The sequence below is a fragment of the Shewanella sp. SACH genome (assembly GCF_001887095.2).
Taxonomy (GTDB): domain Bacteria; phylum Pseudomonadota; class Gammaproteobacteria; order Enterobacterales; family Shewanellaceae; genus Shewanella; species Shewanella baltica.
The window spans coordinates 57,672-115,342 of sequence record NZ_MPDG02000003.1 but is presented as its reverse complement, the minus strand read 5'-3'; the positions used below and the strand labels follow the sequence as shown (position 1 = coordinate 115,342).

Annotated in this window: 55 protein-coding genes (2 of these 55 cut by a window edge); 29 read left to right on the top strand and 26 right to left on the bottom strand. The window is 47.2% G+C overall.

Features of this window, described 5'->3' with window-relative positions; all coding sequences use genetic code 11:
• A protein-coding gene (locus BM607_RS14715) for a DUF2235 domain-containing protein (RefSeq protein ID WP_071940153.1) crosses the window boundary here: on the top strand, nt 1-902 show its 3' portion. 133 nt of this gene lie to the left of the window's left edge; the window shows 902 of its 1,035 coding nt (coding positions 134-1,035); its start codon lies off the left edge, out of view; its stop codon occupies nt 900-902.
• 23 nt (nt 903-925) lie between these two features.
• The gene (locus tag BM607_RS14710) at nt 926-1,753 is read left to right on the top strand and encodes a cobalamin-binding protein (protein ID WP_071940154.1); all 828 of its coding nucleotides are present in this window, start codon (nt 926-928) and stop codon (nt 1,751-1,753) included.
• Between the two features lie 63 nt (nt 1,754-1,816).
• On the opposite strand, the gene BM607_RS14705 is transcribed toward BM607_RS14710, so the two are convergent.
• Nucleotides 1,817-3,208 carry an NAD-dependent succinate-semialdehyde dehydrogenase gene (locus tag BM607_RS14705; RefSeq protein WP_071940155.1) on the bottom strand — a complete coding sequence of 464 codons (1,392 nt, stop codon included), beginning with the start codon at nt 3,206-3,208 and terminating at the stop codon, nt 1,817-1,819.
• 240 nt (nt 3,209-3,448) lie between these two features.
• Nucleotides 3,449-4,564: a glycerol dehydrogenase gene (locus BM607_RS14700; RefSeq protein WP_071940156.1), complete on the bottom strand. Its 1,116-nt coding sequence runs from the start codon at nt 4,562-4,564 to the stop codon at nt 3,449-3,451.
• Nucleotides 4,565-5,082: 518 nt separating this feature from the next.
• Here BM607_RS14700 and BM607_RS14695 point away from each other — a divergent pair.
• The 3 genes from BM607_RS14695 to BM607_RS14685 all read left to right on the top strand — a co-directional run bounded on the left by BM607_RS14695 (nt 5,083) and on the right by BM607_RS14685 (nt 6,664).
• On the top strand, nt 5,083-5,601 hold the full coding sequence (locus BM607_RS14695) for an ATP-binding protein (protein WP_071940157.1): 519 nt from the start codon (nt 5,083-5,085) through the stop codon (nt 5,599-5,601).
• An 83-nt stretch (nt 5,602-5,684) separates the two neighbouring features.
• Nucleotides 5,685-6,080 (top strand): GNAT family N-acetyltransferase, encoded by a 396-nt coding sequence (locus tag BM607_RS14690; protein ID WP_071940158.1) that lies wholly within the window; start codon nt 5,685-5,687, stop codon nt 6,078-6,080.
• A 200-nt stretch (nt 6,081-6,280) separates the two neighbouring features.
• Nucleotides 6,281-6,664, top strand: coding sequence for an MAPEG family protein (locus BM607_RS14685; protein ID WP_006085871.1), 384 nt, complete (start codon nt 6,281-6,283; stop codon nt 6,662-6,664).
• A 9-nt stretch (nt 6,665-6,673) separates the two neighbouring features.
• Here the strand turns inward: BM607_RS14685 and BM607_RS14680 are convergent, their stop codons facing one another.
• Nucleotides 6,674-8,131: a PLP-dependent aminotransferase family protein gene (locus BM607_RS14680; RefSeq protein ID WP_071940159.1), complete on the bottom strand. Its 1,458-nt coding sequence runs from the start codon at nt 8,129-8,131 to the stop codon at nt 6,674-6,676.
• A 117-nt stretch (nt 8,132-8,248) separates the two neighbouring features.
• Here BM607_RS14680 and BM607_RS14675 point away from each other — a divergent pair, with 117 nt between their 5' ends.
• Nucleotides 8,249-8,707, top strand: a complete 459-nt coding sequence (locus BM607_RS14675; RefSeq protein WP_071940160.1) for a GNAT family N-acetyltransferase — start codon at nt 8,249-8,251, stop codon at nt 8,705-8,707.
• A gap of 532 nt (nt 8,708-9,239) precedes the next feature.
• On the opposite strand, the gene BM607_RS22160 is transcribed toward BM607_RS14675, so the two are convergent.
• On the bottom strand, nt 9,240-9,410 hold the full coding sequence (locus BM607_RS22160; protein WP_249269595.1) for a hypothetical protein: 171 nt from the start codon (nt 9,408-9,410) through the stop codon (nt 9,240-9,242).
• 340 nt (nt 9,411-9,750) lie between these two features.
• Here BM607_RS22160 and BM607_RS14665 point away from each other — a divergent pair, with 340 nt between their 5' ends.
• On the top strand, nt 9,751-10,095 hold the full coding sequence (locus BM607_RS14665; RefSeq protein WP_012088438.1) for a DUF805 domain-containing protein: 345 nt from the start codon (nt 9,751-9,753) through the stop codon (nt 10,093-10,095).
• Between the two features lie 1,325 nt (nt 10,096-11,420).
• Here the strand turns inward: BM607_RS14665 and murI are convergent.
• The 4 genes from murI to pyrC form a co-directional block, all read right to left on the bottom strand.
• A complete protein-coding gene (murI, locus tag BM607_RS14655) occupies nt 11,421-12,233 on the bottom strand; it encodes a glutamate racemase (protein ID WP_071940162.1) in 813 nt (270 codons plus the stop codon).
• A gap of 183 nt (nt 12,234-12,416) precedes the next feature.
• Complete coding sequence (locus BM607_RS14650; RefSeq protein ID WP_071940163.1) at nt 12,417-12,779, bottom strand: nuclear transport factor 2 family protein; 363 nt, start codon at nt 12,777-12,779, stop codon at nt 12,417-12,419.
• A 133-nt stretch (nt 12,780-12,912) separates the two neighbouring features.
• Nucleotides 12,913-13,959, bottom strand: a complete 1,047-nt coding sequence (locus tag BM607_RS14645; protein WP_071940164.1) for a hypothetical protein — start codon at nt 13,957-13,959, stop codon at nt 12,913-12,915.
• A 103-nt stretch (nt 13,960-14,062) separates the two neighbouring features.
• A complete protein-coding gene (gene pyrC / locus BM607_RS14640; protein ID WP_071940165.1) occupies nt 14,063-15,094 on the bottom strand; it encodes a dihydroorotase in 1,032 nt (343 codons plus the stop codon).
• Between the two features lie 376 nt (nt 15,095-15,470).
• On the opposite strand from pyrC, the gene BM607_RS14635 reads away from it, so the two are divergent.
• The 10 genes from BM607_RS14635 to BM607_RS14590 all read left to right on the top strand — a co-directional run bounded on the left by BM607_RS14635 (nt 15,471) and on the right by BM607_RS14590 (nt 25,826).
• Complete coding sequence (locus tag BM607_RS14635; protein WP_071940166.1) at nt 15,471-16,733, top strand: HlyD family efflux transporter periplasmic adaptor subunit; 1,263 nt, start codon at nt 15,471-15,473, stop codon at nt 16,731-16,733.
• Between the two features lie 109 nt (nt 16,734-16,842).
• Entirely contained in the window at nt 16,843-17,106 is a 264-nt protein-coding gene (locus tag BM607_RS14630; RefSeq protein ID WP_071940167.1) for a hypothetical protein, read from the top strand.
• A gap of 69 nt (nt 17,107-17,175) precedes the next feature.
• Nucleotides 17,176-17,919 carry an ABC transporter ATP-binding protein gene (locus tag BM607_RS14625; RefSeq protein WP_012088444.1) on the top strand — a complete coding sequence of 248 codons (744 nt, stop codon included), beginning with the start codon at nt 17,176-17,178 and terminating at the stop codon, nt 17,917-17,919.
• An 11-nt stretch (nt 17,920-17,930) separates the two neighbouring features.
• Nucleotides 17,931-19,241: an ABC transporter permease gene (locus tag BM607_RS14620; protein ID WP_012586969.1), complete on the top strand. Its 1,311-nt coding sequence runs from the start codon at nt 17,931-17,933 to the stop codon at nt 19,239-19,241.
• A gap of 10 nt (nt 19,242-19,251) precedes the next feature.
• The gene (locus BM607_RS14615) at nt 19,252-20,451 is read left to right on the top strand and encodes an FtsX-like permease family protein (protein WP_071940168.1); all 1,200 of its coding nucleotides are present in this window, start codon (nt 19,252-19,254) and stop codon (nt 20,449-20,451) included.
• A 123-nt stretch (nt 20,452-20,574) separates the two neighbouring features.
• Complete coding sequence (locus BM607_RS14610) at nt 20,575-22,083, top strand: sigma-54 dependent transcriptional regulator (protein ID WP_071940169.1); 1,509 nt, start codon at nt 20,575-20,577, stop codon at nt 22,081-22,083.
• A 106-nt stretch (nt 22,084-22,189) separates the two neighbouring features.
• Nucleotides 22,190-23,878 (top strand): ATP-binding protein, encoded by a 1,689-nt coding sequence (locus BM607_RS14605; protein WP_071940170.1) that lies wholly within the window; start codon nt 22,190-22,192, stop codon nt 23,876-23,878.
• Nucleotides 23,879-24,203: 325 nt separating this feature from the next.
• Nucleotides 24,204-24,614, top strand: coding sequence for a curli production assembly/transport protein CsgE (locus tag BM607_RS14600; protein WP_006082813.1), 411 nt, complete (start codon nt 24,204-24,206; stop codon nt 24,612-24,614).
• 10 nt (nt 24,615-24,624) lie between these two features.
• A complete protein-coding gene (locus BM607_RS14595) occupies nt 24,625-25,020 on the top strand; it encodes a curli assembly protein CsgF (RefSeq protein WP_006082812.1) in 396 nt (131 codons plus the stop codon).
• Entirely contained in the window at nt 25,020-25,826 is an 807-nt protein-coding gene (locus BM607_RS14590) for a CsgG/HfaB family protein (RefSeq protein ID WP_006082811.1), read from the top strand. Before BM607_RS14595 ends, BM607_RS14590 begins: the two co-directional genes overlap by 1 nt.
• Before the next feature lie 170 nt (nt 25,827-25,996).
• On the opposite strand, the gene BM607_RS14585 is transcribed toward BM607_RS14590, so the two are convergent.
• Both BM607_RS14585 and BM607_RS14580 read right to left on the bottom strand, forming a co-directional pair.
• On the bottom strand, nt 25,997-26,602 hold the full coding sequence (locus BM607_RS14585) for a TetR/AcrR family transcriptional regulator (protein WP_006082810.1): 606 nt from the start codon (nt 26,600-26,602) through the stop codon (nt 25,997-25,999).
• 17 nt (nt 26,603-26,619) lie between these two features.
• The gene (locus tag BM607_RS14580) at nt 26,620-28,044 is read right to left on the bottom strand and encodes a coniferyl aldehyde dehydrogenase (RefSeq protein WP_071940171.1); all 1,425 of its coding nucleotides are present in this window, start codon (nt 28,042-28,044) and stop codon (nt 26,620-26,622) included.
• Nucleotides 28,045-28,287: 243 nt separating this feature from the next.
• On the opposite strand from BM607_RS14580, the gene BM607_RS14575 reads away from it, so the two are divergent.
• From BM607_RS14575 to BM607_RS14565, 3 genes are all read left to right on the top strand, one after another.
• Nucleotides 28,288-28,671: an STAS/SEC14 domain-containing protein gene (locus BM607_RS14575; RefSeq protein WP_071940172.1), complete on the top strand. Its 384-nt coding sequence runs from the start codon at nt 28,288-28,290 to the stop codon at nt 28,669-28,671.
• Between the two features lie 41 nt (nt 28,672-28,712).
• Complete coding sequence (locus BM607_RS14570) at nt 28,713-29,144, top strand: universal stress protein (RefSeq protein WP_006082807.1); 432 nt, start codon at nt 28,713-28,715, stop codon at nt 29,142-29,144.
• Between the two features lie 177 nt (nt 29,145-29,321).
• On the top strand, nt 29,322-29,759 hold the full coding sequence (locus BM607_RS14565; protein WP_006082806.1) for a universal stress protein: 438 nt from the start codon (nt 29,322-29,324) through the stop codon (nt 29,757-29,759).
• 57 nt (nt 29,760-29,816) lie between these two features.
• On the opposite strand, the gene BM607_RS14560 is transcribed toward BM607_RS14565, so the two are convergent.
• Nucleotides 29,817-30,674: a transporter substrate-binding domain-containing protein gene (locus BM607_RS14560; RefSeq protein ID WP_071940173.1), complete on the bottom strand. Its 858-nt coding sequence runs from the start codon at nt 30,672-30,674 to the stop codon at nt 29,817-29,819.
• A gap of 141 nt (nt 30,675-30,815) precedes the next feature.
• Nucleotides 30,816-31,367, bottom strand: coding sequence for a DUF924 family protein (locus BM607_RS14555; protein ID WP_071940174.1), 552 nt, complete (start codon nt 31,365-31,367; stop codon nt 30,816-30,818).
• A gap of 207 nt (nt 31,368-31,574) precedes the next feature.
• Between BM607_RS14555 and BM607_RS14550 the strand changes: the two genes are divergently transcribed.
• Nucleotides 31,575-31,910 (top strand): winged helix-turn-helix domain-containing protein, encoded by a 336-nt coding sequence (locus BM607_RS14550; protein ID WP_071940175.1) that lies wholly within the window; start codon nt 31,575-31,577, stop codon nt 31,908-31,910.
• 24 nt (nt 31,911-31,934) lie between these two features.
• On the opposite strand, the gene BM607_RS14545 is transcribed toward BM607_RS14550, so the two are convergent.
• The 7 genes from BM607_RS14545 to BM607_RS14515 form a co-directional block, all read right to left on the bottom strand.
• Complete coding sequence (locus tag BM607_RS14545) at nt 31,935-32,279, bottom strand: DUF2956 domain-containing protein (RefSeq protein WP_071940176.1); 345 nt, start codon at nt 32,277-32,279, stop codon at nt 31,935-31,937.
• Between the two features lie 217 nt (nt 32,280-32,496).
• Nucleotides 32,497-33,363, bottom strand: a complete 867-nt coding sequence (locus tag BM607_RS14540) for a heme ABC transporter ATP-binding protein (protein ID WP_071940177.1) — start codon at nt 33,361-33,363, stop codon at nt 32,497-32,499.
• 10 nt (nt 33,364-33,373) lie between these two features.
• Nucleotides 33,374-34,390, bottom strand: coding sequence for an iron ABC transporter permease (locus tag BM607_RS14535; RefSeq protein WP_071940178.1), 1,017 nt, complete (start codon nt 34,388-34,390; stop codon nt 33,374-33,376).
• A 163-nt stretch (nt 34,391-34,553) separates the two neighbouring features.
• Nucleotides 34,554-35,549: a hemin ABC transporter substrate-binding protein gene (locus tag BM607_RS14530; protein ID WP_071940179.1), complete on the bottom strand. Its 996-nt coding sequence runs from the start codon at nt 35,547-35,549 to the stop codon at nt 34,554-34,556.
• 261 nt (nt 35,550-35,810) lie between these two features.
• Entirely contained in the window at nt 35,811-36,248 is a 438-nt protein-coding gene (locus BM607_RS14525) for a biopolymer transporter ExbD (protein WP_071940180.1), read from the bottom strand.
• On the bottom strand, nt 36,245-37,000 hold the full coding sequence (locus BM607_RS14520) for a MotA/TolQ/ExbB proton channel family protein (protein ID WP_071940181.1): 756 nt from the start codon (nt 36,998-37,000) through the stop codon (nt 36,245-36,247). The genes BM607_RS14525 and BM607_RS14520 overlap by 4 nt, the downstream gene beginning before the upstream one ends.
• Nucleotides 37,001-37,164: 164 nt before the next feature.
• Entirely contained in the window at nt 37,165-38,037 is an 873-nt protein-coding gene (locus tag BM607_RS14515; protein ID WP_071940182.1) for an energy transducer TonB, read from the bottom strand.
• 363 nt (nt 38,038-38,400) lie between these two features.
• Here BM607_RS14515 and BM607_RS14510 point away from each other — a divergent pair, with 363 nt between their 5' ends.
• From BM607_RS14510 to BM607_RS14495, 4 genes are all read left to right on the top strand, one after another.
• On the top strand, nt 38,401-40,491 hold the full coding sequence (locus BM607_RS14510) for a TonB-dependent hemoglobin/transferrin/lactoferrin family receptor (RefSeq protein ID WP_071940183.1): 2,091 nt from the start codon (nt 38,401-38,403) through the stop codon (nt 40,489-40,491).
• A gap of 131 nt (nt 40,492-40,622) precedes the next feature.
• Nucleotides 40,623-41,204, top strand: coding sequence for a heme utilization cystosolic carrier protein HutX (gene hutX, locus BM607_RS14505; protein ID WP_087486553.1), 582 nt, complete (start codon nt 40,623-40,625; stop codon nt 41,202-41,204).
• A 50-nt stretch (nt 41,205-41,254) separates the two neighbouring features.
• Nucleotides 41,255-41,812 (top strand): heme utilization protein HutZ, encoded by a 558-nt coding sequence (hutZ, locus tag BM607_RS14500; RefSeq protein WP_012588388.1) that lies wholly within the window; start codon nt 41,255-41,257, stop codon nt 41,810-41,812.
• 220 nt (nt 41,813-42,032) lie between these two features.
• Nucleotides 42,033-43,937, top strand: coding sequence for an ABC transporter transmembrane domain-containing protein (locus tag BM607_RS14495; RefSeq protein ID WP_071940184.1), 1,905 nt, complete (start codon nt 42,033-42,035; stop codon nt 43,935-43,937).
• A 138-nt stretch (nt 43,938-44,075) separates the two neighbouring features.
• On the opposite strand, the gene BM607_RS14490 is transcribed toward BM607_RS14495, so the two are convergent.
• From BM607_RS14490 to BM607_RS14480, 3 genes are all read right to left on the bottom strand, one after another.
• Nucleotides 44,076-45,677: an AMP-binding protein gene (locus tag BM607_RS14490; RefSeq protein WP_012588386.1), complete on the bottom strand. Its 1,602-nt coding sequence runs from the start codon at nt 45,675-45,677 to the stop codon at nt 44,076-44,078.
• 504 nt (nt 45,678-46,181) lie between these two features.
• The gene (gene ccoG / locus BM607_RS14485) at nt 46,182-47,654 is read right to left on the bottom strand and encodes a cytochrome c oxidase accessory protein CcoG (RefSeq protein ID WP_071940185.1); all 1,473 of its coding nucleotides are present in this window, start codon (nt 47,652-47,654) and stop codon (nt 46,182-46,184) included.
• A gap of 172 nt (nt 47,655-47,826) precedes the next feature.
• The gene (locus BM607_RS14480; protein ID WP_071940186.1) at nt 47,827-49,287 is read right to left on the bottom strand and encodes a sigma 54-interacting transcriptional regulator; all 1,461 of its coding nucleotides are present in this window, start codon (nt 49,285-49,287) and stop codon (nt 47,827-47,829) included.
• A 381-nt stretch (nt 49,288-49,668) separates the two neighbouring features.
• Here BM607_RS14480 and BM607_RS14475 point away from each other — a divergent pair, with 381 nt between their 5' ends.
• Nucleotides 49,669-52,272, top strand: coding sequence for a TonB-dependent receptor (locus BM607_RS14475; protein WP_071940227.1), 2,604 nt, complete (start codon nt 49,669-49,671; stop codon nt 52,270-52,272).
• Nucleotides 52,273-52,393: 121 nt separating this feature from the next.
• Here BM607_RS14475 and BM607_RS14470 read toward each other — a convergent pair whose 3' ends face one another.
• Nucleotides 52,394-52,945 (bottom strand): thioredoxin family protein, encoded by a 552-nt coding sequence (locus tag BM607_RS14470; RefSeq protein ID WP_071940187.1) that lies wholly within the window; start codon nt 52,943-52,945, stop codon nt 52,394-52,396.
• Between the two features lie 235 nt (nt 52,946-53,180).
• Between BM607_RS14470 and BM607_RS14465 the strand changes: the two genes are divergently transcribed.
• Nucleotides 53,181-54,722 (top strand): peptidase S10, encoded by a 1,542-nt coding sequence (locus BM607_RS14465; protein WP_071940188.1) that lies wholly within the window; start codon nt 53,181-53,183, stop codon nt 54,720-54,722.
• Between the two features lie 133 nt (nt 54,723-54,855).
• Nucleotides 54,856-55,470 carry a LysE family translocator gene (locus BM607_RS14460; protein ID WP_006085833.1) on the top strand — a complete coding sequence of 205 codons (615 nt, stop codon included), beginning with the start codon at nt 54,856-54,858 and terminating at the stop codon, nt 55,468-55,470.
• Nucleotides 55,471-55,559: 89 nt separating this feature from the next.
• Here BM607_RS14460 and BM607_RS14455 read toward each other — a convergent pair whose 3' ends face one another.
• On the bottom strand, nt 55,560-55,880 hold the full coding sequence (locus BM607_RS14455) for a DUF3144 domain-containing protein (protein ID WP_006080519.1): 321 nt from the start codon (nt 55,878-55,880) through the stop codon (nt 55,560-55,562).
• A 73-nt stretch (nt 55,881-55,953) separates the two neighbouring features.
• Nucleotides 55,954-56,517, bottom strand: coding sequence for a prepilin-type N-terminal cleavage/methylation domain-containing protein (locus BM607_RS14450; RefSeq protein WP_012088469.1), 564 nt, complete (start codon nt 56,515-56,517; stop codon nt 55,954-55,956).
• Nucleotides 56,518-56,704: 187 nt separating this feature from the next.
• On the opposite strand from BM607_RS14450, the gene ung reads away from it, so the two are divergent.
• Nucleotides 56,705-57,370, top strand: a complete 666-nt coding sequence (gene ung / locus BM607_RS14445; protein ID WP_071940189.1) for a uracil-DNA glycosylase — start codon at nt 56,705-56,707, stop codon at nt 57,368-57,370.
• 83 nt (nt 57,371-57,453) lie between these two features.
• Here the strand turns inward: ung and ispB are convergent, their stop codons facing one another.
• A protein-coding gene (gene ispB, locus BM607_RS14440) for an octaprenyl diphosphate synthase (protein WP_037391117.1) crosses the window boundary here: on the bottom strand, nt 57,454-57,671 show its 3' end. Its footprint extends 754 nt past the window's final position; 218 of the gene's 972 nt are visible here — the last part of the coding sequence; the start codon falls outside the window, past its right edge; its stop codon occupies nt 57,454-57,456.

The window sequence follows — 57,671 nt, the reverse complement described above, 5'->3', positions numbered from 1 at the left end:
AGCAAGTGTTTTACGATTGGGGTGTCGGTTCCTATTACGATGAAGCCATGGGCGGCGCAACAGGGCGCGGTTTGCATAAAAACATCATGGATGGGTATCGCTACATAGTGCAAAACTATTCCCCCGGCGACGAGATTTACCTCTTTGGCTTTAGCCGTGGTGCTTACACAGTGCGTTGCCTGTGTGGCTTGATTAATAACTGCGGCATACTCAAACGCCCCGATGCGGCATTGATTCAGCAAGCCTTCGACCATTATAAAAAAAGCAGTGCGCCCTTTGCCCCTGAAGGCGAAAAATCCCTCGAATTTAGAGCTAGATACAGCCACGAATCGCGGGACATCAAGTTTGTTGGCGTGTGGGATACCGTTGGCGCTATGGGGATCCCTATCTCGTTTTTAGGTTTGTTCGAAGATAAAGATGAGTTTTACGACACTAAAATCGGCCGCAACGTGCGCGTTGCCCGCCATGCCTTAGCCATAGACGAACACCGCAGTGACTTTGAGCCTACCATCTGGCAACTGCGCGACAATATGGACATGCAACAGGTGTGGTTTGCCGGTGCCCATAGCAATATTGGCGGCAGTTATAAACCCGATAAAGACGGCGCATTGCTGTCGGACAATGCGTTGCTGTGGATGATATCTGAGGCGCAGAAATTTGATTTAAGCTTAGAGCCACACTTAGCCGCGAGTGTCCATCCGAGTCCGTTAGCCACCTTGCATGATTCGAGGCGCAGCTTTTATCGGATAAAACAGGAATATTTACGGCCACTCGATCCTGCATTAGTCCCAGTGCTTTTGCATCATTCGGTGAAGGCTCGCTGGGATCAAGATCCTAAGTATCGCCCCAAGAATCTACAAACCTATATCGAACACTATGGCTGGCCAGAGCAGCTAGTTTAACTCTTTAAAAATTAAGGCATATCATGATTAAGCGACACTTAGCTGGACTCGTTTTTGGGCTCAGCTTGTTTCTTCCCCATAGCGTGTTGGCCGATCCCGCTAAACGCATTATTGCGCTCTCGCCCCACGCGGTAGAAATGCTCTACGCCATAGGCGCGGGCGATGCCATAGTGGCCGCAACTGATTATGCGGATTATCCCGAGGCGGCCAAAAAAATCCCGCGTATTGGGGGTTACTATGGCATTCAAATGGAGCGGGTGATGGAGCTTAATCCCGATCTGATTGTGGTGTGGGATACGGGCAATAAAGCCGAAGATATCAATCAACTTCGAACGCTGGGGTTTAACCTATATGGTAGCGATCCCAAAACCTTAGAAGGGGTTGCCAATGAACTGGAAGAGTTAGGTAAATTAACTGGGCATGTTGAAGAGGCGAGCAAGGCCGCCGCCGCGTATCGCGCCGAACTTATCCGTTTACGGACTGAGAATGCCAGTAAATCAGAGCCTAAAGTGTTTTATCAACTCTGGTCTACGCCCTTGATGACGGTTTCTAAAAACAGTTGGATCCAACAAATTATCAACGTGTGTCATGGCCAAAATGTGTTTTACGATGCCGCCAGTGATTACCCGCAGGTGAGTTTAGAAAATGTGTTGCTGACCTTGCCCGAGGTGATTTTGCAAAGCCAAGAGGAAGGCAATGTTAAAGGTGTCGATTGGAACCAATGGCCCGAAATTCCCGCCGTTAAAAAACAGCATATTTATCAGCTCAATGCCGATTTATTACACCGTGCGACGCCCAGAGCCTTACTTGGCGTTCAAGCCCTATGTGATGCCTTGGATAAAGCGCGTTAAATAAAAACGCCTGACAGATTATTTCGTCAGGCGTTTAGTCAGATGTCGCTATTGTTTAAGGAGTTAGAAAGGTGCGTCTATATCGACCACATCAATCAGCTTGTGGTTTACAAACTCTTTCAACCCTAAATCAATCAACTCGCGGCCATAACCTGAGCGGCGCACGCCACCAAAGGGCAAATCGGCCTTGACCATAGTCGGATGATTAACAAACATCATGCCAGTGGAAACCTGCTTAGCGACCGCCAGCCCGCGTTTAGTATCGGCGGTAAACACTGAGCCACCCAGTCCAAAGGGTGAGTCATTGGCGACGGCAATCGCTGCTTGCTCATCCTTCACTTTGTGGATACTGGACACAGGACCGAAGAATTCCCAATAGTAGGCGGGGTTATCTGGCGTCAGGTTTGTCAGTATTGTTGGCTGCACAAAGGCGCCTTGCTGCGGCACTTTTGGCCCCACTTCGGTCGCGGTTGCGCCGTGTTTCACGGCATCACGGATTTTCTGCTTCAACTCATCGGCGGCGCCTTGGGAAGACAGCGGTGCCAGCGTGGTGGTGGGATCCATAGGATCGCCCGCTTTTAACGCTTCGATTCCTTTGATATAGCCTTGCATAAATTCATCGTAAATGGCTTCAACTAAGATCATCCGCTTAGATGAGGTGCAGACCTGACCCGCATTCCAATGACGACCAAATACAGCCCAGTCGATGGTTTTGGGGAGCTCGGCGTCTTCAAGTACGATAAAAGCATCAGCGCCACCCAGTTCGAGGGTGGACTTTTTCAGCGCCTTACCGGCCTGAGCCGCAATGTGCGATCCCGCATCTTCTGAGCCTGTGAGGGCGACCCCATGCACTTTGGGTGAGTTGATGATCTGCCCTATTTGTTCTCGGGTGGCGTACAGGTTTTGGAATGCGCCTGCGGGTAATCCGGCATCGCGCATTAGACCTTCAAAAGCGGCGGCGCACTGGGGCACATTGGACGCATGCTTGAGCAGTAGGGTATTGCCTGCAGCAAGCTGCGGCGCGAGGATGCGAGCAATTTGGTAGTAGGGAAAGTTCCAAGGTTCGATGGCCAGCAATACGCCCAGCGGCTCGTTAACCAGTATCGCTTCACCTTCGGCGGGATCGGCAACGGGCAGTTTTTGTGGGGCTAACAATCGCTCGGCATGTTCGGCGTAGTATTCGAAAATTTGCGCCGACAGTTCGACTTCTGCCTCGGCTTCTGCGGTGACTTTGCCCATTTCTAAGGTCAGCAATTTAGCGTAAGCGGGCTTGCTGTCTCTGAGGATGTGAGCGGCTTTAGTGAGTACGGCGGCCTTGTTGGCAAAAGGCGTGGTTCGCCAACTTAAAAATGCCTGATGGGCGGATTCTATCGCCTGCGTGACTTCGTTATCTGTTGCATTTGGAAATTCTTTAACTAGCTCTCCCGTAAAGGGATTGATCGTTGCATAAGCCATATGTTCCTCCAAGCGTTCAACGAATAGAGAGTAAATGCCAACTCTTGGCATCGAGGGTGGAAATATCGTGTCTGTTGTCATCTCCCTTGCCATCTTGCTTAGCATAGAGGTGAGGCAAGGGAGTTATTGATGATCTTTAAACTCGCGCAGTGGCAGGCTGTGTTTTAGCCGCGCCCATCATCCCTTTGATAAAAATATCAAAGGGATGATGGGCGCCTGCCAGAGGCGTGTTTAATTGTTCTAAATCGCAAGCTTTTTATAGCGTTCAGCCATGGCATTGGCGGCGATCATGGCTTGATAGACATCGTCGGCGGTTAACTGCATCGGCATATTGCCCATAGTGTCGCCCTCTGCGCAGGCAATCTCAGCCACTTTGCGCCACTCTGCTTCGACAAAGGTTTTTAGCCCCAAATCGGCGAGCGTGAGCGGCAGTCCCGCGGTTTTGATGATGTGAATGACGTTATCGATTTCGGCTTTGGGGGCATTTTCTAGCACTAGCTGGGTGAGCAAGCCAAACACCACTTTCTCGCCGTGTTGGGCTTTATGTAGGTCAGCTACCGCCGACATACCATTGTTCACTGCATGGGCTGCGGCTAATCCGCCCGCTTCTGCCCCGACACCACTGAGATAAATCGTCGCTTCAATGGTTTGCTCAAGTGCGGGTGTGACTATCTTGTTTCTCACCGCATCCATAGCGGCTTCAACATTTTCAGTCAGTAACTGATAGCAAAGCTGCGCTAATCCCAGCCCAGTGCGGGAAGGTTTTTTCAATACGAGATTGACGCCATCCGATTGATAACAGGCGCGGGCTTCAAAGTAAGTGGCCAGTGCATCGCCTATGCCTGCTGCAAAGAATCGGGCCGGAGCTGCGGCGATAATGGCTGTGTCGGCAACAACAGCATCAGGATTTTGTGGCAGAAACAGATAGCGCTCAAACTCACCGGTTTCGGAATAGATCACGGCAAGTGCCGTACATGGTGCATCGGTTGAAGCAATGGTTGGGTAGAGCACCACTGGCCGTTTTTGATAGAAGGCGACGGCTTTGGCGGCATCTAAGGTTTTACCCCCGCCAACTCCAACAATTACGTTGGTATGATGCTGTTCTGCTAGTGCACCTAAGCGCTTTATCTCGGCTTCGCTGCACTCATAGTTGAATTTTTCGAGATGGTTGCTGATCCCATTTTGGTCCAGCCCTGCGACCGCTTCATTCTCAACTCGGCTGAGGATAAATTCATCGCAGATGATAAAAGCATTGTCACCAAAGTCCTTAACATAATCATGCATTTGAGCTAATAAGCCCTTGCCGATAATGAATTTTTTAGGGGAAGTGACGGTACGCGGAACGACAGTGCTCATAGAGCCTCCTTTGCACTTATGACGGTTATCCTTTCATGCTTACCCTAGCATACGCTTAATTTATCGTAACAGCATGAGTGGTGGTAATGTTTTTATTATTCAGCGTAAATTACTACTTTAGTGCTTAATTATTAGATTAAAAATGTGGTTTATTGTTTTATTGGTCGAGTTAAATACTTTTTGGGGTTCTGGTTTAAGGCAGCGGCGAGGGCTCAGAGAGCGAGGCGAACTCAGTTGGTGAAGAGATGTAAGATGGAGCGGGCGAACAGATTTAAGATTGAGCAGGTGAGCGATGTAAGACATCTAAGTAAGTGATGAAGCTAAAACTGGATTGTGGGAATAGCGGAAACGCCTGCTGTGGAAACACTGCATAGTCATTAATTTAATGGGAATTTATTACCTCAAACCCGCCCTAAGCCTTGCTCGCTGTTCATGCTTTATGTGATGCTCTGTACTGTCGTTAGTTTGTGTCCTCGCTAGATGAAATCGTTAGCTTAGATAAGTATCAAGGAGTGAAGATGGCAGAGCTGAATGCGTTAGGGCAAGAAGCCAGTAAAGGCATGTTAATATTCCTCTGTGGCAAAATGGGCGCAGGTAAATCCACCTTATCGCGACAACTCGCCGAGGCCGAAAACCGCGTTTTAATCTCAGAAGATGAATGGCTGGCGGCGCTGTATGCCGATGAAATTAATGATTTTGATACTTACCTGAAGTATTCCGCTCGTCTTAAACCCTTGCTTAAAAAGCATGTGCAGGAACTGCTCTGTTCGGGTGTATCTGTGGTGATGGATTTTCCCGCGAATACGGTGAATCAGCGCCTGTGGTTTCGTAGCATTTTTACCGATTGTGGCGCCGCCCATAAGTTGATACATCTTAATCACAGCGACGCGCTTTGTTTGAGCCAACTCGATAAACGCAGACAAAGTCACCCTGAGCGCGCTATGTTCGATACCGAGGCGATGTTCTGGCATGTGAGCGGTTATTTTCAGCCGCCGACTCTGGATGAAGGCTTTGATCTTGAGGTGATTGAGAGCTAAGTGATTGAAAAATTGATTTAAAGCCAAGTGACTGAAGCTTAGTGACTGAAGCAAGCGACTGAATAAAAACAATAGGGAATATCATGTATCAAGTGCTTGAAGACGTTGCCTCAGCCAATGATTTTATCCGTTTACGGCAGATTTCGGGGTTAAGCCCTAGACCATTGGAGGGCGCTATTAAGGCCTTACCGAGGAGTTTATATGGCGTGCAGATAAAGCTTGCCGATCAAACTGTGGGTATGGGGCGTGTGGTTGGGGACGGCGCGCTGAACTTTGAAATTGTTGATATTGCGGTCGATCCCGAGCACCAAGGCAAAGGCTTAGGACGGCTGATTATGCAGCACATTATGGCCTATCTTGACCGTGAGGCTTTTGAGGGTGCCTATATTACCCTGATGGCCGATGTACCTGAACTCTATGAAAAGTTTGGCTTTAAATTCAGCCGCCCCGCAAGTGAAGGCATGTATATAGTGAAATAACGCTGTTAACCCATACACTTTTAACTAAAATTCTCGTAGCGGCACTCGCAACAGGACTCGACGCTGTAGAGCTTAAACTGCAGTACTCGCAGTAGCAGAGCTAAAACAGCAGAACTCAAACAGTAGAGCTTGAATAACAGAACTCGAACAGCAGAGCTTGAATAATAGAACTCGAACAACAATCAAAGGAAGCTTAACCTATGAATACTTTACTTATTTGCCTATTTGTTGCCATGTTATTGCCGTATCTGGCGAAAGGCCCCGTCGCTTGGGCGATGGCCAAGGCGGGCGGTTATGATAATAATCATCCCCGCGCCCAGCAAGCACAGCTAACCGGTTTTGGTGCTCGCGCCTTGGCGGGGCATCAAAATGCCTTCGAGTCCCTGTTAGTGTTTGGTCTGGCGGTATTAGTGGTTATCGCCACGGGCAAAGTGAACCCCACCGCTGAGTGGCTGGCAATTACCCATGTCGCCGCCCGCTTTGTGTATCACATCCTATACCTTGCCAATAAAGGCACCCTACGATCCCTCTCATGGTTTGTCGCTATCTTCAGTGCCTTCGGGATTTTCTTTCAGGCTTTTTAATGCTGGGTATTAAAGGACTTGGGCGAGATTTTTAATATTTTCCCGTAGCTCATCGGGCGTATGAGCTGCATAACCCAGTAAGATCGCTTGCCTTGGATAGGGCGCTTGGCAATACCGAGACAAAGGCTGCGCCCCTAAACTGAGTTGGCGGCATTTGTTGATCACTTCGTCTTCGGTCAAGTCGCCTTTTAGCCAACACACGAGGTGAATACCTGAATCTGAGGTCTGAACTGACAATTTGTTTGGCAGATATTGCTCAATTGCAGTGATTAACGCCGTTTGGCGCGCTAAGCAGGCTTTTCGCACTCGTCGAACATGCCGCGCGTAATGTCCCTCTGCGATAAACAGCGCCAATGTGGCTTGTTCTAGGTAAGCCGTGTGCGAGTCGGCGTAATGTTTGGCAAGGTTAAAGGCGTCCACCAGTTTAGGCGGAACGACGAGAAAGCCGAGTCGTAGCTCTGGTAATAACATCTTGGAAAAGGTGCCTGCGTAGATCACCCGCTGTTGTTTATCGAGTCCCTGCAATGCCTGTATCGGGCGGGCGCTATAACGAAACTCGCTATTATAGTCATCTTCTAAAATCCACTTATTCTGCTCAGCGGCCCAATCGAGTAAGGCTAATCGCCGTGGCAGACTAAGCGTTCCGCCGAGGGGGAACTGATGCGAAGGTGCGGTAAAAGCCAGTTTCACCGAGGGCCATTGCTGTATCGCCTCGGCTATCTTTGTGCCTTCATCATCAAGGCTTACGGGGCGGACTTGCAGATTTTGCGAGAGAAAAGCGCCTAAGGCGCCGTCGTATCCGGGTTCATCAAGCCAGACTTCATCTCCCTGTGGTAGCAGTACCTGTGCCGTGAGATTAATGGCTTGCTGAGTGCCATTGACTATGATGATTTGCTCGGGCGTGCAATTTAGCCCTCGGGTTGAACGGGCATAGTCGCTGATCGCTTCGCGCAATGGTAAATGCCCAGCACTATGGCTATGTTTCCCCTGCGTTTTGCGCGATTGTCGCCAGACCCTGCCTAGCAGGCGGCCCCAAAGTTGATGTGGGAAAAGATCAACACATCCCACGCCAATGTTGAACATGCTGTTGCGGATATTTCCCTTGCCCCTTAGTCGCGCCATCTCCAGTAACTGTGGATTGAGTTCCAATGCAGACTCAAAGGCTTGAACGCTGACATCACTGTGGTTTGGGATAGCGATCAGTTCGTCGGGAATCGTATCAGACACATAGGTGCCCGAACCAGGCTTAGTCAGCAGGTAGCCTTCATCAATCAGGCGATCAAACCCTTGCAGTACTGAGTTTCGCGAAATTTGCATGGTTTCCGATAAGGCTCTGCTGGAGGGCAGCTTCATTCTAGGATGCAAGCGTCCATCGAGAATGGCCTCTCTAAAGGCATGGTAAAGCTGGTCTTTGAGGATGCCATCTTTGAGTTGCAAGTGAGGGAAGTTGGATTGTGATTTTTTCATAAGCCAAACTGGTACTGTAAAAAATATAAAAAGTGTACCTTATGTGGTACCGCAATTGAATCTAGAATCCGGTTTCAGCAAATCTGATGACTATATTCATTCCCAAGGAGCGAGCCTATGTCCAACCCACCACTCACCGTAACCATTGAACAGGTTAAAGAAACAGACTTTTCACTCTGGTTACCACACTGGCGTGATTACCAGACCTTTTACAAAGTGGCACTTTCGGAAGCGACTACTCAAACCACTTGGCGTCGTTTTTTTGATCGTCAAGAACCGCTTTATTGCGCCGTTGCGAGGGAGGGCGAAAACCTGCTTGGCTTTGTGCACTTTGTGTTTCATCGTTCCACTTGGGCGGAAACTGAGTATTGCTACCTTGAAGATCTGTTTGTCGCACCTGCAGCAAGGGGCAAGCTTGTTGGTAAGCAACTGATTGAGTTTGTTCAGCAAGCGGCAAATGAGCGAAACTGTGCACGCTTGTATTGGCATACACATGAGACGAATCACACAGCGCAAAAACTCTATGATTGGATTGGCCAAAAGTCCGGCATGATTGAGTATCAAATGCCGCTCTAGCTGCCGCGGCATTTATTATCTGTCGCTTGATGTGCTAACAATTGAATCCTAATCCTAATGCTTTCACCATTAGGATTTGATCTCTATGACTTTGGGTTGTTTTTCAATACCTTTTCTATCGCCTTAAATTCCATGTTGTGGAGGGCGTTATCAATCCGCTGAAATCCATGTGATATATGCATTTCACTTAGAAACCTCAGCTAAACTACGTATCTGTGTCGCCTATCTTGAACAGGTTTTTCCAGCCTAATTGAAACTGGAATAAGTTGATTGTATTTCGCTAACAGTTACAGGGAATAAACGATGGCTATGTTGATATTTAACTCATCGTTAGTTCTTTAAATTTGAGTTAATAAAAAAATTAAAGTCGTGGGGCTTCCCCCCTTATCTTTAATTAAGAGTCGACCCAAGAGGACTACATATCCTACCTATTTTCCTTTCAGGTGTTGTTGCCTGCAGGGCTCGGATGGGGTTGAGACCAACATAGGGCACATAGGCGTGCACCGCCGTTTCATCAAGTAGTGCTTGGGATTTAAAACGAGCGGTTCTCCTTTTGATTTGCCTTGCGGGTGATAGGTTTATTTATGGCGTGCATAAACCAAGATATATCACTTAAGCGACCGCGATACATGGCGATGTGATATTTGAGGCTTGCCACTTTATGGGCTTCAATAAGTTGATCTTGGGAAAATTGCTGCTTCAATTCAGTGCCTTAAAATACCAGAGGCTCAAGCACCTCTGTATTACTCTATTGATTTTCTTGATATATCCACGCACAGCATCAGATGCCTATGGTGACTCATCACTGCATAGGCAGCGACATCGATAGCAAAAAACTAAGTCAGCTTAAGCCGTTGTTACTCAACCCACTCACATTTATGGTCGTGGTTTTTATCTGAATTCTGGATTAGCGAGTGTGGCACTCTGGAGTTTAATTCGGGTATAATATTTTTGAGCTCAGCTTATTATGCCATTATCGGTTGTAATAGTTGTGCTCTTCTAATTGTGCTATATCAAATTATATTGATGGAATAGGATTGATAATGGATTATTTTATTGAAGGTTTAAAAAAGTTCGCAGATTTTAGTGGCCGTGCTAGACGTAAGCAATATTGGATGTTTGGCCTTATTTATCTGGTGCTCTATTTTGCTGTTGCTGCAATTGATTATGTATTAGGTACTCAGCTTTTTGCTCTGATTTTCTCTCTTGCCTTACTTATTCCTAGCATCAGTATTGCGACACGCAGGCTGCATGATACTGGGCGATCTGGTTGGTGGCAGTTGATCGTTTTGATCCCGATCATTGGTATCATAGTGTTGTTGATTTTTTTAGTACAAGATAGTCATGCAGACAATGAATATGGACCGAATCCTAAGGCGTTAGTTTAGGATAGACGTTAAATTATCATGTGGCATTACTACCGCATTATTGAAGTAAGCGGCAGTAAGTCATCATAGTCACTAAAAATAATAGTCACTAAAAATAGTTACTGAAAAATAGCCTCTGAATCGTCGTTACTGACACTTCTGAGGCTATTTTTATATAGAGCAATTAATCATTTTACTTCATTTATTGTAAGTGCTGATGGTCGTGTCAGCATCATGCTGCAAGACCGAATGTAGACGATATCTTGGTAGCATCATCGACTCATATTTATATCTAGCACGCAAAAAAATTATGGCACCAGCCGAGTACACTAGTCAGAGTGCTACCCTAGTATCATCAATCCGCTGAAATCCATGTGATTTATGCATCACGCCTAGAAACCTCTGCCAAACTCCGCACCTGTGTCGCCTATCTTGAACAGGCATAGCCTTGTTTTGTTGGAATGCCAACTTAATCCTTCGTGCGTTTGTAAATATTGGTGGAGCTTTAATTCCGCATATCCATTAAGCATTATCATTCCTGTGGCTCGTAGCAAGTCCGTATATGGATGCTCGAACGTGGCATCTGTTGTATAGGACGTACTAATGTTGCGATCACAGGATGTGAAAAAGCGGCCATGCCACCAACGATCACTTCTATGATTGTGCTTAATTTGGTTACTCCCTGTGTATTTTTGATAGCAGATTATTATTTAAAATTTATGGCTGTCCGCTCTTTTGCTTTTCAGATTAACAGCCAATACCAAAGCTAAGGTGATACACCTACTCCCTGCGAAGTTGTCGAAATACGCAGATAAAAATGCCGTGGCGACATCATGGATGATGGCGCAGGCTCGGGGGAACATGGATGTACCATCTGAGCAGTTAGGTGACTTTTACTGGGCGTATGATACTGGTTACTAAGGTGTTTACGGAGATATGAGTCATTTAGCTACAGACATACTTAAGTGTTGGCGAAATTAATCACTTGCATGTAAGTGACCGTTGGCGGCATGGATGCCGTCGTCGAGCCCTCAGGGACGAGTTTATGGCGTGTCACTGGAATGAAAGTGATTAATTCTATGCATAAAAGATAAAGCACTCATCACTCTTAAAGAGGGGATTGCTGTTAATTCTCTCTTGGTCGACTCTTGATTAACAAATCAGGGGGTGAAGCCCCACGACGTTGATTTTAAACAAAGATGGGACCGTCATAGGTTTTTCGGCCGTTAAAATCCAACAGTTAACAATCAGCGATGCGATATAGCATTTATTTTGTTGGGGTATTTTAGGGTAATCATTTAGATTTCTTTGAAAACGGGATTAAAAAGAAAAACGAGCTAAAAATATCACAATAACAGCCGTTTAAACGTAACGGAGCACTGAAGCAGTGCTTCAATTTTGCTTTGTTTTGCTTGCTCTGAATCTACATTGCCAGTGGTGTAAAACGTTACTTCGGGATCGAGTATCGGGCTACACGTCTGGTGTTCGATTTTCAATAATGAGTGCGTTCGATTGGCAATGGCTAGTCCAGAATCGATGACGGTAACGTGGTGGGGAAGGGCATTTTTGATTTCTGCATTGATTAGCGGAAAGTGAGTACAGGCCAGCACTAATACATCGGTATCAAACGCATCGGGTTTGTTAAAAATACGCTGAATTTCCTGGGTTACAATGTCGGGATCAAACGCTTTGCCGAGAAGTTTTTGCTCCGAGGCGAGAACCAGCGCTTCAGAGTCCTCTACTAAAACCTTACATTCTGTGGCGAAATCCGTGATGAGCATCTTTACATAAGCTGAGTTCACTGTGGTGTGAGTGCCAAGTACCATCACTACCTTTGATTTTGATAGCGAAGTGGCAGGTTTTATCGCAGGGACGACGCCGACAATAGGTATATTGAGTTCAGCACGAAGTAAGTCTAGAGCAATGGTACTCGCAGTGTTGCAGGCGATAACGATGATATCGGGTTGAGTCAGTGAGCTTGCTTTGGATATGACGTCTAAAATTCGCTTTTTTAGTATATCGTGCGGCTTTTTTCCGTACGGGAAAAAGCCAGCGTCAGAGACGTAACTCAGCCGTATGTTGGGGATTCTCTTTTTGATTTCGGCCGCGACAGTAAGTCCACCAGAACCTGAGTCAAAAACTAATATTGAGCTATCCATTGCACCTACCTTCAAATAATTAACACATTCAACTTTACCATAGACATGGAGGTTGTTCGTCAAGGGAGAATCTAAGGAGGATAGGACGAGCAGTCCTCCTAGGTCGATTTTTGATTAACAAATCAGGGGTGAAGCCCCACGACGTTGACTTTTCTTGATAAAAATACTGATAGATAAAACCAATCAGTTGGTTGCAAAACTCCACATGGCTTGAATCAATCCATCAGAGACTTCAAATACTACCATCACCTCAAAGGGTTCATCTCTAATCCCGCTGATGCGTTCGTAATCGACGACTTTATTGCCCACCACCATACGGCTGACTATTTCGGCATGCAGATTGGGTAGGTTAAAGCGTTCATTCTGATAGAAGTCGCGAAAAGCGGCTTTACCTTGGATGACGGGCGCTGTTGCGGGTGGACGATAGATGCACACATCATCACTAAACTGGGCGACAAACGTAGTGAGATCGCGCTGGTTGTAGGCTTCAAGCTGGGCTTGCACTAAGGCTTCGGGTGTCGCTATTTTTGCGGTTAAATTGCTCAAGGATTATTCCTTACTGAAATGAATTAGCTCGAAATGCATTACTGTGTAGGGAGGGAAAGATCGCTTGCCGTCGCGCTTACGCTCATCGCCATGACTACTTTCTTTTCCTCTAGTATTTTCTCAGTTAAGTACACTATTCCAACAGCTTAAGCTGTGTTTGTCCCCATTGGGTGGCGAAAGGCATTGCCTCCTGCGGACTCAGGACAAACTCCTGTTCGCATCCATCGCCGCGGGGCGTTTCCCAGAATTTGATGGTCTTTGCCTCAAGGGTGAGCTGATAATATCCCGAGCCGTCTGATGAGGGGCATTCAGGATCTAACTCTTTACCTGCAAACAATTTTTCCCTTAATGCTTGGGGTAAAGGATGGCTCATACCATCGAGCATGCTTTGCGGTTTGGTATCGGCGAGAAACCACTGCCACGGGTGGAAAGGTTTGCCGTCGGTAAGGGAGAAACTCACAAATTCTTGGCTGATACCATTGGCGCCATAACCAGCTGCCCAGCGATATAGGCGTACACTGAGCCAATGCTGATTAATAAAAATCGGCTCGGCAAAGGTTTCGTCAGTCACAAAACTGCCCATTTGCGCCAGCATTCTGCGGCGAGTGTCAAAGGTTTGTGCTAGTTGGGCTTCATCGGTGAGCTTATGTTCAAGCCATTGATTAATTGCCAAGATCCCCGTTTGTGGGCCTTTAAATTCGATCCCTACTTCTGTACCGAACGTCAGCGGGCGATACTCAATATTTTCATATGGTTGCCATTTCCCTCGGCTGAGTTTTGGCCTTGTTTCTAGTGGCAGGTTATACGCATCGGCGCCGCAATCTTCTACATCATCTGGGCTGATTGCTCGCTCAAGTTCTACGGGGAACGATTTACTCGCGCTATCTTTAAACCAATGGCCGCTCAGTTTTTGTGGCGTGACAGTATCAAACTGCCAGTTTCCCGTGTTGCCTTCTTCTTTCCACAGTTCATCTTGCTGCTCGAGCCTTATCGGCGTTAAGTAGCGTTGATAGTAATAACTGCCTGTTCCATATTGATTAAAGCAGACTCTAACTTTGCTTTTGCCTAATTGTCCCTGCCAGATCCCCGTCAGTTCATTGGCCGCAAAGGAAGGTAATGGGAGCGTAGAAGCCAACAACAGGCTTGAGGATAAAACCGAGAATAACATCCTTGTTTGCATACATATTTTCTCTTAAAAGGTAATAAGTTGGATTGAAAATCAAAATGAACCTAGGGTGTAAAAAAGGTCGCCCGTAGGCGACCTGATGTTAAAGACTTAAGGCTTACTCAACTTGCCAATCAATGGCTTCGCCTGCACGAATCGGCACTACGTTAGTGTCGCCCTGCGGGTAAGTTGCAGGGACATTCCATGGTTTTTTCACTAGCGTGATCGTGTCGGCGTTACGTGGCAGATTGTAAAAGTCTGGGCCATTGAAGCTGGCGAACGCTTCGAGTTTATCCAGTGCATTCACCGATTCGAAGGCTTCGGCATACAGTTCAATCGCGGCGTGGGCCGTGTACGAACCCGCGCAGCCACAGGCGGCTTCTTTTTTATCCTTAGCGTGGGGCGCCGAATCTGTGCCGAGGAAGAACTTCTTGCTACCGCTTGCTGCAGCGGCCAATAACGCTTGCTGGTGGGTGTTGCGTTTTAAAATCGGTAGGCAGTAAAAATGTGGGCGAATACCGCCAGCCAGCATGTGGTTGCGGTTATACAGCAAATGGTGGGCTGTAATAGTCGCGGCCACATTATCAGAGGCTTGGGTGACAAAATCGACCGCATCTTTAGTGGTGATATGTTCAAGCACGATTTTAAGTTCTGGGAAATCGGCAACGATTTTGCTGAGGATATTTTCGATAAAGACGCGCTCGCGGTCGAAAATATCAATCGATGAATCCGTGACTTCACCGTGCACTAAAAACAACATACCGACTTCTTGCATGGCTTCGAGGGCTGGGTAGATGTTCTTCAAATCGGTTACGCCTGAATCCGAGTTGGTCGTCGCGCCCGCAGGGTAGAGTTTCGCGGCGACAATTTTACCCGAAGCTTTGGCTTTGCGGATTTCATCTGGGCTGGTTTTGTCGGTTAAATACAACACCATCAAAGGTTCGAACTGTGAGCCCGCTGGCACCTGCGCTTTAATGCGGTCGTAATAAGTCAGTGCGGTTTCGGTATCGATAGCGGGCGGCACTAAGTTTGGCATGACTATGGCGCGGCCCATATAGCGGCTGATGTCGCGCACGGTATCTTTAAGCTGGGCGCCGTCTCTTAAATGAATATGCCAGTCGTCTGGGCGAGTGATTGTTATTGTGGTCATAGGGTTTGGTCTTTTGATCGTTTTTGCTGCGAGGGTGGCAGGATCTTATGTGGCAAGGATTTTACTGTAAAGGGAAACTCGGTAGTTTCGGCCAATAAATCTGTTAAGACATGTAATTGAAGCGCTTAGCCAGATGGCCCGCGCTATGTCACTGTTTTTAGCATCGGACACTTTTGATTAATCTGCTGCGGACACTTTTCGATTTAAACCCCAGTGTCCGCGGACACTTTTATCAACAAAGCAAATGTAAGGTTATGAATAATAATATTTTTACTGATTTGGCATAGGCTTTGCTATCTCTGTGGTATAGATTTCCAATAGTGTCCGTTGATTGCGCTCCGGCACTGATGATTCCGACAGGGAAGCGAGTAAAGCCATGATTAAAGATACTAGCGGCCAAGATACCGTACTTGTGCCATCGTCCACTAAACGTCTTAAGTTACCTCTGTTGATCGGCGGTTGCGCCTTATTAGTCAGCGCCTTAGTGTGGGCTAGCTTGGGCACAGATAGCGTGAGCAAATCCTTAAGCCGCAGCGACATCACTACCGCAAAACTCTTCGTTGGAACGTTAACCCGCGATGTTGCGACCACAGGTAAAATTGTGGCGGCGAATGCGCCTATTTTGTATAGCACAGAGGAAGGCACAGTCACTCTGCTGAGTAACCCTGGCGATAGCGTCAATAAAGGCGATGTGGTTGCCAAACTCGATAGCCCAAGATTATCCAATCAGTTAGAGCAGGCTAAGTCGATTTTGGCGGGAATGCAGAGTGCGTTAGAGCGCGCCAAGTTGGACGCCAGACGCGGTCAACTGCAAGTGAATCAAACCTTAGACATGGCCGCGGTTGACCTAGAAGCCGCCAACAGAGAACGTCGCCGTGGTGAGTTGTTAATTAAAAATAAGCTGATCAGCGAAATCGATTACGAAAAAGGCAAAGACGAATTGCACAAGGCTAAACTCAAGTTTACCCATGCCGAGCAGGAAGTCGCGTTAACAAAAGACACCCTGACCTTTGAAGTTAAAAACAAAGCCTTAGAAGTCGAGCGCCAAACCCTAGCCGTGCACGAACTCGAACGCCAAGTTGAGGCCTTGAATATCAAAGCCCCCGTAGGCGGCATTATCGGCAACTGGATCACCGAGCAGAAAACCCGTCTTAGCGCTAACCAACCAATTCTAACCGTTGTGGATTTAAGCGCCTATGAGGCCGAGCTTGCGGTGCCAGAGTCCTATGCCGACGATCTGGGTTTAGGCATGGAAGTTGAGCTCAGTTTCGGCAGCGTGAAGTTAATGGGCAAGTTATCGTCCATCTCCCCCGAAGTACGTAACCGTGAAGTGACCGCAAGAGTGCAGTTCGTTCAAGATAACAGCTTGAAACTGCGTCAGAACCAACGTATCTCCGCCCGAGTCTTGTTAGAGCACAGACCCGATGTGTTGATGGTGAAACGCGGCGCCTTTATGACCAGCGGCGGTGGCGATGAGGTGTACCAAATCGAGGGCGATCTAGCCAGCCGCCGCGCGATCAAACTCGGCAGTACAAGCCTGAGCCAAGTCGAAGTGCTGGATGGCGGTAAAGCCGGAGATGAGTGGGTGATATCCAGTGTCGAGCCCTTTAATCACGCCGAACAGGTCAGGATTCATTGATGACCGATATTCGTAAATTACTAAATAACCAATCTGATGAATATAACAGCGCAGTGATCAAGGTGAATGACGAAACCTGCTGCGACATGGATAAGAATAGGAGCCGAATATGCGTGATAAACAATTTGATTTCAGCATGTTGATGTCATCAAAAATGTTTGGCGTGTTGGCCTTACTGCTATTGGTGATCGCGGTGGAGTTGAGTATCGGTGAAGCCAATAGCTGGTTTTTCCTTGGACTGAATGTGCTGGAATGGACCAATCCTTTGGAGGAGGTTCGCCAAGTGGGTGAGGTTTCGGTCGAAAGTGCCGACCTTATATTGGGCGTTTTTGTGTGGCTTTTAGAGTCTGTCGTTGAGCCATTTTTCGGCTGATGACGCTGCCATGCATCGAGTCGTTTAGATGCAGCGTAAAATTGATTTGATTATTTTAAGGAAATTAACATGTTATCAATGAAGAGTGTGAGCAAGGTTTTTAAAACGGATTTAGTGGAAACCCACGCCCTGCGCGATTTTAACCTCGAAGTGAATGAAGGCGAGTTTGTCGCGGTCACGGGTCCTTCTGGCTCAGGTAAAACGACCTTTTTAAATATCGCGGGTTTGCTCGAAGGTTTTACCCACGGTGACTATTTTCTCGATGGCATTAACGTGTCTAACCTGAGCGATAACAAGAGCGCTGCTATCCGTAACGAGAAAATCGGCTTTATCTTCCAAGGCTTTAACTTAATTCCTGACCTTAACTTGGCAGAAAATATCGAAGTGCCGCTGCGCTACCGTGGTTTTAATGCCAAGGAACGTCAACGCCGCGTACAGCAAGCATTAGAACAAGTGGGTTTAGCTTCACGACTCAAGCATTTTCCCACTCAGCTTTCGGGCGGACAGCAACAAAGGGTGGCGATTGCCCGTGCTTTGGCGGGTGAACCCCGCTTCCTGCTCGCCGATGAACCAACGGGTAACCTCGACAGCCTAATGGCACGTCAAGTGATGGAATTACTTGAAAATATCAATCAAGCGGGCACGACTATTATCATGGTGACCCACGACCCTGAACTCGCTCGCCGCGCCCAGCGCAATATTCAAATTGTCGACGGTCAAGTGTGTGATTTTACCATGTATCAGCCCCATGGCAGTGTGCAAACTGCGGCGACCCCGCACCCATTAGACAAACTTGTCGCCAACGCTGACTAAGGATACACATTATGTTTTTTTATTATGTTGATTTAGCTTGGCGCAGCATTAAGAAAACCCCCGCGCTGTCGTTGTTGATGGTGTTGGCGATTTCGATTGGTATTGGTATCACGATCACCACGTTAAACGTGTACAAGATGATGTCATTTAATCCTGCGGGTGAACGCTCTGATGAGTTAAATGCGGTTCAACTTTGGAGCCAAGGCCCAGATTCTTGGGATGAGTTTAACTCGTTAGTGACTTATCAAGATGCGATGAATCTGCGCAACAATACCTTACCTAAACGCCAAGCGGCGATGTTTCGTACTGGGATGGCTGTGCAAACGGAGGATGCTAATTTTGCGCCTATTTTAGAAAGCATTCGAGTGACGGACAGTGACTTTTTTAAGCTGTTTGACGTGCCATTTTTGTACGGTAATGCGTGGGATAAATCCGTAGACACCGAACCTGCTTATCAAGTGGTGATTAACGATAAACTCAATCAAAAGTTGTTTGCGGGTCAAAACAGTGTTGGCAAAGTTATCTATCTTAATCGTAAACCTTATCAAGTGGTTGGGGTGATTAAAGCCTGGGATCCTAAGCCTAAATATTATGATCCCACTAACGGTGCCTTTAACGACACGGAACAAATTTTTGTGCCGTTTTCGCTGACGCCTATCGAAGAGTTTGATATATGGGGTAACACTTCGGGTTGGAAGTTTGAGACGATGAATAGTTACAGTGATCGCCTGAACTCTGAAAAAGTGTGGTTGCTGTATTGGGTTGAGTTGCCAAATAAAGACGCAGTAGCCAGTTACCGTTCTTGGCTCAGCAATTATGTGGCGGAGCAAAAAGCCCTGGGCCGTTTTACGGATAATAAATCAGCCGCTGACTCAGTCAAAGTATCCGATGTGGCGACTTGGCTTGAATACAATAATGTGGTGCCCGAAGACAATAAAATCTTGGTTGGCTTGAGTGCACTATTTTTAAGTGTTTGTTTAGTCAATATATTAGGTTTGATGCTGACAAAGTTCCTCAAGCGTGCACCCGAGGTGGGAGTGCGCCGTGCAATCGGTGCTAGCCGTGCCCAAATCTTCGCTCAATACATGGTGGAAGTGGGCATGATTGGTTTATTCGGTGGTTTGCTGGGACTTGCTTGGGCCTACGCGTCACTTTACGGCTTATCGGCACAGTTTGAGGTCTCGAAGGGGTTAACCCATTTATCGGCGAGTATGTGGATTATCACCCCAAGTATTGCGGTAGGCACAGCCTTGTTGGCTGGCTTGTATCCCGCGTGGGTTGTTTGTCGCACTAAACCTAGCGTTTATCTGAAAAGCCAGTAAGGGACTCATTATGTTGCATATTAAACCTATTCTCAGCAGTTTATTGCGCAGTAAAAGTGGCCCAATCTTACTGCTTATTCAGATTATCTTGTCTGTGGCGATTGTGGCAAATGCGAGCTTTATTATTCAAGAGCGTTTAGCCCTGATGCAGCGAGATTCGGGGATTAAAGAGTCAGAAGTTTTGACCTTTAGCTTGTTTAACTTTGATCCATTGATTGATAAAACCGCGCAAAACAAAATTGATCAGCAAATTTTGCGGGGGCTACCCAATGTGATTGATGCGACCTCAACCAATATGTTGCCGTTAAGCGGTGGCGGCTGGTCGAGCACGTTAAATCTGGGCCCCGACCCAGATAGCGCTAAATCGACACCGCAATTTGCCATGTATCTAGGGACAGATCATACCATTGAGACCTTAGGCATTAAGCTGATTGAGGGGCGTAACTTTTATCCCCATGAACTAAAGGACAGCCTCGATAGCCCGAGTCGCTTAGCGATCATCTCCAGCGCGTTAGCTAAAGCCGTTTGGCCTGATGAATCCGCACTTGGCAAAGTGTTGTACGAGGGCAAGGATGCGCAGATCACTGTGATTGGGGTTGTCGAAAAACTGCAAGGCGCGTGGATTGACAGTTCTAGCCTTGAAAACAGTGTGATTCAAAATGTGGATTATGGTAGCAGTTCTTACATGGTACGGGCTAAACCTGAGTTTCACGCCGAGCTTAAAGACGCGATAAAAAAAGCGCTGCTGGCAGAGAATCCTAATCGAGTACTCGATGGCTTTAAGTCAATCGAGGCCTTAAAAGATAGCTCATATCGCGATCATAAATTGATGATTACTGTGTTAACTATGATGGTGGTGTTGCTGCTGCTGATCACTTCGCTCGGTTTGACGGGCATGGTGATGTTTAATATCCAGCGCCGCACTAAGCAGATAGGTACCCGCCGCGCATTGGGTGCTAAAAAGCGCGATATTATCAGTTACTTCCTCGTGGAGAACTATTTGATTTGCTTAGCGGGAGGCGTGCTGGGCGGCTTGTTAGCAATACAGTTAGGCCAGCAGTTAATGAAAATCTATAGCTTGCCTATGTTGGACTTAAGCTATCCATTATTTACTGTGGCAGGTTTGTTTATTGTCACCACGCTGGCGGTTTACTTACCGGCGCGTAAGGCGGCAAATATTTCGCCAGCAACGGCAACCCGCAGCGTATAGCGAAATATTTGATGTCACTCAAGGTACGATAAAAGCCCGATAAAAGTGCGATAACAATAGGATGTTATTGCACTTTTTGTTACTTTACGGTTAATAGTTTTATATAGGACAACACTCATACTTATGGATACTATCCTCATCGTCGACGACAATCATGCTATCTGCCAAGCCCTAGGTTTGATGCTAGAACTCAATGATTATCGGGTGCTGACTTGCCATAGCCCAGAGGACGCCCTTGGATTATTGGCGACGCAAGATGTGGATTTAGTGATCCAAGATATGAACTTTACTCGGGATACCACCTCGGGTGAGGAAGGCAAGCAGCTGTTTTACGCCCTGCGCGAACGCCAAGGCGATCTGCCGATCATTCTGATGACGGCGTGGACTCAGCTCGAAACCGCCGTTGAATTAGTCAAAGCGGGCGCCGCCGATTACATGGGTAAACCTTGGGATGACGCTAAGGTACTCAATAGCATCACCAATTTGATTGCGCTTTATAAACTCTCCCGTGCTAACCATCGTCTCGAGCGGGTGAATCATCAACGCCAAGTGGCGATCGCCGATGCGGACCTCTGCGGGATTGTCTTTGGCAGCGGCGCGATGCAGCGTTGTATTGATTTAGCCTTGCAACTGGCGCGCTCCGATGTGTCGGTCTTAATCACTGGCCCCAATGGCGCAGGTAAAGACAAGCTTGCCGATATTCTCCATGCCAATTCTCCCTTAAAAAACAAACCCTTTATCAAGGTCAATGTCGGCGCCTTACCGATGGATTTATTAGAGGCAGAATTGTTTGGTGCCGAGGCGGGTGCTTTTACGGGCGCGACTAAAGCCCGTATTGGTCGCTTTGAAGCGGCCGACGGCGGCACACTGTTTTTAGATGAAATCGGTAACTTGCCCTTATCTGGCCAAGTGAAATTATTGCGGGTGCTGCAAACCGGTGAATTTGAACGCTTAGGTAGCCATAAAACTCAAAAAGTGAACGTGCGAGTGATCAGTGCGACCAATGCGGATCTGGCCCAAGATATTGCCGAAGGGCGTTTTCGCGAAGATTTGTTTTACCGCTTAAATGTTATCGAACTGGCATTGTCGCCACTGAATCAACGCACCGACGATATCTTACCTTTAGTGCAGCATTTTATCGGCAGCGATTTTAGCTTGAGTAAACCGGCATTGCAGGCGTTATTGCACCATCGCTGGCCGGGAAATGTACGCGAGCTTGAGAATGCCTGTAAGCGAGCGGTATTGTTGGCGCAAAGTCATGTGTTGACCGAAGCTGACTTTGGTTTAGCACCTGTCGTGAGTGTCGTAAGAGCTACTTCCCATATTTCGGCAGCTTCTGAGCCTCGACGCTTTGATCAGCGACAGTCTGATCCGCGCATCTTTGAACAGAGACAATCTGATCCTCAGCCAGCTTATGCGTCTGCTTCTATTCCCGCTAATGCCACTTTTTCTGATGGCTCTGAACGCGGTCAAGCGCCGTCTGCTAATGAGGCGATAGAAGTGAGTCGAGAAGATATCGAAGCGGCGCTAAAACAGCACCATGGTGTGATTGCTAGGGTCGCCAAAGCGCTTGGACTCAGTCGTCAGGCGTTGTATCGGCGCATGGATAAGTTTGGTTTAGATAAGTCATAGGCCAAGCGCAGATGCTAGGTCGTAGCTTTTAGACAGCAGCTACTAGGCTACAGATTCTAAGCTTCAGCTTCTAGGCCACAGAAAGGCTATCGATTAAGGAATGTGAGTGTTAATTCGAACTAAACTAATCATTTATTCAATGGCTTGCTGCGCCTTTGGCGTCTTGCTCAGCTTTGCCTTAGTGAAATATTTCTCACCTAATGCTTCGTCTGTTGCCACGTCGAACACGATTGAAATCCCTGATGTGAATGTGCAACTCGATTTTGCGGAGCTGGAGAAAACCGTCGCTTCCATCGAGCTTGCCCTTAAAGATACTGAACAATTACAGCTGACGGCAGCCATGCAAGCGCGCCAGAGGACCGAGCAGATTAAGGCAGAACTGCAAAAGCTTGAACAACTTAAACAAGAGCAGTTACAGATAAAACTCTCCAAGTTAGAACAGCTTAAAGAAGGGCAGTTTAATTTCACTGCTCATATTGCTGATCCTTTACGTGTAGAACCGCTATCGATTTTACCGCCCAAAGCCCCTGTATCCCCAGTGGCGCCCGCTGAAATAGCAGACAACGAGCGAGTCTCGAGTTTAACCTTAGGTGAAGGTTTGCTGGTGTTATTGCTCGCTTGTGGAGCGTGCGGTCTAAGTGTCGCTTGGTTAACACGGCATCTGGGTCGCAGTTTGGACTCCCTCGAAATAGGTCTACTGAACTTTAGCGATAATGACTTTAGCGTGAGTATTCAAGAGTATGGTGAAGGTCAGCTCAAAACCTTGGCCCAGTTATTTAATCATTCTGCGGCAAAATTGCGCCAAGAAAGGCAATACATTTACCAGCGTGAGTTATTGCTGGATAAGGTGATCCAAAGCTCTCCCAACGTGATGTTATTGCTCGACGACCATCAGCGGCTAATTTACGCCAACGATGCGGCGCGTCACCTATTCCACAAAAAGGGCAAAATGGAAGGTTTGAGCCTAGATGAATTGTTAGTGGACTTGCCCGAAGTATTGGCCTTAGCGCTTAAACATGAAAAGAACGGTCTCTTTGCCATGGGCGAAGATGATGTGGAAACTTGGTATTTGAGTCGCGGCCAGTTTTTGTTGAATAACCAACAACATAACTTGATTTTACTTAAGCAGATGACCCGCGAGCTTAATCGTCAAGAGGTGGCTGTATGGAAGAAAGTGATCCGCATTATTAGCCATGAACTTAATAACTCAGTGGCGCCCATCGCCTCTATGGTGAACTCTGGCCGATTGCTTACCAAAGATATCAATAATCCCAAGTTAACTTTGATTTTCGATACGATCGAGAATCGCACCAGTCATCTGAGCCAGTTTATCTTCAACTATGCCCGCTTTGCTAAGTTGCCGCTCCCGCAGCGGCGTCAGGTGAATTGGACGCAATTTACGACCCAGTTAACCCAGCATTATCCCTTTAAACTTAGGCATGATTTGCCTGAAGTCGATGGCTATTTCGACCAAGGACAGATGGAGCAAGTGCTACTCAATTTGCTTAAAAACGCCCATGAATCTGGTTCAAACCCAGAGGAGGTCACCCTGTCAATTCGGTATCAAACCTTAGTGGATGGTGCGGGTTTTAGCATTGCGATCGAGGATCGCGGTACTGGCATGTCTGGCGAAGTATTAGAGCAAGCGCTGTTGCCATTTTACTCCACGAAACAATCGGGTACTGGGCTTGGTCTACCTCTGTGCCGTGAAATTATCGAAGCCCACGATGGCAGTATTAGCATGCATAATCGCAGCGACGGCGGCCTGTTGGTTCGGCTGTGGTTACCACAATGACTATGGTTACCACCATGGGGGCCACAATAATCCTCACGTTTTGTATCAGCACAGCAATGCGACCCTAGGGTCGCATTTTTATTGCTTCTTCATTAGTTCGTTTACCCTATTACTCCGGTCTTAACGGCTTCTTTGCGCATTAGCCAAATGGGCTATTTTTGCCTTTTTACCTTAGCTCTTCGGGCTAATTTGCCCCCCAGCGTAATGACGGGGGATCTTCAACCCTGTTAACCTGCTTTATCGAAAATTGACGCTAAAACTCCCGTTGTTAAAACAGAGGTTGGCGCGGTTTTTAAGGTTCGATTAAAAGGTTAAGGAGGGATAAGTGAAACAGTTAAAACAGCGTCTGCTTACTTACGTTTTATGTCCATTCCTGCTGCTGGCTTCCCCTATCACTCTTGCCGATAACGACATTGAAATTAGTGGTTTAGTGATAGATAGAACCTTGACTCGGTTTGGTAAGGATTTTGGCTTCTACTACTCAAGCTATTGGCGCGAGCTGCCCTTTACCCAAGGCTTTAACGTAACGCTGTACGAGACTGTGTTTCCGCAGGCCGGAACCGTTTTAACCTTAGAAGTAAACGGGACACGGATTTACACCACCCATTTTGGTCGTCGTGCAAATCCGGTTAAAGAGAGTGCAGAGCAGGCGATTTTGATCACGATTGATTATTTAGCGCAAGTCAGAGCCAATGCAATAACAGGTGATTTTTCAGGAACATCGGACGACTTTTAGGATAATAATAATGACATACAGGACGTTACTTGCCCTTGTCACGCTATGTGTGGCAAGCAGTGGCCAAGCCACTGAATTGATTTACACGCCAGTGAATCCCAGTTTTGGCGGCAATCCACAAAATGGGGCTTTTCTATTAAATAAAGCCCAAGCGCAGAATGACAATAAATCCAACTCGACCGAGAAGGACTTTGTTACCCGTTTTAAAGAATCCCTAGAGCGTAACATCATCAACTCGATCACCCGCGGTGTCGCTGATGGCGAAATCACCGATGGCGTTTACGATACTGGCGATTTTCGTATTGAAGTGGCATCGACAGGAAATGGCGTGATGTTGACCATCACGAATACTGAAACCGGTGAAATCACAGTGATTGAAATGCCGACGTTTGGAGGTATCAACTAATGGCCCGTTTAGTCTTTTTGGGTCTATTGCTGTTAAGCATGTCGGCCTGTAGCTTGATCCCAAAACCCGATTTAAATATCACGCCTGCCGAGGTTAACCCCTTGAGTGAGGTGATGCGTGGGCTACAAACTCAACCTGGCCCTAAGTTTCCCATCCCAGTAGCCGTGTATTCCTTTCGCGATCAAACTGGCCAATATAAACCACAGGCTAACGTGAGTTCGTTTTCGACTGCGGTGACTCAGGGCGCAACTTCGATGTTGATGCAGACCTTGCTCGATTCTAAATGGTTTACCCCAGTAGAACGTGAAGGGCTACAAAACCTGCTGACTGAGCGCAAGATCAGTAATAAACAGAGCGGTACTAAGGGTGATGATGTGCCCGTATTATCCACCGCCAGATTGTTACTCGAAGGTGGCGTCATTAGCTATGAGACTAACACCAGCACAGGCGGTAGCGGTGTCGAATACTACGGCATTGGCGCTTCGGAAATGTACCGTGAAGATCAGGTGACCATTTATCTTCGCGCCGTCGATGTGCACACAGGTAAAGTGATGATGTCGGTCTCGACCAGCAAACGTGTTTTATCCCAAGAAATGCGCGCGGGTTTATTCCGTTACACTAGTTTAAATCGCCTCGCCGAGGCTGAAATCGGCTTTACTACCAATGAGCCAGTGCAGTTTTGCGTGTTGCAAGCCATTGAATTAGCGGTCGCTGAGCTGATTGATAAGGGCATTAAGCAAGGCTACTGGAGTCCAACTCAAGTCACCCAGCCAGTCGAGAAAGCGCAGGAATTGAGTCAGAGTTAGGCGCTAGACGTCGGAGTTAGATATCGCTGAAAGCAGGCCTCTACTTTAACTCTTAGTCACTATATGTGTGAATGCGTAAAAGAAAACCGAGCCAGTTAAACTGACTCGGTTTTTTATTGGATTAAATTCTGCTGTGGTTGGACGTTGGCAGTGTTGTGGGCTGTGTGGTGTTAGTCCGCTTGCATGGCCTTCCAAAACAGTTCAAAACTGGCATCGCGGTACCTTGTATTCGTACCCAAGTGCGGGTTATCGATAAAGAATCGGGTTGCCGCCAGATATTGGCCATGGCAGTTTTCTAGCATCAGCTCCAGCGGATAGTGGGCGATTAATCCCTCTATTTGTCCTTGCTTAATCAGTTCGCTAATAAAGCCTAAGATGCTGTTCATCGCCTGATCGCGCACCTTAGCGGCAATCATGGGCGACATTGAATATTGTTGAAAAAACAACTGTTTGACAGGGTTGTCCAGCGACCAATCAATCGCACTTTGCCATAGTTGTAGGGCATTGAGCTTTAGATCGCTGCCCTTATGGGTGTTTAACAGTAAGGTATCGGCAAATTCTTGTTTTATAGTAAGAAACAAAGATTCCATCAAGGCTTCCTTGGAAGGAAAATGATGGAACAAGGTACCTGTTGCTACGCCTGCTTGCTTAGCAATCGAGGCGGTGGACGTGCCATGAAACCCTTGGCTGACAAAGAGTGCTAAGGCCGTGTCGAGAATGGCTTGGCGCTTATCTGTCATGGTTTTAATGGGTTGCGGCGTTAATGGCTGATTCAAGATTTATCCCCCAATGATTAGCGCAAGAAGAGTTTCATCAAGATGCGCTGGATAACAGTGCCATAGGGCGGGTGCACAAATTTACCCGTGTTGAATCGACCACGGCTGAGCACTGTTTTAGCGTGGCTGAAGGTTAAAAAGCCTTCCTTACCATGGTAATGCCCCATGCCCGATGGGCCGATTCCGCCAAAGGGCGCATCGTCGGCGGCGACATGGAACACGGTTTCGTTAATGCACACGCCGCCAGAATGGGTCTGTTGGAGGATTTTTTGCTGACTTTTCTCATTGAAACTCATCACATACAGCGCTAGCGGTCTTGCTCTGTGGTTGATGTATTGAATCGCTTCATCTAAGGAGTCGTAGCCAATGATCGGCAGTAATGGACCAAAAATTTCCTCTTGCATCAATAGCATGTCTTCACAGGTATTCGTGATTAGCTGAGTTGCGAGTTTGCGATGTTGGCTATCTATGGCTTCGTCCGTCGCCGAAATAATATGGGCACCCTTAGCTTTCGCATCTTCGAGCACAGTCATAAGGCGGTCAAACTGACGGGTATTAATGATGCTGCCATAGTCTTTGTTGTGGTTTATCGCGCCGTACATAGCATTAAATTTAGTTCGGTAGGCGGCGATAAATTCATCCACTTGGGCTTTAGGGCATAGAACATAATCGGGTGCAACACAGATTTGTCCAGCATTCAAACACTTACCATAAATCATTCGTTCTACTGCTATCTCAAACGGCATATCGGGGGCGATAATGACTGGCGATTTACCGCCCAATTCGAGTGTCACTGGGGTGAGATTATTGGCTGCGGCGCGCATCACATGGCGGCCAACTGTGGTGGAGCCGGTAAAGAGTAAATGATCGAAGGGCAGGGCTGAAAACGCAGCGGCAACATCAGCCTCACCTTCAACGACTGCCACGTGTGACTCATCGAAGACTTGTGCCAGTAGCTGTTTGATCACTTGGTTGGTCGCAGGGGTAAATTCAGACAATTTGAGCATGGCGTGATTACCCGCGGCGATTGCGGTCACTAGCGGGCCAATCGACAGCATGACGGGGAAATTCCACGGCACGATAATACCTATAACGCCTAAAGGCTGATAATGCACTGTGACTTTGGCAGGGGCGAGCAACAACCCCGCATGGCGAGCGCTGGGCTTGAGCCATTTCTTTAGATTTTTCAAACTGTAATTGATGTTGTTGATGACAGGCATAATGTCTGAGATCAGGCTGTCATCAATCGATCTATGGCCATAGTCTTGGCTTAAGGCTTCGACTAAGGGCGTTTTAAATTGCAGTATGGCCGCTTTAAGTCGAGTTAATTGCTCCACTCGCGTAGCGTAATTAGGATTCGGCGCCGCTAAATAACTGCTGCGTTGGCGTTGGAGCAACTGAGTCAGTGGCGAGGCATTAAGGTGTTCGGTGGCCATATTCATTGTGGTTGCTCCAAGCGAGATTATAGGCTGAGTCTTATTCGGCACTTTAGTTAAGGTTTAATCTTAACGATTGAACCTGTTATTAAACAAAGACAGATAAATAAGTACCGACTGATTAGTCGGTTTATCCTAGCTTGCTTAGTGAGATGGTGCAAGGTATCTGGTGTATTTTTGAGCAAGATCACGGCTTGTTGTGGCGTTAGCTTTTACACTAAATCAAGGGTTGTTACATAAGGAGCATGTATGGCATTGTTAAAGCATGGAATTTCAATTGGTATTGAACGCTATGGTGATGATGATTTTTTCGTTGCCTTTAAAGCTATCGGTACCTTAACTCATCACGACTACGAGATGATGGTGCCTGTGTTGGAGTCGGCACTGGCGGGCGTAAAAGATCCCGATATCTTCGCTTTAGTGGATGTGACTGAGTTAGATGGCTTGGAATTACAGGCCGCTTGGGATGATCTCAAACTTGGGGTGAAGCATATTCGTCATTTCGAGAAGATTGCCATAGTCGGTAAGACGACTCTGCAGGAAGTGCTGGCTAAATTGGCAAACTGGTTTACGCCTGTTGAGGTCAGGTTTTTTGTTGACAATGGCGATGCCGTTGCTTGGTTAAAAGGCTAGTTGCTCAGCAATCCATTCGCGCCATAGAAGGAGTACAGATTATGCGTACAGGTCAAATACTCTGGCCCACAGATTTTTCGGAAACTGCGGCCCATGCACTGAGTTATGCCATTGAAATGGCAAATCTATACCATGTAGGACTCAAAATTTTACACGTGGTTGAACAGCCGCTTGGCGATGAAAACTTTATGATTCTATCGATCACTCCTGAAGAGCTGGCTAAGAGCATGGAGGAAGCGGCAGCAACCAAGATGCAGGCGCTGTTAGAAGGGTTAAACACTGAACTTCCTATCACGACCTTGATCCGCCGCGGCGATCCTGTGTACCAGATTTTAGAAGAGGCCAACAGTAAAGATATTGGCATGGTAGTGATAGCGAGCCATGGCCGAACGGGGATTTCACATTTTTTACACACCAATGTCGCAGAAGCGGTAGCTAACGGTGCGGCTTGTCCTGTGCTGGTGGTGAAGTAAGTGAGTTAGTGGCTTGACTCAATAAATTCAAAGGACGCTTATTGCGTCCTTTCTTTTTGATTGATAAAGAATAATTAATTGAAATGGGTACGCAAGAAGCATAGCTAACTGCTATAAAATAGTGGTATTTTGACTTTAATAGATAGCCTGATTAAAACTCAAATGATGGATAAGCTTATGCGTACTCAAGAAGTGTTATGCCCTACGGATTTTTCATCCACCGCAGCCCATGCGCTCAAATATGCGGTTGAAATGGCTAATCTTTATCATGTCGATATTCGATTATTGCATGTGACAAGCCCAGCCCGTGGCGCCCATTGCTATGGTATTGCGGTCGATATTCCAGCCACATTGGAAAATGAACTTCAAGCCTTTGTCGATGCAAAAATGCAAAGTTTGCAGCAGGAAATGCAGCAAGATCTCAACGAGGGACTCAATATTAAGCTAGTGGTGCGCCATGGTGATGCTATCGATGAGATTTTAGCGGAAGCCGTTGATGTCGGCATGGTGGTGATTGCCAGTCACGGCAGCAGTGGTTTAGCGGATTTTTTAAAGCCCCATGTCACACAAGATATTGTTAAGTATGCGAAATGCCCTGTGCTAGTGGTGAAGTAAAACTTTTGGATAAAGAGCCTTAAATCAAGAGCTATAGATAAAGCTCTTTGAGAAAACCTAGTAGGAATCGTTTTTAATTATTTTAGGTTCTGTTAGCTTGGTTGACGCCTCGGCTTCATTTTCTAATGACATCAGGCGTCGATATTTTTCCTGCAAGGCCACTAAGCTCCCATCTTGGGTAATTTGTTTGAGTCCCGCATTAAAATCATCCCGAATTTGTTCACTGAGAAACGCAAACTTATACTCCGTTGGTGGGAATATTTGGTGGCAAATGGCCTGTTGTTTTAAATCATTTTCAGTCAGCTTTCCCTCAAGATAGGCCTGTTTTAGGTAATATTTGAAGATATTTTTATCCATCACTACGACATCGGCCCTGTGTTTCATCAGCATATAAACTTGCTGCACTTGCCTCGCTTGTTCTTGGTAGCCGCTATTGGCCTTAACCATTTTGGCAAACTCTTCCCCCAGTAACGATGATGCGCGCTGAAAGGAGACGACTTGCTTGTTTTTTAAATCGTCTATGCTATTGATAGTAAAATGATTGGCTTCGAGACTAATGGCGCAGTTTTGGTAGGTTATCGCAACATTGGAGTAAAATACGTTGTCGAGCATGCCATCTTTAATGTTGATGATGCCATCGAGTTTACCTTCCCTGAGTTCATGGAAAGTGCGCGCCAGCGGTAAGTAGTGGATAGAAGCGGTATGACCTTTAACGGCGAGGGCTTGGTTCAGTAATTCGAGTTCGAGTCCGCTATTGGTTGCTTGGATAACATAAGGAGGAATAGATAGGCTGACGCCTATCTTAATTTCTGCCGCTTGGCCGAGCTGAGCGCCGCATAAGGTGAGTAACCCCATCAATTTATAGCGGTTACGACGAGCCACTGAGCTATTTGGCTTATTTAGATTTTGCGCCATAAGTTACCAATACCTCCGCGGTACACACTTGCAACTGTGTTTGATACTCGCCAGTCTTTCCATGACTCGATTGAGTAAGTGTAGTGTGTCTGTGAACTCAGCACGGCTTTATTTATTCAAATACGCTAAAGAATGAGCAAATTAAAAGGATGAGCCAGGTTCACGCAGAAAGGCAATTTCTTCTGCTGTCGATTCTCTGCCTAATATGGCGTTTCTATGTGGATAGTGACCAAATCTATCGATAATTGCCTTATGTCGCAATTCAAACGCTAAGTTGGCCATCGCCGCTTCGCGATTAAACAGTTTAACCGCGACTTGATGGATCATGGCCGACTCGCTGTGCATATAGGGCATAAAGAGAAACGGCACTTGTTTAGGTTTAATTGCTAAATCAACCTGTTGGGCAACGGCTTCTTGGGCTAGCACTAAGGCGATGGCATCGGCTTCGAAAGCGGCAGGCGTATCACGGTAAATATTACGGGAGAATTGGTCGAGCACTATGATCTCCGCTAATCGACCTTGGGGTGTGACTCGCCAATGGGAAAGCTCACCACGTTTAGCTTGAGCTAATATGTCCCCAAAGCGCTGTTTGATTTGTTCGTCAAATTCAACATCTTTAATCCACCAAAGCTTTGGCTCAATTTCTTCAAACCAAAATGTCAGTATTTGATCGGCTGTAATTATCTGGCTCATCTTAGCGTTCCCTCATAGGTGGTGAGTGACATTACAAATAACAGTTGTTGGGGGAGGATGACAAGTCGTTTCGCTTGATTTAGGGGGAGATTGGTTATCTGAAGAATTGGTCGCTCAGCGGAAGTATTTAGTGTTGGCTATTGCCTTATTGACTGAATATAAAGTAGTTTTGATGATAATTACTTTTGTCTCTAGGCAGGTCATTCTATGTCATCTTCAATGCCAGTATCGCAACAAGTTTCGAAGCAACATAAGGCGTTTTTGCGTAAGCTCTATTTAGCGCATTTAATGGATGACGACCGCCATAACCTTTTATCACTCAATAAGTTAACTGGAATGCCGCGCCGCACCTTACAGGATGCCATCGCCGCATTTGAGGATATAGGTATTCGGGTCGAGTTTGTGCTGGAAGGCAGCCGTAACAATGCTGGATATTACCGCATAGTGACGTGGGGCCCAATCAGCAGCGCTTGGGTTGATACCCATCTAAGTGAAATCGCCGATCTGATAGGTGTTGTTGAGATCGGCGAAACCGCAGTGTGAAGCGGTCAGTTTTAAGTTCGGCAATCACGTCATAAAAAAATAGGCGGCAAATCCTGCCCAACTTAACAGTAGTAGGGCGATGGCAACCCAAGTGGCACGGGTGAACTGGCTTTGGGAGTCGAAGGCTTCGTCAGCATCGTCTAGATCATTGATGTCATTCACTGTGCGAGATTTCGCTTTCAACTGTTGTTTACGGACTTTATCCCGCTCACGGGCTTTGGCTTTAAGCAGTTTTTTATACTCGGCGATGCCTTTTTCAATCCCTTGGGCAATGAGCTTAGTTTGCTCTTTGGTTTGTCCTGGCTTTTGGGTGGCTTTGGCTGCGACCAGTGCTTCTTGCTGAGTTTCTGTCGAGATAGTGGGTTTCATCTGGATTCTGCCTGATTTAACGCGACTTAAGTTAACGCGACTTAAGTGAATGCGGTTTGAGTTAACGCGCCTGCGGCTGAAATATACTCGTGAATACGAGAGTCAATATGCCCGCGAAGCTGCTCGCTAATTCGTTAGTAATAAGCGAGCGAAAAGTGTCATAGCCAGATTATACCCACATTAGACATTAAAACTTATGGCCAATATCTTCATTTCATTAAAAAATCAGTGGATGCCCGCCTTCTGGTGCAGCAACGTATACTGGTTCATAGTCCCATACTTCACGAATGGTATCGACCGACAAGGCTTTTGCTGGCGTGCCTTCGCTCACGATTCGCCCTTGTTTCAATACGATTAATTGATCGCTATAGCGAGCAGCTTGGTTAAGGTCGTGCAGTACTACTATCACAGTGTACGCGTGCTGATGAGCTAAGTTTTGGGCTAACTCAAGCACTCTGTGTTGCTGGGCGAGATCTAATGCCGATGTTGGCTCATCGAGTAACAGTATGGGCGGGAACGGCGATTGACTGAGTTGAGTCAAGACGCGGGCGAGCTGGACTCGCTGTTTTTCGCCGCCGGAGAGGGTTGGATAACTGCGCTTAGCCAGATGGGTTAAGCCCACTTGCGCCAGCTGCTCGGCAACTAACGCTTCCCCCTCTTTATGACTGATGGTTAAGGGATAAAGACCCATAGCGACCACTTCGAACACTGTAAAGGGGAACGTGAGACTGGCGTGCTGTGGCAGTACGGCTAAGGATTTTGCTAGTTCGCGCCTCGGCCAATCCACCAGCTGGCTATGGCCTAGGCGGATACTTTGCCTTGGCGTACTGATTTCTTGGCAAAGGGCTTTGAGTAGCGTCGATTTCCCCGCGCCATTGGGGCCGAGTAGGGCGGTTACTGCACCGGGTTTAAATTGCACATTAATATCGCTGAGCACCGTTTTCTGCCCAATGCTGACATCGAGCTGACTAATGCAGAGCTCAGTGCGCTCAAACTGTGCATTAGCTGAATGAGTTAGATGTGCTCTAGGTGCTAATTCAAAATCTGATCTTGATTCTGATTTGGCATAGGAAGTGACAGTCATAACGCCTCGCTTAGATGAGATTACTGCGTTGTTGCAGTAGTAAGAAAATGAAGAATGGCGCACCGATGAGCGCGGTCACCAACCCAACCGGTAACTCTGCTGGTGGCAAGAAGGCGCGAGCGCCGATATCGGCTAAGGCTAATAGGGCGGCACCTAAAAGGGCGCTGATGGGCAGCAGTTGGCGATGATCTGGCCCTAACATCATGCGGACTAAATGCGGTACCACTAGGCCGATAAAGCCAATAATGCCGGTCGCCGCGACGCTTACGCCAACGCCTAAGGCACAAAGTAAAATAAGTCTAAGCTTGAGCCTATCGACATCTATCCCTAAGTGGCGCGCTTCGGATTCGCCAAGCAATAAGGCATTGAGCGCCGCCGCATCTTGGCGAAATCGCCAGCTGAGTAATGCTAAAGTCACGAGACACAGGCTGACATACATCCACTGCGCACCCGCTATCGAGCCCATCTGCCACAAGGTTAAGTCACGCAGCGCCATGTCGTTGGCAAGATACGTGAGCATGCCAATTCCAGCGCCTGTCAGTGCTGCAATGGCGACGCCCGATAGCAGTAACAACACGACTGATGTTCCGGTTGGGCTACTGGCGAGGCGATAGACAACAAGGGTGGTGATTAAACCCGATACAAAGGCACTGATGGGGATCATGAATGGATTTGCATTGGGTAACAGCACGATACAGATGGCCGCGCCAAGAGCTGCGCCAGATGACACCCCGATAATACCGGGATCAGCCAAGGGATTACGAAACAGTCCCTGCATCACTGCGCCGCACTGGGCGAGTGTGGCGCCTACTGCCAGTGCCAATAATGTCCGCGGCAGGCGAACAGTGTTGACCACCAGTTGTTCGTGGGGCGCAATATTGCCTATGTTTTGCTGGGTCGCCCAATTAAGCACTGCGCTTAGGGCATCCACTAGGCTGATACTGACCGGCCCTGTGCTGACCGAGAGTAAGCAGCTTAGGGCTAACAGTGTGACTAAACCGGGCCAGAGCCAGCGATTGAGGAACATCTCAACTATCCTTTCTATTTTTATCAGGTGACTAATCTGGTGTGTGAGTCAGTAGTGCAAGTCTGCGAGTCCGATTAGTGGCTCATACAAGCCATTCAAATAAGTGACTCATATAATCAATATGAGCGCACCTGATGATTGACGGTATTCTTTACTATGCAGGTTACTGATTTTGCTTGAGCAATGTGCTGGCGAGCGTATCGGCGGCGCTAATCGCACTGATGCCTAAACCACCGAGAAGCGCTTGTGGCGCCAGCGTTTGAATATGGCCGTTTTTACCCGCGGGGGTATGGGCGAGTAGCGGCATCTCTTTTATCAGTTCTTTGGCAATTTGCGCGTTGGTTTGCTCGGTGGGTTTATCGCTGCGCTTCGACAGTAAGATAATGTCGGGCTGCAAGGACAAAATCCCTTCCTGAGACATACTTTTGTAGCCATCAAACTCGGCGATATTCTGTGCACCTGATAGCGCGATAATAGTATCAGCGGCAGTGCCTTTACCGCCGACCCGTGCGCCACGGCCTTCTTGTAGCAGCATAAAGAGGATTTTTGGCTGAGCGCCAGCATCGCTTATTTGTTGTTTTTTATCCGCCAAGCTTTGCAGTTGTTGATGTAAGTCCAGCTTTAACTTAACAGCGTTATCAGGACGATTGAGTAATTGACCTAAGGTATCCACATTGCTCATTAGCTGCGGCTCATCGTTCGTTGCGGGTAACTGCACAACTTGGATATTGGCTTGTTTTAATACATTGAGCGTGGTCTCAGGCCCCATGACATCCGAGCCGACAACGAGTGTTGGCGAGAGGGCGATAATGCCTTCGGCAGAGAGCATTCTGTGATAGCCAAGCTTAGCCACATGGGCTAAACCGTCAGGTACATAGCTGGTGGAATCTATGGCGATCAGCTCATTACCCGCATCGAGGGCGAGCACGAGCTCAGTGACGCCCGTGCCCGCACTCACGAGTCTTATCTCATGTTCAGAATGCGTTTCAGCACTAAAGGCGCTGGACGATAGCAAAGCCGCAAATGCTGAGGCGATAAATACCACTTTGCTTAATGGCTTAAATCGGCTTAACGGATTAAATGCGCACTTAGGCTTATGCGGATGGCCAAGGGCGCTAGTATCTATTTTTAATGACATTTTAGTTGCTTGAAACAACATGGTTGAACTCCTAATACAAACTTGTTCGCCACAGGCTTAGTTACTGTTTCTAACATCAGACTTTCAAAATGGTAGCTTTAAAAATCAGTACGTTAAGTTCAGTAGATTAAGATCAGTAAGTTAAAAGTCGTGGTTTACTGCCTGCATCTTTTCGTGTTGGTTTTGGTCTTTAGCTAGAGAGGCTGTACTAGCTGTGTCTCTGGCTCATTATCTAGCTTGCTCATTTGGCTTTTGGGGGCAGATAGCGGGCTTGGCAACGCGCTAATGCTCCATCAATATTTGGGTCTGGCTGATGGACTGCGTCTGTAGCAGCGCGAGCAGTTGCATCAAAGGTTCCACGGGCGCGGCCTTATCGGCGGCAATAATCACGGTCGCCTCTGGCATAGTGTTAAAATGTGCGGTAAACGCGGCGGTAAAAGTCGCTAAATTATCAAATGTCTCACTATCTATTGCCCAATAAGGCGCTGTCGCCATGATATTGATGGCAATCGTTGGCTTGTTGTCGATTGCAGTGATGGCCGAACTTGGGCTTTGCGGCACATCTACCGGCAAGCTGAGTAGTTGGCTGTTTGCCGTCAGCAGTAGAAATACCAACACAATAAAAATAATGTCGATTAACGCGGTTAAATCTAGGCTCGGAAGTTGCTCAGGCGAAGCAATGCCTGCCTGCGAGCGCGGTGATGCATCTGCACTTATCATGTCTGTGGCTCAATCTGGGAATGAGAGTTGAATGCCGACTTTTGCTCAGTGCTGCTGTTGCTGACTTTGCTGAATGCTTGGTATTGATTGCTATCGATTGAAATATCTTCGATACCCGCTAACCACAGATTGAGTTGATTGAGTACATGCCCTGCGCGCAGGCATTGACCTTGGGCCCAAATGCCAAAGAGATGGGCGGCGGTAATGGCGGGCACTGCGATAATGAGTCCGGCAGCTGTGGTGTTCATCGCAAGACCGAGTCCGGCGCTGAGTTGCGCTGGGGTAACTGGGCCTTGTGATTGCCCAAGCTGAGCAAACATGTCGATGAGGCCTAGTACGGTACCAAGTAGGCCGAGTAATGGGCTGATAATGCCAATTACTTGTAAAACCTTTAGTCCGGCTTGCAAGTCGCGTTGCTGTTTGTTGAGCCACAGACTGAGCAATTCTTCCCTTAGCACTTTGGGCTGGTGGACTTGTTTGAGTAACAAGGTCGCGCCACGGGCGAGTAAATCTTGCTGTGCGCTGGTTTGCGCTAGCAGCGCGCTGACGTTTTCAGTGGTCGCCGTCGAGCTTGATTGACGCAATGACGTTACCCAAGCCTGTTTTTTCGGCCAGATTGACAGCAGAGTTTGATGCAAAAACAAGGCGCTACGTTCAAGGCAGATCATCAAGGCCAAAAATGCACATAACAACAAGGGCCAAGTTAGCACGCCAAGCTGAGTCTGTAGGGTTGAAAAATCAGTTATGGGCATTAAGCCTCTCCAATCGATTGAAAAATCAGTTTTATACGTCAGTGAGTGGATCAAAAAGTGAGCTTTACTATGGCTCACTATTTAGCGCTTTATCTTTCGTACTGCAGGCTTTCCTGTTGCCTGTTTTCCTATGGCTAGCTTTTCAGCGATAAGATTGAGGCCCGCTAGTTAAGTGCGAAACGAATCGGCACTCTGACCTTGTAGTGACTCGCTAGCCTTGGCGTAGGCGCCGCAAATTGCCAGTTTTCAACCGCAGCGATTGCTGCTTGATCTAGCAGGCTGAAGCCTGAGCTTGTGACTAACGTCAGTGCTAGCTGCTCGCCAAGTTCGTTAAACATCACTTCTATGGTTGCAGTGCCTTCGAATCCTTTCTTACGTGCTATTCGCGGATAAGTCGGTTGCGGTGGCGCTGTAGCAAACAGCGGTTTGGCTAATTCCACTATGTTGGTTTGGAGGCTGTCGTTAAATTGGGCATTGTCAGCGGCTGCACTGTCTACATTTTGAGTCGCTTTTGCATCTAGTTCGGCTGCGTTAGCGATTAAATTCGTTGGTTCTTGTGCTGTTTTGGGCTCTGTTTTTAGCTCTAATTCTTGTTCAACATGTTCGGGTTGCTTATTTACTAAAGCGTTCGTCGCTGATTGATCTGTATCTGGATAACTTTTAGCAGTAGGTTTTGCGACAGAAGGTTTCTTAGCTAACTGGCTGTCAATTCGTTGATCAGCTTTGGGTTTTTCTACAGCCTCGATAACCGTTTTATCGACAGAGTCTGCTGTTGATACTTTTCTTGCTGTGCTGCTCACTGTGGCTAACTTGGATTCTGTTTGCGTTATGGGCTCGACACTGGCGTTGCTGCTTGTCGTGCTCGTCGCAGCAGAAAAATTCAGGGTGACACGATTTGCGCAGGGAGTGTTCGATGCATGATTTGCACTCGATGCTTGGGCGCTTTGCAGCATAGTGATAGCAGGCTGCGAGGCGATAACACCCGTTTGGATGGCAACAGTTAACGCGCCAAAGGCAAGATATCGTTTCGGTGTCACAGCAACCTCTTTTTCCTAATAAAGCACTTCTGCTGATTTATCTTCGGTAAATAAGATATCCCAATATAAACAAGATCGCAAATGATAATGATTTGCATTTGATCTATTTTGTTATCTCAGGTAGAGTGCCTGCAATAGCTCGAATGAGCGCTTAAAAAAACAGCTAAACCGGTAATTCATCCTACTTTATGGGTACTGATTGTCTTGGACTCTGTCTGGAAAGGGCTCAAGTTTGAAAGAGCCTAATTTGGAAAGGAGCATCTGTAACAGACTCAATCTCAAAAGGATTGGCGTTAGGAAAGAGACTCTGGGCTCAGTATTGAATTGCACGGGAACAGCTGATTATCACTTGAGGATGAAGAGATGAAGAAAAAGCCGTTAGTGATCGCCATGGCGATAGCACTGAGTAGTACGGCCCTAAGTTTTACGTTAGCGGCAGAAGAAAATGTTAAGCCTGTTGTGCAAGGTGATGCGGATAAAAAACTCGTCACGACAGAGTTTGATGAAGTGTTAGTGAGCGCAACCCGCATCAGCGAAAAAGCCTCCGAAACCAGCCGCAGCGTAGCCGTGGTGGGTGAAGAGCAACTTGCGGTAGCTCAAGCATCATCCGTGGCTAATGCCCTTAAAAACGAGGCGAATATTACGCTGACGAATGGCCCAAGAGCTTCATCTCAAGGGGTTGAAATCCGTGGTTTAAGTGGCAGTCGAGTGCTGCAGACGATTGACGGAGCGAGACAAAATACCGGCTCTGGCCACAGAGCAACTTACTTTATGGACCCTGAGTTGCTGAAATCCATTGAAGTGCTGCGCGGTCCAGCCAGTAGTTTGTGGGGCAGTGGCGCACTGGGTGGCGTCGTCGCGCAAAATACTAAGTCAGCGCAGGATTTCTTAGCGCCCAATGAAACCTTTGGTGGCTTCCTAAAGCAAGGTTATGAGACCAATGGCTCGCGCACTAAAACCAGTGGCGCTATTTATGGTCAACAAGACAGTATCGATTGGTTACTGAACGGCTCTTACACCGACTCAAACAATATAAAAACCGGTAATGACGAAACCCTAAGCAACAGTTCATCTAATGGCAGCAGTGGTTTAGTCAAATTCGGTTGGCAAGCCGATGAGGCTTCACGCTTAGAGTTATCTGCGAGAGTCAATAAGATCAATGAATTAGTGCCAAGTAATCCTTCTGCGGCAGCCAGTAATTCAGTACCTTTAGTACGTCGCAAGACAGACGATCAAAATATCACCTTAGATTACAGTTTCAATCCAGCCAATAACCCGTATCTGGATACTAAGATGCAAGTGTATTGGAACAGTACCGACTACGATGAAGACCGTATTACTAAGGGCCAGCTAGACAGCACTGAGTATCGAACTGTGGGCATTAACCTCAATAACAGTTCGCGCTTGGGCAATACTTTGTTGACCTACGGCGTTGATGGCTTTCGCGATACCATAGAAACGACGCGTGATGATTCGGGTCAAGTGGGCCAGCGTCCGGGAAATATTGATGGTGAAACCACAGTATGGGGCGCTTTTACGCGGGCAGATATTGAGCTGACTAAGACGTTAAATCTGGATGCAGGTCTGCGTTATGACAGCTTTAAAAATGACAGTAACAACCTCAATTTATCCTCCGATGATAATGAGTTATCGCCATCGCTAGGGCTAGTTTGGCAGACTCAATCTTGGTTGACCTTAAGTGCCCGTTACGATCAAGCCTTCCGCGCACCTTCGGTAGAGGAAATGTATTCTAGTGGCACCCATTACTGCATTCCACCTATTCCGGGATTTTTGCCCCAAGGTCTATGCAACACCTTTGCGACCAATCCAGACCTAAAGTCTGAAAAAGCCCGTAACAAAGAAATCAAAGCAGATTTACGTTTCAGTGAGTTAGCCGGTGATGATGAATTAGCGTTGACGTTCAACATCTTCCGTAACGATGTGGACGATTTCATCGTGCAGCAAGTGTCTAATCCTTGGCATGGTATTCCTGGGTTCGAGCAAACGACCTCATGGAATAACGTCGAAGATGCGCGTTTAACTGGCTTTGAAATTAGCGGTCGTTACCGAATTGGCCAAACTCGCTTAGCGATGAATTATGGCCAAACCCATGGTGAAGATCGTAAAAATGGCGGCGATATTGAAGGTATACCCGCCAATAAATTTAACGTTGATTTATCCCAAGGCATTATGGAAGGCGACATGAAACTCGGCACTCGCGTCACTTATGTGGCGACGCAGTCGAATACGCCTGATGGCTTCAAAGTGGCGAAATACGACGATTACACCCTATGGGATGTGTATGTTGCGTGGGAGCCGACTATGGGCGCGATGGCGGGTGTGAGAGTGGATTTCGCCATCGAAAACATCGGCGATGAAAAGTACCAACAAGCGTGGCAAACCTTGTATCAACCGGGTCGTAATATGAAGTTATCGGCGCGCTATATGTTCTAAGCCCTGCATTAAAGTGCTGACTTCCGTTTCGGCAAATGCTGAGTGTTAAATCTGAGCAAGCGGTAAACGGGAGTCAGCGTTTAATGCCAAGCCACTCAATAGTCACTACCGCTGGAGACAGTAAAATGAAGATGACACTCGATAGCGAGCTCGATGTCGCGCCAGATTTAGGCTCTGAGCAACGTCAGCTAAGTGAGCAAAATCAGCCAAGTGAGCAACAAACGCAACTGCGACAACGATTTGAGCAACAAGCTGATTTAATGCCAGCGCAGCTCGCCAGTGAATTAGGCATTGCCGAGCTCGAAGTCGTTGCCGCCTTGCCGCCCGAACAAGTGGTGTTTGTGCCGTTAACTCAGCTCGATACATTACTGCAAGCCTTACCCGAATGGGGAAAGTTAACCACTATTGTGATGTTGTCGGGCAGTGTATTTGAATTTAAAGGGGATTTTCCCGAGGGAAAATACGCCCACGGTTATTACAACCTCTACAGCAAGGGCGACGGTTTGCACGGGCATCTCAAACTAGAAGCCATGCGCGGCATCGCTTTGATCAGCAGACCTTTTAGAGGCAGCGAGAGCCATTCGATTAACTTCTTCGGCAGCGAAGGTGAGGTCGTGTTCAAAGTGTATTTAGGTCGCGATAAACAAAGAGCGCTGTTTCCTGAACAAGTTCGCCAATTTAAAGCGCTCGCAACTGCCTTTGCCTCGGTGTAGTCACACCTCTGAATTGCAGCATTAACGACAGTATTTAAGGAACACAGCAAATGAAGCCTGAAATGACCGAACAAGAACAACGTTTAAGAGACAAGCTTTTACCTGAGATAGAAGCCTTTAAACAGCAAAGGGAAACCTTGCAACTGGCCACGTTAGGTACAGATGGCCAGCCTAATGCGAGTTATGCACCCTTCGCACTGGCCGATGACGGTTTTTATATTCTGGTGAGTGACTTAGCCCGTCATGGCCATAACTTAAAGCACTCATCTAAGGTCTCTGTGATGCTAGTTGAGGATGAAACCGCGGCCAAATCGGTTTTTGCCCGCAAGCGTTTGACCTTCGATGCGATTGCCGAGGCCGTGCCCCGTGATACGCCAGCCTTCATTAAGGGCGTTGGTGTGTTGTCAGCCCGTTTTGGCGAAATGTCCGATAACCTTGCGGCATTAACCGATTTTAACTTATACAAGCTCGCGCCCCATCAGGGTCTTTATGTGAAAGGTTTTGGCCAAGCATTTAGCCTGAGCGGCGCAGAGTTGTTAGATGTGGATTGGAAGCGCGATGGCCACCATGGCACGCCCAAAACACCGGAAAACCAGCAAGTCGCTTAAGTCGCGCTAAGCGATGGCAATAAAACCAACCCGCACTCGCTGCGGGTTGGTTTTATGCTTTTCTTTTGAGTAAAACCACGCTTTGCCCTTGAATTTTACCGCAACAGGTAGCATCTCACTGATATGCTTTAAGCAAAGCTGCGCGGTTAACGGCTTGCAGATACCCAGTTCAGGCGAATGTTATGCTTGAATTGCCGTTCCCTACCGAAGGATATCACCCGTGACAGAGCCGACCGTCGAATTAGCCAAATCACCAAACCCCATTAAAGCGGGCGCAGAGCCATTGCCTGAAAAGTTAATTCCAGTCACGCCTACAATAAGCGCTGATGCTTCGAAGGTTAAACCAACCTCGGTGCAGCAAAGATCCGTATTGCCTTGGATTGTTGGTTTTCTTAAACCCTACAAACTGAAAGTCGTCGCGGCGATTATCTGCTTGATGATAGGGTCACTCGCTTGGCTATCATTGGGCCAAGGTGTGCGCTTAATGGTTGATGAAGGCTTTGTGCGTGACAATGCGCAGCGGCTGAATGAAATTATATTGTTAGTGCTTGGGATTACCGCCGTCAGTGGCACAGCGGTGTTTTGCCGCTTCTATTTAATGACTTGGCTCGGCGAGCGGGTCAGTGCCGATATTCGTCTAACTGTTTACAATCAACTGCTTAAACTTTCGCCCGCCTTTTATGCTAAGGTTCGCACCGGCGAAGTGATCTCCCGTTTTACCGCCGACTCTACTTTGCTGCAAACCGTGGTGGGCTCGAGTTTATCTATGGCACTGCGCTCTAGTGTGACGGTACTTGGTGGTTTAGTCATGATGGGGATCACCAGCGTTAAGATGACCTTATTAGTGTTATTGGCTGTACCTTTAGTGTTGGGACCGGTGATCTTTTTCGGCCGTAAAGTGCGTACGCTGGCGCGAGAAAGCCAAGACAGGGTTGCCGATCTCGGCGCTTATGTGGATGAAACACTTCATGAAATTCATACGGTACAAGCCTATGGTCATGAAGATAAAGACCGTAGCCTATTCAATACCCGCGTCGAAGATGTGATGTCTGCGGCAAGCGGGCGGATCCGTTACCGTGCCTTGCTGATCTCAACCGTGATGTTTTTAAGTATCGCGGCGATTGCTATGGTGACTTGGGTCGGTGCCCACGATGTCATGTCGGGTAAGATGACGGGCGGCGAGCTATCCGCCTTTATGTTTTACGCTGTGATGGTTGCAGGCGCTGTGGCGACGATTAGCGAAGTGATAGGCGAGATCCAGCGGGCTTCAGGCGCCGCCGAGCGTTTAATTGAACTGGCTGAAACGCCAGTGGATATTCCCGTTGCAACTCATCCAGTGACGTTACCCGCCAAGGTCAGTGGCGAGTTAGTGATAGAAGGACTCAACTTTGCCTATCCAGAGCATGATGCCTTAGTGCTAAAACAGCTCAATATGGCCATTGCCGCGGGTGAGCGGGTTGCCTTAGTCGGCCCAAGTGGCGCGGGTAAGAGTACCTTGTTCCAGTTATTGCAGCGCTTTTATGTGCCTAGCGCTGGCAGTATTCGACTGGAAGGAATTGATATTGCTAAGCTTCTGCCACAAGACCTACGGGCGCAGTTTGCTCTGGTGCCGCAGGACTCAGTGATTTTTGCGACCAGTGTGCTTGAAAACGTGCGTTATGGCCGAGTCGATGCGACTGAGCAAGAAGTGATTGATGCTTGTATTGCAGCCCGTGCCCACGAGTTTATTAGCGAGTTTACTGACGGTTATCAAACCTATTTAGGTGAGCGTGGCGTGCGGCTTTCTGGTGGGCAAAAACAGCGGATCGCCATTGCACGGGCGATTTTAGCCGACAGACCCATATTGTTACTCGATGAAGCGACCAGCGCTTTAGATGCGGTAAGCGAGCAGAAAGTGAAGCAAGCGCTGGACGTATTGATGGCGGGTAAAACTACCTTGATTATTGCCCATCGCTTATCGACGGTGATCAATGCCGATAGGATTTTTGTATTCGATAAGGGCGAGATTGTTGCCTGCGGGCGCCACCAAGAGTTGATGCAATCCAATGCGTTATATCGTGAATTTGCCAGTCTGCAATTGTTAACCGAAGAGGCCAATGCCAGCGCCTTAAATGAGACCATTTAGGTAAAATAAAACCCAGTTGCTAACTGAAACGCTCAAGCTAGCTCACTGGGTCTTTTATTGTGCGTTTGTTGCTAAGCTTTGTTAATCAGCTTTGTCTTTAAGTACGGCACTTTAAGTACAGCACTTTAAGTGCGGTCTCTAAGCTTTATCTTTTAGCTCGCGGCGCAGAATTTTACCTACGGTACTCTTAGGTAATTGCGTCATAAATTCAATGACTTTTGGCAATTTATAGGCGGTCAATTGCTCGCGGCAATAGGTTAGAATGGCTTCTTTTGCCTGTTGATGATCTTGGTTATCATCCTTGAGTACAATGAAGGCTTTAACCGCTTCGCCCGAGTGTTCATCTTTTACTCCCACCACGGCGCATTCGATCACACTTGGATGGCTCGCAAGCACGTTTTCCACCTCGTTGGGATAAACGTTAAAGCCTGAGACTATGATCATATCCTTTTTGCGATCAACAATTTGATGGAAACCTTCCGCTGTTGCTATGGCAATATCGCCGGTTTTGAAGAAACCTTCTGGAGTCATAGCGTTGGCGGTTTCCTGCTGATTATTCCAATAACCCCGCATCACTTGTGGGCCACGCGCGGCTAATTCTCCCGCTGTACCTAAGGGCACTTCAAGGTTGTTTTCATCTAAGAGTTTAACTTCAGTGCCAATCACAGGTTTACCAATAGTGCCAAGCTTTTGATAACCGGGCGCATTGAGTGAAATCACCGGTGAGGTTTCAGATAGCCCATAACCTTCGCTGATCATATTGCCTGTCGTCTGTTGCCAAATATTCGCCGCTGCGGCAGTGAGTGCAGTGCCGCCAGAGATAGTGATTTTTAAGTGGCTAAAGTCCAGTGCCTTAAACTCAGGTTGATGGCATAGGGCGACAAACAGGGTGTTGAGTCCTGCAAATCCCGTGAAGGGGTATTTGGCGAGTGTCTTAATTAAGCCACTAATATCACGCGGATTTGGAATTAATACCGAGCAACCGCCGCACTCGAAATAAAGCACTAAGTTCACCATAAAAGCGTAAATATGGTAAATCGGCAGCGGCGCAACAAAGATATCTTCCCCTTCGGTGATCACGCTCGCGATACGGGATTTTACCTGCGCCGCATTGGCGAGCATATTGCCGTGGGTCAACATGGCACCTTTAGATAATCCTGTCGTGCCACCTGTGTATTGCAACGCCGAGAGGTCGTCGAGATTGGAGATAAATCGGCTAAAGGGAAGGTCAGCCCCTTGCTTTAAAATCTGACAAAACTCGACATTCTTAAGCCCTGTTTTTGGCTGCACATGCGGATCGATCAAATCTAAAGGATGGGTGGAGATGACGAGTTCTATTTGAGTACTGTCGATGACTTTGGCCAAGGTCGGCAATAGGTCGGATAACACCACGAGCGCTTTAGCACCAGAATCATTGAACTGATGAATAAGCTCGCGCTCTGTATATAAAGGATTCGTATTAACAAGGATAAGCCCAGCCCTGATTGCGCCGTAGGCCGCGATGACAAATTGGGTGATATTGGGCAATTGAATGGCGATGCGATCGCCGGGTTTGAGTGTGGTCTTATTCTGTAAATAGGCGGCAAAGTAACGAGAGTCGCGTTCTATCTCATTAAAACTGCTGGTTTTACCAAGGCAGGCATAGGCGGGTTTATCGCCATAACGCAGGCTGGTTTTCTCGATCAGATCGACCAGTGATGAGTAGTCTAGTTTGAGTTGAGAGTCTTGATCGTATGCCATGCTGAACTACCTCAAAGATGATGTTTATTAGTTGTTATTATTCTGGAGTTAAACAGGTGTTTAGATTAGAGGGTGTTAGCACTAGAGGTCAATGCTTATCGCGAAAAACATCGCTATACCAGTAACGGTATCTTTATGTAACAAATAGTATTTTTACTCTAAAGCTGAGGCGTTAAGGATAGCGTAATTATCGTATCATCGATAAAGCGTAATAAAGCGTAAAGGGAGAGCATTCGAGATTTTTATAATGGTTATGCTTCTAGGGATTCAACTTGCTTGTGCTTAAGCTTATTGTGCGTAAACGTCGAATAACAGATGGATTGCAGCCACTGCTAATAGATGCCTAAGATTGGATTTTATTGGACGAAGAAGCACTAAAGATATCGCAAGAAACACACTGTCTTTTGGGGATGAGTGTTTGATTTAGAACGGCGCTTGGGTTGACTCCCCAAGCGCCGATTTAGCGGTTAATGTAGACGGTTACCGATATTAACCGCTAAAAGCCTAGGGACTGAAGAATCCAGTTTCTTGACTCACTTGCTGGCTTGGCTGTTTCACATCCGTCACCGAGAATTGGATCATTTTGCGTCCAGAGGGGATGGCATCCTTATCGGCTAATACAGTGACGGGATAGTCGACTTGTTCGCCTGCAGCCAAGGTAATAATAGGATCGGCAATCAAGCTGAAGGGCATTTCACTGTCGACGGCGAGTTGATACTGCTTAGTGTCCTGCGTCTTGTTGCGGATCTTCAGTTGATAGGTGTTTTCAATCTTATTGTCAGCGGTTTCGCGGTACAGGCTTTGACGGTCTCGGATCACGTTAAGCTGGATCTCGCTGCGGCTATTCAAATCTAGACCTATCACTATCAGCATGATCACGACCGCTGCGCCGTAGCCTAAGAATCGCGGCGAGCGCCAATAGGAGTAGCTGACTCCCTTAAGATCATTCTCACTCATGTAGCCGATAAGGTTCGGTTTATAATCGAATTTCAACATGGTTTCATTACAAGCATCGACACAGGCACCGCAGTTGATGCACTCATATTGCAAGCCGTTACGAATATCTATCCCAGTTGGGCACACTTCGACACATAAATTACAGTCAACACAATCACCAAGATTACTCTCTCTGAGATTGGTTTCTTGCTTACGTTTACGCGGGCCGCGGGATTCACCGCGCTGTGCATCATAGGTCACGGTTTTAGTGTTGGCATCGAACATTACAGCTTGGAAACGTGAATAGGGGCAGCAATGTAGACACATTTGCTCGCGCATCCAGCCCGCATTCAGATAAGTACAAATGGCGAAAAACCAGACCCAGCTAGTCACCCAAAAGCTGGCATTGCCCGTCAATATGTCGATATAGAGTTCGCGGGCGGGAATGAAATAGCTGATAAAACCACAGCCGGTGAGCAGGGCGGCGAGACCCCAAAGTAAGTGCTTGGTGCTTCTTTTACCGATTTTGCTGCCAGACCAAGACGCTTTGTCGAGTTGCTTGCGTTTGTTGCTGCTGCCTTCGATGCGCGTTTCAATCCACACATAGATAAAGGTCCACGCCGTTTGTGGGCAAAGATAGCCGCACCAAACGCGGCCCCAGAACACGGTGATAAAAAATAGACCGAAGGCCGCGGCGATAAAAATCCATGCGAGTAGGGTAAAGTCCTGTGGCCAGAGCGTGATGCCAAAGAAGAAAAACTGTTGCTGGCTGATATCTAACAATATCGCTTGGCGGCCATCGATTGAGATAAACGGCAAGGCGAAAAACAACACGATCAGCAGGCTATTCATCATGGTTCGCAGGCGCTGAAAATCACCTTTCTGCTCACGAAAATGGATGTTGCCAGAGGGTGTATTGCTCCCTGTTGCAGTTTCGCTGGAGAGGATTTTAATCGGAATGTGGAGCTCGACTGAGGAAGGTTTCGCGTTCACACTCTTATTCACACTTGGAGAATTGGGGGTAACTTCGCTCTTGGGCATAAAGGGTCCTAACGGCTTAAATAAGATTCGCCTCTCTATAGCAAGCGCTAGGCCAAGTTTTAACTGATTCAACCTTATGATATATATTGTTATTTTATGATGCGAGCTAAGTGGTAGTCACGATATATCACACATTGGCGATATATCGCGTTTTTAGCTTGTGTGGTTAGAGTTATATTTCACTCGATTGACGTTGGATCCCCAGTTTTTTCATCCGCGATCTCAGTGTACTTGCCGGAACGCCTAAGACATTCGCCGCGCCGAGTGGACCGGATATTCGCCAGTTTAAGCGTTTAAGAGTCTGTTCTATATGCAAGGCTTCCGCTTCTGCTAAGGTTTGGCCTTGGGCTTGAGCTAAGGGGTTGTTGCTCGGCATCGCATGGATCTGCAGAATATCGCCTTGGGATAGAATGGCTTCGCGCTCGAGGATGTTTTGCAATTCGCGCACATTGCCCGGCCATGTGTAAGCCATGAGTTTTTGCAGCCCTTTTTGGCTCACACCGCGGATTTTTTTGCCTAACTTACGATTCAAACTGTGCAGTATATGGCTGACGAGTTCGGGGATATCTTCGATCCTCGCGCGCAGTGGTGGTACTTGAATAGGGAATACATTCAAGCGGTAATAGAGATCCATCCGAAATAATCCCTGCTCGACCCGCTTGAGTAAGTCGTGATGACTGGCGGCGACCAAGCGAATATCCACTTGAATGGTTTCGCTGCCTCCGAGGCGTTCGAAGGATTGCTCTTGGATGACCCGCAGTAGTTTTGATTGGGCTTCTAAACTGAGTTCTGCCACTTCATCGAGGAACAGCGTGCCTTGGTGAGCAAGTTCAAAGCGGCCTTTACGGCGACTGGTGGCACCGGTAAATGCGCCTTTCTCGTGACCAAAGAGTTCACTTTCTAACAAAGATGCCGAAAACGCGGCGCAGTTGACGCTGATCATCGGCTTGTCTTTGCGGCGACTGAGTTGATGTAAGTTACGGGCAACGAGCTCTTTCCCTGTGCCATTTTCACCACAAATGAGCACTGTACTGTCGGTATTGGCCACCATATGCAATTGCTGGATCATGTGGCGGATCACGCTACTGGCGCCCGAAATATCCACATCACCCGTTTTGTCAGCAAGTTCAGCCTGCAGATAATGATTCTCCGAGGCGAGTCGCTCCGAGAGCGCCTGCACTTGCGCCAATGCTTGGCGTAGTGACTGCTCTGTTTGCTTTTGAATACTAATGTCACGAAATATCGCGACTACGCCAATCAGTTCATTATCACGGTAAACGGGGGTGGAACTGTAATACACGGGGAAGCTGCTGCCATCTTTACGCCAGAACACATCATGGGTGATTTCTCGGGTAATACCATCCTTTAAGGTGTTGTAAATCGGGCAATCTTCTTGGGGATAATGGCTACCATCCGCATGGCTGTGGTGATGGCAGTTATGGATATTTTTGCCCAGTAACTCTTCATTCTTCCAACCTGTCATGCGTTCTGCCGCTGGATTGATAAACACCGCATTACCGCTTAAATCAAATCCATAAATACCTTCACCGACAGCGTTAAGCAGTAACTGGTTTTCCGGTAAGAAATGCTTATCTACCGATTTTTTATTATTGACCGAAATCTCATTTGTCATCTGTGGTACTCAGGTTTAGGCGGTATTGCCTGAGTATACCTTAAGTCGTATGGCGCGATATATCGTGTTTTGATTGAACTATTGAGTACTTACCTCTTTATGGTGACATTTTGGATCACATTTTTAGCACTCTAAAATGCATTTTTACCCAATGCAGTACCTTAAAAAATATTTACCTATAACAGACTGATCTAAAAGAGAAATGACTAATATTCATTCAAAAGTCTGATTTAACATTGGATATTGTCTTATTTATGTTATAAAAATGTTCTTGTTATGTAAAAAATAACTTTGTATTGACCGTAGTTGCAAGGTTTAGGGATGAGAATCGCATAAAGCAGGTCAGGTATTCTAAAAAAATAATAAGCAGTTGGGATGAATATGATGACCTCAAAGAAGCAGAAGTTTGGATTAAGTGCAGTCAGTTTGGCGATTACATTAGCTTTGTCTGGTAGCTTCATTAGCCCGCAAGCCATGGCTGAGGAAGAAGACGCTGCTGTTAAAAATGAAGGCGTGGAAAAGATTGCGGTTGTTGGTTCACGTGCGGCACCACGCTCAATCGGCGATTCCCCCGTTCCAATTGATATTATTAGTAGTGACGACCTTAAAAAGAATGGTTCGACTGACATGATTGATATGTTAGTGACATCGGTACCTTCGTTTAACTCGCGCGCTCAACCCATCAGTGATGCGGCAACCTTAGTACGTCCCGTTAACTTACGTGGTTTGCCTTCCGACAGTACCTTAGTGTTAGTCAATGGTAAGCGTCGTCACCGCGCAGCTGTGATTGCGTTCCAAGGCGGCGGCATTAACGATGGTGCTCAAGGTCCTGATATCTCGGTTATTCCTGGTTCTGCATTGAAGCAAGTCGAAGTGCTGCGTGACGGCGCTGCGGCGCAATATGGCTCTGATGCGATTGCAGGGGTCATGAACTTTGTCTTAAAAGATAATTCCGATGGTGGCTCCATCACAGTGACCCAAGGTGAATATTACGAGGGTGACGGTGCTACGACCACAGTCGAAGGCGATGTTGGTTTACCGCTGACGGATAATGGCTTTGTTAACTTAAGCTTCCAGTATAAAAATGCGGATGCAACCAGCCGTAGTGTGCAGCGTCCCGATGCGGCTAACTTAGCAGAGCAGGGTAATACTGCGATTAATGACCCAGCTCAAGTATGGGGCAATCCTGAAATCAATGATGACTACTCAGTGTTCATCAACTCAGGCTTAGACATTAATGCCAATATGCATGCCTATGCCTTTGGTAACCTGTCATCCCGCGATGCCGTAGGGGGATTTTATTATCGTAATCCGCAGGACCGCAGTAATGTGTATACCCCTCCTGAAGGCGGTAATTTATTAGTCGGAGCTATAAATGGTGATCAATCGTCTTGTGTGGTAGTGCCAATTCCTAAAGTTGATACAAACAACGACGGTATTCCCGATGCTGATGGTAACGTCTTAGATACCGATGCTTATAAGGCCATGGTTGCCGATCCCAATTGCTTTGCTATGAACCAAATTTTCCCCGGTGGTTATACGCCGCAGTTCACTGGGACCATTGAAGATATGTCTTTCTTCGGCGGTGTAAAGGGCGATATCGGCGAGTGGAATTACGATTTCAGCGCCGGTACCGGTAGTAACAAAGCCAGCTTCGGCCTTAAAAACTCGTTAAACCCATCATTGGGATTAGATACCCCAACTGATTTCGATACCGGTGCCTATGAGCAAGTTGAAACCACAGTTAACTTAGATTTTTCGCGTTTCATTACTATAGGTGGCATCGAAGACATTAGCTTTGCTTCTGGTTTTGAATGGCGTAATGAGTCGTTTGAGATTTTTCAAGGTGATGAAGCCTCGTGGATTGCTGGCCCTTATGCTAGCCAAGGTTTCAATATTGGTGCGCACGGATTTAAAGGCTTTGGCCCAGAATCTGCGGGTAAAAACTCTCGCCACAATATCGGTATTTATACTGATCTAGAAGCCTATTTAAGTGATGACTGGCTACTCGGTTTAGCACTGCGTTACGAAGACTTTTCGACCTTTGGTGATACGTTAAATTACAAACTGACATTGCAGTATTCTGCAACCGACGAATTGTCATTCCGCGCTTCACACAGCACGGGCTTTAGAGCGCCAACGGTGGGTCAAGAAAACGTTGTCAATACGCAGACATCGATTATTGATGGTCAGTTGATCCAGACGTTTATTGCGCCACCCACCGATCCGCTTGCGGCATTTTATGGCGGGGAAGTGTTAAAGCCTGAAGAGTCAACAAGCTATGCGTTAGGCGCAGTGTATGAATACGAAAGCTTTTTCTTAACGGTCGATTATTACAACATTGGCGTTGAGGGTCGTATTGCGCAGTCGAGTAAGATTGATGTTGAAGCTAAAGACTATGATGCGCTGCGTGCAGCGGGCGTTGAGTTCCCTGAGTTGATCCAAGGCGTGAGTTATTACACCAACGACTTTGATACTACGACTCAAGGTATCGATATCGTCGCCTCCTATGATGCGGAAATTCTGTCGGGTAATGCTAAATTCAGTCTTGCCTATGGTTGGACCGATACCAGCGTTGATAAATACGATCCCGAAACCACTGATGAAGGCAAGGTTCGGCGTTTAGAAGATGGTATTCCTGCACACCGTGCAACCTTGACCTGGGCGCAGTCATGGGATCAATTAAGCATGTCACTGCGTGGTAACTACTTCGGTGAGTACTATGCGACTCATGCTGACGATACCTCTGATTGGGGTTCTGAAATGGCCGATGCTGCAGTCACCATAGATCTGGAAGTGAGCTATGAGTTATTTGATGGCTTAACCCTGGCGGTAGGGGCAAATAACCTATTCGACCAAAAAGCGCAAAAGCTGAAAGTGGGCGATGATTACGCTTATTCTCAACTTGGTGGCGTTTACTATGAAAGTGGGCCATTCGATTACAACGGTGGCTTCTACTATGGCCGTGTAAATTACCGTTTTTAATGAGTAAGCCAATTTATAGAAGCGATTTCTAACCCACCTTTCAAGAAATTTGGCTTTTATAGATTTGAAGTGAAGTGAGCAAAAAGGCTGCAGTGCAGCCTTTTTTATTGGTTATTTTTCGTTAGCTGCGATTCGTTTGTGCGGCAGCAAGGCCATTCAACACATCACTCATACTGAGTTTTGACGGCAAAAGAATGCCATTGGGGGCGCTTGGACCGTAGATTTTATTGTAGGGCGTACCAGGTACACCTTCATGGCGCATATAGCTTTCAATCGTTTTGTTGGCTTCACTCCAGTTGCCTTGCATCAGGATAATGTTGTCTGCCATTAAGGCATTCACAATTTGTTCCCTGTGGGTGACTTCGGCTTTATTGGTTTGGCAAATGGTGCACCAATCTGAAGTAATATCGACAAATACGGTATAGCCTTGGGCAACCAGAGGCGCAATTTGCTCGGGCGCTAAGGTATGCCATTGCAGTTTTTGATAGGCTTGATAATCCTCGCCTTTATGCACAAATCCAATAATAGCGCCGAGTCCTAAGGCGAAAAATCCCAGTACAAATATCACCGCCAGCGGTATGGTTTTTCCTTTTTGTCTTTGCCAAAGCAGCAGCAAGATAGCGCCGATTAATAGACAAAGAATGACAATACTGATCAGAGTAATAGTGCTCATAAAACTTCCTGCTGGAGAATGGCGTGCCTTTATTAAACATAGAGGCTTAGGAATACAGACTTAGATTCGTGCTTATCTTAGCGGTTAACGGCTTAAATCAGCGTGAATTTATAGGATTTCATTTGAGCTGCCCTTTGACGCATTCAGTTGCAATTGTGTTTTGCGCCTGCTGTTGAGTCTTTGTAAGCTGGGCAAGATGATAGTTACCGCTATAACAAAAATAAAAGGAAATAAGATGACACCTTTACTATCGCGTCGACGCTCGTCGGCTAGGCCGCTTTGGTCATTATTACTGTTGCCGTTGATCGTATTCTGCTCGAGCCTGAGCTATGCCGAAACCGCCAAAAAGGCCGAAGATAAAGCCGACAAGCTTGTCCCTGAGGTGGTTAAAACCGAGCATAAGATGACGATTCAAGGGCAAAAAGTCAGTTATCAAGCGATAAGTGGCGAGACTATTTTAAAGGATGATAAAGACGAACCGCTGGCGAGTATTTTCTCTATTACCTATTTACGTGACGATGTTAAAGACAGCAGCAAACGCCCCGTAACCTTTATTTTTAACGGCGGTCCGGGTTCGGCATCGCTCTGGTTGCACATGGGCTTATTTGGCCCTAAACGTGTGGTGGTGCCGGATGCAAAGGATGATGGCGCAGCACCTTATCGTATTGAATCAAACGATTACTCTATGCTTGATGAGTCCGATCTCGTGTTCATCGATCCCGTAGGTACTGGCTTTAGCCGCGCCTTAGGCGATAAAAAAGGTGCGGATTTTTGGGGCGTGAAAGAAGATGCCCAGTCGATTGCCGAGTTTATTCGCCGCTGGTTGATTGAGCATAAACGATGGAACTCCCCTAAATATTTGGCCGGCGAGAGTTACGGTACTACCCGCGCGGCTGCGCTTGTGAATGAATTGCAGGGCGGTTGGACCGACATTTCGGTCAATGGAATTATGCTGATTTCATCCATTCTCGATTTTAGTCATGCCCGCTACCAACCGGGTAATAATCAACCATACATTGGTTTTTTACCGACCATGGCGGCGACGGCTTTTTACCATAATAAAGTCAGCGCTACGGATGAAGCTTTAGGGCTGGAGGCTTTTATTGAGGAGGCGCGCCAGTTTGCGATCAAAGATTATGCCCTCGCGTTGTTGCAAGGCAGCCGCTTAACACCCGAGGCATATCAAGCTGTACGTCAAAGCTTGGCGCGCTTTACGGGTTTAAGTGAGCACTATTTAGATCGTGTTAATTTGCGCGTGAGCGCCAGTCGATACACTAAGGAGCTGCTCAGAGAGCAAGATTTGACGATAGGACGCTTAGACAGCCGCTACACAGGTAAAGACTACGACAGTGGCGGCGACTCAACCGACGATGATCCATCAGGTTATGGGATTGATGGCGCCTATACGGCTGCCATGCATCAATATCTTTATGACGATTTGGGCGTGACCTTATCCCGTCCTTTCAACGTTCTCTCCGTTGATGTGAACCGGAGTTGGAATTGGAATATCAGTGGCAAGCAGATGCACTATGTCAACGTTGCGCCTTATCTTGGTCAAGCGCAGCGTGAGAACAAAGATCTGAGGATTTTTGTCGGCAACGGTTACTTTGACTTTGCGACGCCATTTTTTGCCACCGAAAATACCTTTGCCGATAACGGCATAGATAATAGTCGTGTGAGTATGCATTACTATAAAGCGGGGCACATGATGTACGTTGAGCCCGAATCCTTAACCCAGTTAGTGAAGGATATCCGTGCTTTTTATCAGCCTAAATAGCCGTTAATTTATCAACAAACGGATTGATTAGCGTTAACGCCTTAATGGCGCGATGCTAGAATAGCAAACAAGTTAAGGCCCCAGAGTTTATCTACATCAATGGGGCCTTTTTATTCGGCGTAAGGTGTGTTCAATGAGTTTTAGTACTTGGTTAGGTTTATTGGCTATTTGTTGTTTGGGGGCTATGTCGCCGGGCCCAAGTTTAGCTATGGTGGTGCGCCATACCTTAGGCGGCGGACGGGGCAAGGGCATAGTGTGCGCGTGGGCACATTCAATAGGCATTGGGATTTATGCGTTGGTGACGTTACTCGGCTTAGCCGTCGTACTTAAAAAGGCGCCCTTAGTCTTTAATGGCATTGCGATTCTCGGTGCTTTGTATTTGGCTTGGATGGGAGTTCAGGCGCTGCGTTCCAAGGGCGGTATGCAAGCTAAATTGGCCGCAGGGGAGGCGACAGATACCTTGACCGCAGCCCGTGATGGTATCGCCATTTCCTTATTCAATCCTAAAATCATGCTATTTTTCCTCGCATTATTCAGCCAATTCGTGATGGTGGCCGACAGCATGACAGCTAAAGCCTTAATCGTTTTTACCCCATTAGTGGTCGATGGCCTTTGGTACACGCTTATCGCTTTATTGTTGTCCCACTCAAGCGTGTTGCCTAAGTTACGGGAAAAGGCAGGGTTAATTGATAAGTTGTCTGGCGTGGTATTGATACTGCTAGCGATCCGCGTGGTATATACGCTTTAATTATTTATTGCAGGTAATTTGTTTCAACAAACAAAAACGCCATCAATCGATGGCGTTTTTTATGTTATCGCTATGCATGAAGGGCGTGCTTAGCCTTTAAACATTTGCACTGAATTGTCGGCTTGTTCTGCCACCGCTTCTTGGAGAATTGGCGGATTCGCGATGTGATCGTCTAAGTTGTCACTCAGCATTTCTTTGAATTCACTGCTAAACCATTCTAATGCACTTTCTTTCTCGGCGCCGAGATCCGCTGATTTAATTGCGGCTTCGAAGGCGTTAAAACGTGCCGCGGCAAAACGGAGTGCTGTGCCCACTTTACCTACATCTGCTTCTTGTTGGCTTAGCTGATTGGCTAAGGCAATAAACTGATCGGCAAGTTCGTAAATGGTGGTGTTGCTCGTGTCGGTCATGGCGTTCACTCTAAAAAGTAACAGATTAAAGTTCGATTCTAACTTAATTGACGTAAGAAGGAATCGTCAGGCATTAACTATTGGGATCTGTGTCGGTAATGACGACTCCGGTTTGGGAGTCATAACTGATCGAGAGTTTGTCGTTTGTTCGATAGAAATAAGTGCACTTGCCAGGATTGGTATAACTGGCTTTGTAGTCGGTTTCTGTCGCATCAACATTTAAGCGCGAGACACTCGGTTGAGTATTTTGGAATAGCACTTCCCATACCGAGATACAGTCTTCGACATTATCAAGCGACGGTGAGGCTTCATTACCAAAGATATAGTGCTGTGCAGGCCAGCCGAAGGCGTTGAAATCCACTTGTTCAGATTGCGCCGTGCCAAATACGGGTAAGTCTTCTTTTGGACCTGAGCCCACTTTTACCGCCCAAACGGAGCGCGCCAGATTGATGGCTGACTTAAAGCCACCGCCAGCGGCTTTGACTGTAGCGATTTGCGCATCTTGCTGCACATTGATAAATTTTGGCAGGGCCACTACCGCTAAAATACCGAGCACTATGATGACCACCACAAGCTCTATTAAGGTGAAACCCGTTTGATGTCGTTGTATCAATTTATCAGAATGTTGGATCATCATGGCGTATTAGACAGTGCGAGAATGGGCGCACTATAGCATTTAAATTCGAATGTTTTAAATTGAAAGTCTTAAAGCGAAACACTGCAAACATAGCCGTATCACTTATCGACAAGCATAACCTTCAAACTTGCCATTCTACAGCAGGGCTTTTAAGCTAACCCGATAATAGGATTGAGGAAGTAAAATCGTGACTCAGGCGACATGGCAAACATTTATCGATGGGCAAAGGGCTTTGCCTTATTTTCAGCAACTAAGTGCGTTTGTAGACAATGAACGCAGGGCTGGGAAAGTGGTTTATCCACCCGAAGCCGATGTTTTTAATGCCTTTACTATGACTCCGCTTGAAAAGGTCAAAGTGGTATTGATTGGCCAAGATCCCTATCACGGCCCAGATCAAGCCCATGGTTTATGCTTTTCGGTCAAACGCGGTATTAAACCGCCGCCTTCCTTAGCCAATATGTACAAGGAATTAGCGACAGATATTGATGGCTTTACCATTCCATCCCACGGGGATTTATCCGCATGGGCGGAGCAGGGGCTCTTAATGCTCAATACGGTATTAACCGTTGAGCAAGGTAAGGCGCACTCCCATGCCAAAGCGGGCTGGGAAGTGTTTACTGCTGCCGCGCTGGAATTATTAAATCGCCAGACACAGCCGATTATCTTCGTGCTTTGGGGCAGTCATGCCATCAAAAAAGGTCAAGTGATTAACGCACCGCAACATCAAGTGCTCACTGGGCCGCATCCTTCACCTTTATCGGCCTATCGGGGTTTCTTTGGCTGTGGGCATTTTTCTCAAGTGAATCAATTATTACTTGAGCGGGGCGAAGCGCCGTTCCGCTGGCAGGTTTAATCTTAGGATTGCGGGTTTGAGGCAATAAAAAAGGTCTTACTGAGTAAGACCTTTTCTTTGGGCTAAAACGGATTAGCGAGTGCTCAGTGATTACGGTCGACCGAAATCTTAGCAAGCGCAACTAAGGCTTGCTTGTAGTCGCTGTCGGGCAGAATCGATAATGCCTCGATGGCTTTCTCTGATTCTTCAATTGCTTTTTGCTGGGTGTAGTTTAACGCGCCGCAATGGTGCAGTGCTGCCACGATTTTATCTATGGCCTGTGTTCCATCGCCTTGCTCAATTGCTTGACGTATGAGGTGTT

Bases quoted from the DNA above. Each gene is read 5' to 3' on its own strand.
- murI (WP_071940162.1), bottom strand. From the start codon at position 12,233: ATGGATAGCTCAATATTAGTTTTTGACTCAGGTTCTGGTGGACTTACT.
- BM607_RS14675 (WP_071940160.1), top strand. From the start codon at position 8,249: ATGTCCAACCCACCACTCACCGTAACCATTGAACAGGTTAAAGAAACA.
- BM607_RS14455 (WP_006080519.1), bottom strand. From the start codon at position 55,880: ATGACCGACACGAGCAACACCACCATTTACGAACTTGCCGATCAGTTT.
- BM607_RS14685 (WP_006085871.1), top strand. From the start codon at position 6,281: ATGAATACTTTACTTATTTGCCTATTTGTTGCCATGTTATTGCCGTAT.
- BM607_RS14480 (WP_071940186.1), bottom strand. From the start codon at position 49,287: ATGACAAATGAGATTTCGGTCAATAATAAAAAATCGGTAGATAAGCAT.
- BM607_RS14690 (WP_071940158.1), top strand. From the start codon at position 5,685: ATGTATCAAGTGCTTGAAGACGTTGCCTCAGCCAATGATTTTATCCGT.
- BM607_RS14635 (WP_071940166.1), top strand. From the start codon at position 15,471: ATGATTAAAGATACTAGCGGCCAAGATACCGTACTTGTGCCATCGTCC.
- BM607_RS14700 (WP_071940156.1), bottom strand. From the start codon at position 4,564: ATGAGCACTGTCGTTCCGCGTACCGTCACTTCCCCTAAAAAATTCATT.
- hutZ (WP_012588388.1), top strand. From the start codon at position 41,255: ATGAAGCCTGAAATGACCGAACAAGAACAACGTTTAAGAGACAAGCTT.
- BM607_RS14610 (WP_071940169.1), top strand. From the start codon at position 20,575: ATGGATACTATCCTCATCGTCGACGACAATCATGCTATCTGCCAAGCC.
- BM607_RS14695 (WP_071940157.1), top strand. From the start codon at position 5,083: ATGGCAGAGCTGAATGCGTTAGGGCAAGAAGCCAGTAAAGGCATGTTA.
- BM607_RS14545 (WP_071940176.1), bottom strand. From the start codon at position 32,279: ATGAAACCCACTATCTCGACAGAAACTCAGCAAGAAGCACTGGTCGCA.
- pyrC (WP_071940165.1), bottom strand. From the start codon at position 15,094: ATGACCACAATAACAATCACTCGCCCAGACGACTGGCATATTCATTTA.
- BM607_RS14525 (WP_071940180.1), bottom strand. From the start codon at position 36,248: ATGATAAGTGCAGATGCATCACCGCGCTCGCAGGCAGGCATTGCTTCG.
- BM607_RS14625 (WP_012088444.1), top strand. From the start codon at position 17,176: ATGTTATCAATGAAGAGTGTGAGCAAGGTTTTTAAAACGGATTTAGTG.
- BM607_RS14590 (WP_006082811.1), top strand. From the start codon at position 25,020: ATGGCCCGTTTAGTCTTTTTGGGTCTATTGCTGTTAAGCATGTCGGCC.
- BM607_RS14490 (WP_012588386.1), bottom strand. From the start codon at position 45,677: ATGGCATACGATCAAGACTCTCAACTCAAACTAGACTACTCATCACTG.
- BM607_RS14475 (WP_071940227.1), top strand. From the start codon at position 49,669: ATGATGACCTCAAAGAAGCAGAAGTTTGGATTAAGTGCAGTCAGTTTG.
- BM607_RS14540 (WP_071940177.1), bottom strand. From the start codon at position 33,363: ATGACTGTCACTTCCTATGCCAAATCAGAATCAAGATCAGATTTTGAA.
- BM607_RS14630 (WP_071940167.1), top strand. From the start codon at position 16,843: ATGCGTGATAAACAATTTGATTTCAGCATGTTGATGTCATCAAAAATG.
- BM607_RS14450 (WP_012088469.1), bottom strand. From the start codon at position 56,517: ATGATGATCCAACATTCTGATAAATTGATACAACGACATCAAACGGGT.
- BM607_RS14470 (WP_071940187.1), bottom strand. From the start codon at position 52,945: ATGAGCACTATTACTCTGATCAGTATTGTCATTCTTTGTCTATTAATC.
- BM607_RS14465 (WP_071940188.1), top strand. From the start codon at position 53,181: ATGACACCTTTACTATCGCGTCGACGCTCGTCGGCTAGGCCGCTTTGG.
- BM607_RS14555 (WP_071940174.1), bottom strand. From the start codon at position 31,367: ATGAGCCAGATAATTACAGCCGATCAAATACTGACATTTTGGTTTGAA.
- BM607_RS14620 (WP_012586969.1), top strand. From the start codon at position 17,931: ATGTTTTTTTATTATGTTGATTTAGCTTGGCGCAGCATTAAGAAAACC.
- BM607_RS14560 (WP_071940173.1), bottom strand. From the start codon at position 30,674: ATGGCGCAAAATCTAAATAAGCCAAATAGCTCAGTGGCTCGTCGTAAC.
- BM607_RS14535 (WP_071940178.1), bottom strand. From the start codon at position 34,390: ATGTTCCTCAATCGCTGGCTCTGGCCCGGTTTAGTCACACTGTTAGCC.
- BM607_RS14595 (WP_006082812.1), top strand. From the start codon at position 24,625: ATGACATACAGGACGTTACTTGCCCTTGTCACGCTATGTGTGGCAAGC.
- BM607_RS14705 (WP_071940155.1), bottom strand. From the start codon at position 3,208: ATGGCTTATGCAACGATCAATCCCTTTACGGGAGAGCTAGTTAAAGAA.
- BM607_RS14510 (WP_071940183.1), top strand. From the start codon at position 38,401: ATGAAGAAAAAGCCGTTAGTGATCGCCATGGCGATAGCACTGAGTAGT.
- BM607_RS14530 (WP_071940179.1), bottom strand. From the start codon at position 35,549: ATGTTGTTTCAAGCAACTAAAATGTCATTAAAAATAGATACTAGCGCC.
- BM607_RS14710 (WP_071940154.1), top strand. From the start codon at position 926: ATGATTAAGCGACACTTAGCTGGACTCGTTTTTGGGCTCAGCTTGTTT.
- BM607_RS14575 (WP_071940172.1), top strand. From the start codon at position 28,288: ATGGCATTGTTAAAGCATGGAATTTCAATTGGTATTGAACGCTATGGT.
- BM607_RS14680 (WP_071940159.1), bottom strand. From the start codon at position 8,131: ATGAAAAAATCACAATCCAACTTCCCTCACTTGCAACTCAAAGATGGC.
- hutX (WP_087486553.1), top strand. From the start codon at position 40,623: ATGACACTCGATAGCGAGCTCGATGTCGCGCCAGATTTAGGCTCTGAG.
- BM607_RS14520 (WP_071940181.1), bottom strand. From the start codon at position 37,000: ATGCCCATAACTGATTTTTCAACCCTACAGACTCAGCTTGGCGTGCTA.
- BM607_RS14460 (WP_006085833.1), top strand. From the start codon at position 54,856: ATGAGTTTTAGTACTTGGTTAGGTTTATTGGCTATTTGTTGTTTGGGG.
- BM607_RS14565 (WP_006082806.1), top strand. From the start codon at position 29,322: ATGCGTACTCAAGAAGTGTTATGCCCTACGGATTTTTCATCCACCGCA.
- BM607_RS14570 (WP_006082807.1), top strand. From the start codon at position 28,713: ATGCGTACAGGTCAAATACTCTGGCCCACAGATTTTTCGGAAACTGCG.
- BM607_RS14615 (WP_071940168.1), top strand. From the start codon at position 19,252: ATGTTGCATATTAAACCTATTCTCAGCAGTTTATTGCGCAGTAAAAGT.
- BM607_RS14550 (WP_071940175.1), top strand. From the start codon at position 31,575: ATGTCATCTTCAATGCCAGTATCGCAACAAGTTTCGAAGCAACATAAG.
- ccoG (WP_071940185.1), bottom strand. From the start codon at position 47,654: ATGCCCAAGAGCGAAGTTACCCCCAATTCTCCAAGTGTGAATAAGAGT.
- BM607_RS14665 (WP_012088438.1), top strand. From the start codon at position 9,751: ATGGATTATTTTATTGAAGGTTTAAAAAAGTTCGCAGATTTTAGTGGC.
- BM607_RS14580 (WP_071940171.1), bottom strand. From the start codon at position 28,044: ATGAATATGGCCACCGAACACCTTAATGCCTCGCCACTGACTCAGTTG.
- BM607_RS14645 (WP_071940164.1), bottom strand. From the start codon at position 13,959: ATGCAAACAAGGATGTTATTCTCGGTTTTATCCTCAAGCCTGTTGTTG.